We start from the raw sequence: 56,333 nt of genomic DNA, 5'->3' as shown, positions 1-56,333 counted from the left end.
TGAAGCGCCGGGTCCGGGACCACATCGATCCGGACCGACCTCTCGGGCACGCGGACCGCGATCGATGAGCGAGCCGCCTCTCCCCCGCCCGGACGACGCCGTCCGCTGGTCCCTCGAGGTGCGTGATGCCGACAGCGACGAAGTGCTCGCGGCCGTCCAGCCGGAGCTGGTGCTGCCCACCGCGAGCATCGGCAAGCTCGTGCTGCTCGTCGAGGCGGCACACCGGATCGCGACCGAGCGGATCGATCCCGCCGAGCAGCTCAGCCGCACCGCCGACGACTGGGTCGCCGACTCGGGCCTCTGGCATCTGCTCGCCACCGACACGCTGCCCGTCACCGACGTGTGTGCACTGATCGGCGCGATGAGTGACAACCTGGCGACCAACGTCCTGCTTCGTCGTCTCGGTCTCGACACCGTGACTGCCACGGCGGAACGCATCGGGATGCAGCGCAGCCGCCTCCTCGACCGGGTGCGCGACGACCGTGGGCCGAAGCACCCGCCGGCCCTGTCGGTCGGCTGCGCCACCGACCTGGCCGGCTTCTGTGCGGGTCTGCACCGTCGCGAGATCCTCTCGCCCGGGATCAGCGAACGGGTCAGCGGATGGCTCGCGGCGAACACCGATCTCTCCATGGTCGCGAACGCCTTCGGGCTGGATCCGCTCGCGCACACCGATCCGGACCGCGGCATCGTGCTCTGGAACAAGACCGGCACGACCTCCGACGTGCGAGCCGACACCGGAGCGGTCTCGGGTCCCGCCCGAACCGTCGCCTACGCGGCCGTCGCCGAGTGGAGCGACGGTGCCGAGCCGTCCGTACGCGACCACGTCCTGCGCGCCATGAACGCCCTGGGCACCTGGCTGCGCGAGGTGGTCACCGACGACCGCGGCGTGTCGACCCAGTAGGGCTTGGGCTCAGTAGATCGGGACGTAGATCGTCTCGCCTGCCGTGACCTCGCCCGCGCTCGTCAACGAGTTGAGATCGGCGATGTCCTTGACGGTAGACCGGATGTCACCCTCGGGGTTGGCCTCTGAGGCGAGGTCCCACACGGTCTGCCCTGGCTCGAGCGTGACCACGCGACTGGGGACGGGCTCGGCCTGCTCCGAGGTCGCGATGACCCGCGCACCCAGAGCCACGGTGAGGCCGGCGATCGCGATCAGGGCTGCGATGAAGACGACGAACCGACCACGGCGGGTCAGGCGGTAGCCCGATCGACCGCGGGTGCGGTCGGCCGGCTGCTGCCGACGAGGCCGAGGCCCGGGCCGCGGGCCTGGTCGCGGAGCGGACCGACGGTCGCCGCGCATCCCCCGGCCCGCCGGGTGCCGCTCGATGCAGCGCATCAGCGGCGTGTCGATCGCGACGACGGTGCGGTCGGCGACGGGACGCTCGAGGGTGCTGCGGACGGTGCTCATCGTGTCCTCCATCTCTCGGACTCGTACGGTCTGCCGACCGAAGCGAGGCGGCGGATCAGCTCGTGCATCCGGACCGGAAACCGAGCGGGTTGCCGAACGTGCGTTCGATCGAACATGTGTACGAACCTAATCACACCGACCGACAGAATTGGAAGGACCGTTCGAACATGCTTTCGACGTGTCCGCCAGATGGGCGCCTGAGGACGACTTCATCACGACACGCCGACACGATCGAACATATGTTTGATCACACCGGCGCCGCGGTCTAGTGTCAGGGCCATGACGAAGGCCGAGGTTTCCGAGCTCCCCGACGGACCGCCGGACGCGAGCGGGCTGACTCCGCGTCAGCGCCGCGTCCTCGAGATCATCCGCGAGTCGCTCGAGCAACGCGGCTATCCGCCGAGCATGCGCGAGATCGGCGCGGCCGTCGGTCTCGCCAGCGTCTCCTCCGTCGCTCACCAGCTCAAGGTGCTCGAGCGCAACGGCTTCGTCCGCCGCGACCCCAACCGCCCCCGCGCGATCGAGGTCTTCCTGCCCGACATCCTCGCGGCGCGCCGGTCGATCGGTGACGCGGTCGACTTCGGCTTCGACGAGACGGGCGCGGGCGACTCCCGCCCGGAGCCCGCCTTCGTCCCCATGGTCGGCCGGATCGCCGCCGGCGGCCCGATCCTCGCCGAGGAGCGCGTCGAGGAGGTCATGCCCCTCCCCCGCACGCTGGTCGGCGAGGGCACGCTCTTCATGCTCGAGGTGCGCGGCGACTCGATGGTCGAGGCGGCGATCTGCGACGGAGACTACGTCGTGATCCGGCAGCAGCCGACCGCGGAGAACGGCGAGATCGTCGCCGCCCTTCTCGACGGAGAGGCCACCGTCAAGACGCTCCAGCGCAAGGACGGCAAGGTCTGGCTCCTGCCGCACAACCCGGCGTACGACCCGATCGACGGCACCGACGCCACCATCCTCGGCAAGGTCACGACAGTCATGCGGCGGGTCTGACCCGCGCAGGCGAGACCGTCAGCGGCTGCGGCACTCAGGACGCTCCGGCGTCCAGGCGCCGCAGCGCGCCGAGCACGAGCTCGCGGTCGACCGTACGCCACATCGGCGGCATCGAGGACGCCAAGAAGCTGCCGTACCGCGCGGTGGCCAGTCGTGAGTCGAGCACGGCGACGACGCCCTTGTCGTCGGCGCGTCGGATCAGGCGCCCCGACCCCTGCGCCAGCAGGAGCGCGGCGTGGGTCGCGGCGACCTGCATAAAGCCGTTGCCGCCGTGCCGCTCCACGAGCCGCTGCCTCGCGCTCATCAACGGGTCGTCCGGGCGGGGGAACGGGATGCGGTCGATGATCACCAGCTGGCACGTCTCCCCCGGCAGGTCGATCCCCTGCCACAGGCTGAGCGTGCCGAACAGGCACGTGCGCGGGTCCTCCACGAACCGCCTCGCCAGCTCGGGGAGCTGCGCGTCACCCTGACACAGAACCTCGACGTCGGGCATCCGCTCGCGCACGGCCTCGGTAGCCGCCTCCGCGCCGCGCCGCGACGAGAACAGCCCGAGCGTGCGCCCACCGGCGGCTCGCACCAGATCGACGATCTCGTCCAGGGCCGCGGCACCCATCCCGTCGCGTCCCGGCGGAGGGAGATGCCGCGCGACGTAGAGCATGCCTTGCTTGGCGTAGTCGAACGGCGACCCGACGTCGATCGCACGCCAGGCGTACGACGCCGGTGACCCGTCGCCGTCATCGTCCCCGCCGCTGTCACCGCGACCGCCGGACGCGCCCTCCTCCGTACGGTCGGACGCCCACAGCCCGACGCTGCGCGCCACCGGGTCGAATCCGCCGCCGAGCTTGAGCGTCGCACTCGTCAGCACGACGGTGTTCTCGGCGAACAGCTTGTCGCGGAGCGTGAGCGCGACGTCGACAGGCGCGATCCGCAGCTCGTTGCCACCCCGGGCACCCTCCCGCTCGGCCATCCACAGCACGTCGGCCTCGGAGGCCGCGGCCATCCGCTCGGCGACCTTGCGCACGTCGTCGACCATCGCCTTCGCCTGCTGCCGGGCGGCGTCACCGTCGCCGGAGTCCTTGGGCTCCTTCGGCATCGCCGAGTGACAGTCCCGGGCGGCGTCGCGCACGAGGCTCAGCGCGTCGGCCAGCTGGTCCGACGGCGAGGCGATCCGGCCGGGCGCCGTCACCTCCAGCGCCTCGCGGAGAGCGTCCGAGGCGTCCTCGAGGTCATCGGCCTCGCGCCCACGGACGTACGAGCGGGCGCGGCGAGCCGCCCGCTCCACCGATGGCGGGGCGAGCTCGGCGGTCGACGCCTGGGTCACCCGCGCGACGAGCTCGTGCGCCTCGTCGATGACCACGGTGTCGTACTCAGGGAGCATGGGCACCCCGTCGATCGCGTCGATCGCGAGCAGGGCGTGGTTGGTCACGACGAGGTCGGCGCCGGCCGCATGGTCGCGGGCCGCCTCGGCGAAGCACTCCATCGCGTACGGGCAGCGCGACGCGCCGAGGCACTCCCGCGCGTGGACGCTGACCTGCCGCCACGCCCGCTCGGTGTGCGACGGCGCGGCGTCCCGGTCGCCGACGCCTCCGCGGTCGGACTCCTCCTCTGCCCAGGCACGGAGCGTCACGACCTCCTCCCCGAGCGACCCGCTCGGTGCCTCGATGAGCACACCTTGGTCGTCGGGCGCTCCTTCGCGGATCCGGTGGAGGCACGCATAGTTGCCGCGACCTTTGACCACGGCGGCACGCGGCGTGCGCTCGAGGACCGCGCCTGCCCCGTCGAGGAGGGCGGGGATGTCTCGCTCGACGAGCTGGTGCTGGAGGTTGAGCGTCGCGGTCGCGACCACCACGCGGCGATCGTGGAGAAGGCTCGGAACGAGATAGCCGAGCGACTTGCCGGTGCCGGTACCGGCCTGGACGAGCAGGTGCTCGCCTCCGCTGAACGCGTCGGACACCGCCTCCACCATCTCCACCTGGCCCGGCCGCTCGACACCACCCACCGCTGCGACGGCGGCGTGGAGCACCGCACGCAGCTTGGCGTGGCGACCGGGGTCGGCGGTCGCGAGGGGCGGGTCCGAGATCGACGAGGTCACCGACGCAGCCTACCGAGAGCACGGCCGCTCACGGCCGAGCGACTCACAGGCCCCCGGCAGCGCGACACCCCCGATGTGTGGCCCGCGTCACCATCCGGTAACAATTGGACACCCACCGCGACTAAGCGCTTGCTTAGTTCCCCCGAATCGGTAGCGTTCGCCGGGCAACACCGCCATGTGTCCGGGGTCACACACCACCGTCCCCGGCCGCACGACACTGCACCTCGGAAGGACTCGCATGACCCCTCCCATCGAGCCCACCCCCGAGCCCCCACCAGGGGGCTCACCAACCGGACCACCCACCGCCTCGACGGATGCCTCGACAGATGCCTCGGCGGACTCCTCGACCACGGCCTCTGCGGAGTCCTCGCCCGCCGCGGACAGCTCCGCCACGAACGACGGCCGATTCACCGCCGAGGGCGTGACCGTACGGTTCGGTGGCCTCGTTGCCCTGGGCGACGTCGGCCTCACCGTCGAGCCCGGACAGGTCCACGGCGTGATCGGCCCGAACGGCGCCGGCAAGACCACCTTCTTCAACGTCTGCTGCGGGTTCGTCCGCCCCGACTCCGGCACGCTGACCTGGGAGGGCCAGGAGCTCACCCGCCTCCGGCCGCACGACCTGGCAGGTCTCGGCATCGCCCGGACGCTCCAGGGCGTCGGACTCTTTGCCGGCATGAGCGCCCTCGAGAACGTGATGACGGGCGCGGGGGTCCGTTCGGAGAGCGGCTTCGCCTCGGCCTCCCTGGGGCTGCCTCGGGGACGCCGTGACGAGAAGGCGCTTCGCGAGCGGGCGATGCAGGCCCTCACCGACCTCGGCGCCGCACACCTCGCGCCCCGTTATCCCGGGATGCTGCCCTACCCGGAGCAGAAGAAGGTCGCGCTCGCCCGTGCCCTCGTGGCCGAGCCGCGTCTCCTGCTCCTCGACGAGCCTGCGGCTGGGCTCTCCGAGGGCGAGATGGACGAGCTGGGCGACCTCGTCGGGCGCCTCACCGGCCGCATGTCGGTGCTCCTCGTCGAGCACCACATGGACCTCGTCATGCGCATCTGCGACACGATCACGGTCCTCGACTTCGGTGAGGTCATCGCCCGAGGGACGCCCGCGGAGATCCAGGACGACCCGAAGGTCGTCGCCGCCTACCTCGGTGCGGACGTGACCGGAGGCAGCGAGATCGACACGGCGTCGCTCGCGACCACCCCTGCCGGCGCCGCCGCGAAGGAGGGCTGAGGCATGCTCACCCTCACCGACCTCACCACCACCTACGGGCCGGTTCGTGCGCTCGACTCCGTCGACATGACGGTCGAGGCCGGTCGGATCACCGCGGTCCTCGGCGCCAACGGCGCCGGCAAGACGTCGCTCCTGCGCACGGTGTCCGGCCTCGTACGCCCCGCGGCGGGCACCGTCACGCTGAACGGCACGGACATCACCGGGGCTCCCGTGGAGTCGATGGTCCACCGCGGCATGGCGCACGTCCCCGAGGGTCGCGGCGTCATCGCCGAGCTGACCGTCGAGGAGAACCTCCGCCTCGGCGCCCGCGGGGCCGCCAAGCGACCGAGCGACACCCCGGCTCCGGTCCGTACGCTCGACGACGCCTACCAGCTGTTCCCGGTGCTCGGTGACCGGCGGAGTGCACAGGCGCACACGCTCTCGGGCGGCGAGCGCCAGATGCTGGTCATCGCCCGCGCGCTGCTCTCCCGGCCGACCCTCCTGCTGCTCGACGAGCCGTCCCTGGGACTCGCGCCCCGGATCGTGGCGCAGATCTTCGACCTGCTCCGCACGCTGGTCGCCGACTCGGGCCTCACCGTGCTCCTCGTCGAGCAGAACGCCCGCAGTGCCCTGTCCATCGCGCACACCGGTGTCGTGCTCAACCTCGGCAAGGTCGTCGTGACCGAGTCCGCCGAGGTCCTGCGCAACGACGCCACCCTGCGCCACTCATACCTCGGGTTCTGAGGAGGACACCATGAACGGCGACATCCAGAAGCTCCTCAACATCCTGCTCAACGGACTCACCCAGGGCATCGTGATCGCTGCTTTCGCGCTCGCGCTCGTGCTGATCTTCCGGTCGACCCGGATCATCAACTTCGCCCAGGGCTCGCAGGCGATGTTCACCACGTACGTCGCGCTGACGCTGCTCAACCGCGACTTCCCGTACTGGGCCGCGTTCGCCGTCGCTCTCGCCGCCGGCTTCCTCATCGGGGCCGTGCTCGAGCGTGTCGTCATCCGCCCGCTCGAGGGCGGCATGGAGCTCAACATCGTGATCGCCACGCTGGGCCTGTACGTCGCGATCCAGGCGCTGGCGGCGATCCTCTTCGGGTCGGACTACCAGTCCTTCCCGTCGCCCGTCGGAGTCAACGGCTTCCAGGTCGGTGACACGAACCTCGCGCTCACCCCGACGAGCATCTTCATCCTCTGCACGGTCGGTGTGGTGGTCGTCGGCCTCACGCTCCTCTTCCAGAAGACGCAGCTCGGCCTCACGATGCGTGCGGCGGCCTTCGACGGAGAAGTGTCGCGCATCCTCGGCGTCAAGGTCTCCCACCTGCTCACCTTCGGGTGGGCGCTCGCCGGCCTCGTCGGCGCCGTGGCGGGCATCCTGGTCGCCAGCGGACAGTTCATCTATCCGAGCTACATGGAGACGCTCATCGTCTTCGGCTTCATCGCCGCGGTCATCGGCGGCCTCGACAGCCCGGTCGGCGCGGTCGTCGGTGGCCTCCTCCTCGGCCTGGTGAACTCCCTGGTCTCCGGGTACGTCGCCTCGGGTCTCGTCACCCTGGCCGCGTTCGTCCTCCTGATGGTCGTCCTGCTCCTCAAGCCGGGCGGTCTCTTCTCCAGCACCAAGACCAGGAGGGTCTGATGTCGACCGACAGCACCACCAAGCGCCTGCTCGACCTCAACCTCACCCGCAACCTCCTCATCAGCCTCGCGGTCCTGGTCGCGGGCATGCTCCTGCTGGAGTCCACCGACCGCTACACCAACACGCAGCTCTCCTCGCTCACCTACTACGCCATCGCGGCGATCGGCCTGACCGCCCTCACCGGCCTCAACGGCCAGATCTCGCTGGGCCACGGGGCGCTGATGGCCGTCGGCGCCTATACGACCGCGCTGATGCTCGACACGGAGACGCCGTTGCCGTTCCCGGTGGTGGCCCTGGTCGCCGTCGTGGTCACGTCGGTCGTCGGGTTCGTCGTCGGCATCGGCGCGGCACGGCTGCACGGGCCGTACCTCGCCGGCGCCACGCTGGCGCTGGCGGTGGCTCTCCCGAGCGTCGCCCTCTACTTCAAGGGCACCTTCAACGGCGAGGTCGGCCTGACCGTCGCGTCTCCGCGACCGCCGGAGTGGTTCGTGTCGTTCATCGACGCGGTGTCCGGCGAGTTCGCGACGTCGTCCAAGTACGTGGCCTACCTCGGCCTGATGTGCCTGGTCGTGGCCCTCTTCTTCGCACTCAACCTCCGCCGGTCCAAGATCGGACGCCACTGGCGTGCCGTTCGTGACCAGGAGGTCGCCGCGGAGATCGCCGGCATCAACCTCGGCCGTACCCGGGTGCAGGCGTTCGTCATCAGCGCCGCGTACGCCGGCCTGGCCGGCGCCGTGATGGCGATCGTCGTCCGGCTCGCCGCGCCGAGCGCGTTCACGATCGTCCTCTCGCTCTCGGTGCTCACTGCCGCGGTGATCGGCGGCCTCGGCAGCATCACCGGCGCGTTCATCGGCGCCGCGGTGCTGGTGTTCCTTCCTCCGTGGGTGACCTCGCTGTCGACCGGCTCGGGCCTGTCGGACACCCAGGCCGCACAGATGTCACCCCTGATCTACGGCATCGTCCTCATCCTCGTAATGCTCCTCGCACCTGGAGGAGTGATGGGGACTCTCTCGACGGCATGGCGGCGTGCACGACTGCGCCGTCCCAACCCTGCAACACCCACCCAGAAGGGATGAGATCCATGGCTCATCAGCCCACATCGGCGCGCCGGAGTCGCCGGCTCGTACTCGGAGCCGCGCTGGCTGCCTCCGCACTGGTCGTCGCTGCGTGCGGCGGCGGCGGAGACGGCGGCGACTCGAATGATCCCGGTCTGACCGAGGACTCGATCAAGATCGGCGGCCACTTCCCGCTCACGGGTGTCGCAGCACCCGGCTATAGCGAGATCCCGCTCGGCCACAAGGCGTACTACGACTTCGTCAACGCCAACGGAGGTGTCAGCGGCCGCGACATCGAGTTCATCGCGAAGGACGACGGCTACAACCCTGCCAAGACGTCCGAGGTCGTCAACGAGCTCGTGCTCAAGGACGAGGTGTTCGCGATCGTCGCCGGTCTGGGCACCCCCACCCACCAGGCGGTGACCAACTTCCTCAACGCCGAGGGCGTCCCCGACCTGACCGTCTCCTCCGGCTCCCTCCTGTGGGACGACCCGAAGGAGAAGCCGATGACCTTCGGCTGGCAGCCCGACTACGAGTCGGAGGGCAAGGTGATCGGCCAGTACATCGCCGAGAACCTGCCCGACGCCAAGGTCGGTGTCTTCGGTCAGGACGACGAGCTCGGCGAGGACGGCACCCGCGGTCTCGAGCAGTACATCGCCGACCAGATCGTCTCCAAGGTCACGTACGTCCCCGGCAACACCGACGTCGGTCCGCAGATCGCCGAGCTCCAGAAGTCCGGCGCCGACGTGGTCGTGGGCTTCAACGTGCCCTCGTACACCGCTCTCTCGCAGCTTGTCTCGATGAAGCTCAACTACAAGCCGACCTGGTTCTACACCAACGTCGGCTCGGACTCGGGTCTCGTCGGGTCGCTCCTGGAGGAGTTCTCCAAGGGCGCGATCAAGGGCAGCAGCCCGCTCGCCGGCGTCTACACGACGACGTACATGCCGCAGGCCTCCGAGCCGGACAACGAGTGGACCAAGCTCTGGCAGAAGGTCTGGGACGAGTACGGAGACGGCTCGCCGCTGACCAACTACAAGGTGTACGGCATGTCGCAGGCGTTCACGCTCGTCGACGCGCTGAACCGCGCGGGCGACGACCTGAGCCGTGAGTCGATCGTCGAGACGTTCGAGCAGGACGGCTCCAAGCTGAGTGGCCCCAACTATGTGCCGTTCCGCTACTCCGAGGACCGTCACGCGGGCATCGGTGGCCTGAAGCTGGTCCAGATCCAGGCCGACGGCACGACCGCCGACAAGACGCCGGTCCTCCAGACCGACGTCGGTGACGCGGAGATCGAGGAGTTCACCGGAGACGTCGGCACGCCGCCGGAGTCGGGCATCCCGGGGAGCTGACCTCCCGCAAGACTGGCTGTGCGCTGGGCACCGATCCTGGAGGGGACCGAGGTGCTCAGCGCACAGTCGCGTCAGGCGTCAGGCGAACGACCCGTCAGGCGAAGGGCCCCTCAGGCGTACTCGGCGACGGCGCCCGCGAGCTCGTCGTGCACCCGGGCGACGACGTGAGTGCCGTGGGCGGTGTGCTCGAGCGTGTCGATCTCACCGTGGAGGTGGATCTGGTTGAGCAGGTCGCCCCGGTCGTACGGGAGGACCACGTCGATCTTGACCGCCGGCTGAGGGAGGTCGGCCTCGACCGCGGACAGCAGCTCGCCGATGCCCTCGCCGGTGCGGGCCGACACCACGACGGCGTGCGGCTCGCGGGCCAGCAGGCGCGACACGACCATCGGGTCGGCCGCGTCGGCCTTGTTGATCACGATGATCTCCGGCACGTCCAGCGCGCCGATCTCGGCGAACACCTCGCGCACCGCCGTGATCTGGCCCTCCGGGTCGGGGTGCGAGCCGTCGACCACGTGCAGGACCAGGTCGGCGTCGGCGACCTCCTCCAGCGTCGAACGGAAGGCCTCGACGAGCTGGTGAGGAAGGTGCCGGACGAAGCCGACGGTGTCGGAGAGCGTGTACTCGCGTCCGTCGGAGGTCTCCGTACGCCGCGTGGTCGGGTCCAGGGTGGCGAACAGCGCGTCCTCGACCAGGACCCCGGCGCGCGTGAGCCGGTTGAGCAGGCTCGACTTGCCGGCGTTGGTGTATCCCGCGATCACGACACCGGGCACCTTGTTGCGCTGGCGCGTCGCGCGCTTGGTGTCACGGGTCTTGCGCATCTCGGTCAGCTCGCGCCGCAGCTTGGCGATCCGGTCGTTGATGCGACGGCGATCGGTCTCGATCTTGGTCTCACCGGGACCGCGCGACCCGATGCCGCCACCGTCGCCACCGACACGGCCACCAGCCTGACGAGACAGGTTGCCGCCCCAGCCGCGGAGGCGCTGCTTCATGTACTGGAGCTGCGCGAGCTCCACCTGTGCGCGACCCTCGCGGGACTTGGCGTGCTGGGCGAAGATGTCGAGGATCAACGCCGTACGGTCGACGACCTTGACCTTGGTCCGGTCCTCGAGGTTGCGCAGCTGACTGGGTGCGAGCTCTCCGTCGCAGATCACGGTGTCAGCGCCGGTCGCCTGGACGATATCGGCGAGCTCCTCGACCTTGCCTCGGCCGACGTACGTCGCCGGATCAGGCCGCTGACGGCGCTGGACCATGGCGTCGAGCACCTCGGAGCCGGCGGTCTCGGCCAGCAGCTTGAGCTCGGCGAGAGAGTTCTCGGCATCGGTGGCCGAGCCGTCTGTCCACACGCCGACGAGAACGACCCTCTCGAGCCGCAGCTGGCGGTACTCGACCTCGGAGATGTCCTCGAGCTCGGTCGACAGGCCGGCGACGCGCCTCAGCGAGTTGCGGTCGGCCAGGTCGAGCTGGTCACCGTCGTGGGTGTCGAGGTCGATGGGCTCGAAGCGCTCCACCGGATCGACAGAGTCCACCGACGGCACGTCGGTAGCGGTGTCGGCGAACTGGTCAGTGGGGTTTTCGTTCTGTGCAGTCATCTGATCCTTGCAACGTCGGCGGTGGCCTCGATCATCCCAGCCAGGTGAGATCCCCGCGAGCAATTATGACGGCCGGTCCGGCGAGTACGGCGTGCCCGTCGGCCTTCCAGGTCACGTGGAGCGTGCCGCCCGGCACGTCGACCCGGTAGGTGACGTCGCCGCCGTCGGCGGGATCGGCCCCGTCCGTCGCTGCCGTCGCCAGAGCCACCGCCACCGCCCCCGTGCCGCACGAGCGGGTCTCGCCCGCACCCCGCTCGTGCACCCGCATCGCCACATGACGCGGGCCTCGCCGCGCGACGAACTCGATGTTGACGCCCTCGGGGAAGACCGCCGCGTCGTACTCCGGCTCGACCAGAAGCGTGCCCGCCTGACCGAGGTCGTCGACGAAGGCGACGGCGTGCGGGTTGCCGACGTCGACCTGACGGGCGGCGCGGGCGGTCCCCTCAGCGACGACCTTGGACTCCCCCAGCAGACGCGGGACACCCATGTCGACGGCGATGGCGACGCCGTCGTAGGTCACGACCTTGATGCCGTCCCGGGTTGCCACCGGCACAGGGACGGACGAGTCGACGAGCCCTTCCAGGGCCAGGTAGCGCGCGAAGACCCGTACGCCGTTGCCGCACATCTCGGCGATCGACCCGTCCGCGTTGCGGTAGTCCATGAACCACTCGGCACCCTCGCCCGGGGCGGCCCGCACAGCGCGCAGGACGCCATCGGCGCCGATCCCCCGCCGGCGGTCGCACAGCGCGGCCACGAAGGTCGCGTCGAGATCCCCGTGCACCGTCCCGTCGGGGTCGGGAAGGATCACGAAGTCGTTCTCGGTGCCGTGGCCCTTGAGCCACGCGAAGGTCGTCACCCCTCCGAGTCTAGAGGGGTGACGACCTTCGCCCACGCCGGCAGAGCTCAGCGCCGACGGGTCGGCTCGATCACGGTCGTTGCCGCTACCGCGGGTGGGTGATGTCGAGGGTGACCGTGGCTTCCCAGGTACGACCCGGGTGAGTCCGGGGTGCTCCGCCGCCCTTGAGGACGATCCGGCTCAGGTCGGCGTTGGCCGAGACGCTCGCAAGCTCGTCGGGGGTGTCGACGATCGCGAAGCGCATGGGGCTCTGGGCCCAGGTTTCTCCGCGGCAGTCGACCGCGGTCACGGGGGTGGTCGACTGGGCGACGAAGTTCAAGGAGAACTGGCCGAAGAGCGACGGTCGACCAGGGACGGGGAGGTGGACAAGGGCCTGACTCAAGAGCGCTGGTTCCCCTGTGACCCGTTGATCTGCCGTCGACGTGACCCGGCAGGCGTCGTTGTTGACCCGTTTGTAGACCGTCCTGCCTGACACGGTCCCCTTGTCCCACGTCACCTCGAGATAGAACGGCCTGCCCTGGAGATACGTCAGCTCCGCGGGCACGTTGAAGTCGAACGTGGCTGCACTGTCGATCTCTGTGGTGACGCTCCCTACCGAAAGACGAGTGCGATCCTTCCAGTCGACGTGTCCACGAACGTTGACCTTGACCTTGACCGCATCGTCGGGGGGAGCGGCAGCGTTGCGCCTGGTGACGGTGACGCGTCGCTTGGCCACCCGGCAGTTGTTGCGCTCGTTGGACTCACGCACCTTCTTCTTCGCGTCCGCGCACGCCAGCAGCCAGTACGTACCCGGCCTGGTCGCCGCCGCCACCCGCACCGAGCGCGCCTTCACCGCGTGCTTCTTGCCCGGCTTCAGCACCTTGACCGCACGACTCCCGAGGACGACGTCCTTCTTGTCCCACTTCTTGTTCGCCGACAGCGCGTACCGCGTCACCGACCGCTTCGCCTTCTTACGGCCCTTGTTACGCGTCGTGTCACTGACCTTCAGCACACCACCGGCGACCACCTTCCCCGGCGACACCGACACCGCCGACACCACCAGATCCGGACGCTTCTTCGGCGCGGCCGACGCTGAACCGGCTCCCAGCATCGTCATCACCAACCCCAGCCCGAGTCCGAGCACCCACAACCGACGCGGCATCAGCTCACCCTCCACCCGCAGGGCACGTTCGGCCCCGCTCATACCCGCCAGCCTCTGCCCTGGGTATGCGGACGCGCATCGTCCTCCAGGACCCATCGCCTCGTCCTCGCGGACGAGGAGCTCCTCCTCTGCGCGGTCGCGATGCGGCCGCCGCGGTAGGGTTCCCCGGTGCAAGACTCCGAGGATGCAGTGCCGCGCCACGAGCAGAAGGAACGCACGCGGCAGGCACTTCTGGACGCGGCGCTCGATCTGACCGACGAGCACGGGTTCGCCGGCGTGAGCCTGCGCCAGGTCGCCCGGCGCGCCGGCGTGGTCCCGACCGCCTTCTACCGCCACTTCGCCAGCATGGAGGAGCTCGGGCTGGCGCTCGTCGACCAGTCGTTCGGGACGCTGCGCGGCATGATGCGCCAGGCCCGCCAGGATCCGGAGACCTACTCCGACGTGATCGCTGCGTCGGCCGCGATCATCGTGTCGCAGGTCCGCGCCCACCGTCCGCACTTCGCCTTCGTCGCGCGGGAGCGCTTCGGCGGGGTCCCTGCGGTCCGCAGTCGCATCCGCACCGAGCTCCACAGCTACGTCCGCGACCTGGCGGGGGTGCTCCGGACCTTCCCTCAGCTCGACACCTGGGCCGAGGGCGACGTCCGGACGGCGTCCCGGCTGTTCGTCAACATCATGGTGTCGACCGCGGAGCAGGTCATCGAGTCGCCCGACGAGCCGGACCTCATGGAGGAGATCGAGTCCGAGGCTCGGCGCCAGATGCGGCTCATCGTCCTCGGCTACGCCGGCTGGCGCTCGGAGGCCGTGGCGCGATGACCACCCGCCGAGCTCGCCCCGTGGTCGCGACCCCGCAGGTCGGGGTGGTGACCGGCGCGGTACGGGTCGGCGTGTCGCAGCAGACTACCTGGGACTACGTCACCGACTGGGAGCTCCAGGGCGAGTGGATACCCGCGACGACGGTCAGGGTCGTGGGTGAGCAGATCGTCGCGGTGACCGGGGTCGGCCCGGTGCGGGTCACAGACACGATGCACGTCGTACGATCCGACCCGCCGCGGGTCTGCGAGGTGGCGCACACCGGTCGCCTCATCTCCGGCACCGGGCTGTTCAGCTGCGAGCCCACCGACGACGGCGGCACGCTGTTCTCGTGGGAGGAGCGCGTCAGGGTGCCCGGCGGCGCGGTCGCCGGAGTGGTCTGGCGACTGGCCTCCCCGGTCCTTCGCATCTCATACGGGATCGCGCTCGGCCGGCTGCGCCGCAGGCTCGAGTCACGCCACGCCGGCTGAGCCCTCCGCCACCCGTACGGCTCGTTCCAGCAGGTCGGGGGCGTCGTACGGGAGCCACACGATGCGCGGGTCCTTGCGGAACCACGAGTCCTGCTTCCGCGCGAACTTGCGTGTCCCACGGACGGTCGCCTCGCGTGCCTCGTCCTCGGTCATCGTGCCGTCGAGGTAGGCCAGCACCTGCGAGTAGCCGAGCGCACGGCTCGCCGTCCGTCCCTCGCGCAGACCGCGCTCGGTGAGCGACCGCACCTCCTCGACGAGGCCGTCCTCCCACATGCGGTCGACCCGTCGGGCGATCCGGTCGTCGAGCACGTCGCGCGGCACATCGATCCCGATGAGTCGGAGGTCGTCGTAGAACGCCGTGTGGGCGGGCAGCGACGCGGCGAACGGCCGTCCGGTGATCTCCACGACCTCGAGCGCTCGGACGATCCGGCGTCCGTTGGACGCGAGGATCGATCGCGCCGCCTCAGGGTCGACCCCCGCGAGACGCCGGTGCATCGCCTCCGGCCCCTGGGTCTGCAGCTCCTCCTCGAGACGTGCCCGGACGCCCTCGTCGGTCCCGGGGAACTCGAACGCATCGACGACGGCGCGCACGTACAGCGCCGAGCCGCCGACGAGCACCGCCACGCCGCCCCGTGCCCGGACGTCCTCGATCGCCTCGCGCGCCCAGGTCTGGAACTCCGCGACCGTCGCCGGTGCCGTCACGTCGAGGACGTCGAGAAGGTGGTGCGGGACGCCGCCGCGCTCGGCGGCGGGGAGCTTCGCCGTACCGACGTCCATGCCGCGATAGACCTGGTAGGCGTCGACGTTGACGATCTCGCCGCCGATGCGCTGCGCCAGCGCGACGGCGAGATCGGACTTCCCGGCGGCGGTCGGCCCCACGACGGCGACCACTGGAGAGCTCACGGCGACCATTCTGACGTAGATTCGAGAGTGTCCAGCACCCAGTACGCACCGACCCATGACAGGGAGAGATCGGCATGAGCACGTTCGACGAGGCCTTCGAGAGGTTCAAGGACTCCAGCGCGGACCTGGCCCGCGAGATGAAGGAGCGGGCGAGCATCCTCGTCACCGAGAACGGCGACACGATCGACAGCGCGCTCGAGAAGGTGCGGGACATGGCCAAGGACCTGACCAAGGGCACGTACGACGACAAGATCGACAAGGCCCACGCCGCCGCGAAGGAGCAGATCCACAAGCTGGACAAGGGCCAGGACCCCGACGGCCCCTCTGCCGTGGGGTGACCTGCGGCCTCGCGGCCTCCTCACGACGAGCGAGAGATGCACGTTCGACAACCGGGTGTTCTGATGGGGTAAATGTCCCAGTTTGTTCCTGCTTGATCCGGTCTTTGACTGGATGGGATCTCGGGGCAGGCATCGAAGTCGGGGGTTCACTCGCATGTTTCGACGAATGATCACGTACGCTGCCGCGGCCGGCCTCGTCGCCGCCTCGGTAGTCTTCATACCTTCCATCACGCAGGCACAAGAAGACCTGCCGTGGATGAACACGAGTCTCACACCGGAGCGGCGGGCCGACCTGCTGATCGGCGCGATGACCCTGGACCAGAAGCTTCAGCAGATCTACAACCAGCCGTTCTACAACGAGGACCTGGATCCGGACGGGGATCCCGAAGACAGCCCCGCGGACCGGAACGACTGCAACTTCACCATCATCGGCCGTCACATCGAGGGCATCCCGTCGCTCGACATCCCGACCTTCCGGCAGGCCAACGGCGGCACGGGAATCCGAGGCGGCGACTGCCTCCCCGAGCCGACTGCAACGGCACTCCCCGCCCAGGTCTCGTCTGCGGCGACGTTCAACCGCGACCTCATGGGCGACTGGGGCAACGTGCTCGACGTCGAGCTCGAGGCGTGGGCCGACCAGGTCCTGTGGGGACCTGGCATGAACATGATCCGCACCCCGTACGGCGGGCGGAACAACGAGTACTTCAGCGAGGATCCGTACCTCACCGGCGTGATGTCGAGTGAGATCATCAAGGGGATCCAGGCCCGCGGCGTCAGCCAGGCCACGGCGAAGCACTTCGTCGCCAACGACTCGGAGTACCAGTTCGAGCGCTGGACGTCGGCCAACCGGGTGCCCTCTCGTGCCCTGCACGAGATCTATCTGCTGCCGTTCGAGATGGCCGTCAAGGACGCCGACGTGTCGTCCGTGATGTGCGCCTATCCGGACCTGAACTACACCTACAACTGCAGCAGCTCACCGCTCCTTCAGCAGACGCTGCGTCAGCGCTGGGGCTTCGACGGCTACGTCTTCTCCGACCGGCGCGCTCAGCAGAGCACTCTGGACGCGCTCAGGGCCGGCGTGGACGTCGAGCTCGACGAGTCGCCCGAGTGGTACAAGCCGGAGATCCTCAAGCAGTACATCAACTCGGGTGTGATCACCGAGGCAGACATCGACGGCCTGCTGCGTCCTCGCTACATCAAGATGTTCGAGTTCGGCAACTTCGACAACCCGTTGACGTCGTTCCAGTGGGACAAGATCGATCCGCTCATGGCACCAACCGGTGCCCACGCCAAGGTCGCCAAGCAGGCAGGCGCCGAGGGACTCGTCCTTCTCCGCAACCAGAAGAACATCCTGCCTCTCAACGCCGGTGCGGTGGAGTCGATCGCCGTGATCGGTCCGCAGTGGTTCGCCCGCGAGGCCTCGCTGCCGCCGCGCAGCGGCAACCGGTCCCAGAACATCACGGTCAACGAGCCGTTCCAGGTGACACCCGTCCAGGGTCTGCAGAACGTGCTCGACAGCAAGAACTCCGACGCCACGGTGACCCTCAACACGGGGACCAACATCGCCAGCGCGGAGAGGGCGGCCCGCAACGCCGACGTCACCATCCTCATGGTCGGTGACGTGGCGCGAGAGACCTGGGACAAGAACGCCTACTGGCCCGAGGAGAACCCGAACAGCACCGCCGCGGGCGCGCCGAACGAGACTCCGAACCTCGATCTGCCGACGATCACCGGCACCAACCAGCAGGAGCTCATCCCGCGGGTCCTGGCTGCCAACCCGAACACGATCGTCGTCATGAAGACGCAGGGCCAGGTCAACATGCCGTGGATCGACGACGTCGACACGATGGTGCAGGCGTGGTATCCGGGCGAGTGGGACGGCCAGGTCGTCGCCGACGCCCTGTTCGGCGACACGAACTTCTCAGGCAAGCTGCCGCTCACGATCGGGAAGACCGACCACGAGGCCGCCTACGAGACCACGGAGCAGTACAACGGCTTCGAGGAGAACACGGGCACACCCGGCGGCTACGGGCGCGACCCGCAGTGCATCGATCCGGCGGAGCAGCCGCCGTGCACCGTCTCGGGACCGAAACCGCAACGCGTCGTCCGCTACACCGAAGGCCTCAAGATGGGCTACCGGTGGTACCAGGCGACCGGGACCGAGCCGTACTTCCCATTCGGATACGGACTCTCCTACACGACCTTCGACTACAAGGACCTGAAGGTCACCGAGGTGGGAGGCGGCAACGGACACACCGCGCTGAGGGCCGACTTCACGGTCACCAACACCGGCAAGCGTGCCGGCAAGGAGGTCCCGCAGGTCTACCTCACGCTTCCGCGGCAGTCGGGCGAGCCGTCGAAGCGGCTCGTGGGGTTCGACAAGATCGACCTCGCTGCCGGCCAGAGCAAAAAGGTGTCGGTGCTGATCGACTCCAACGCCTCCAACCACCCGTTCTCCTACTTCGTCCCGGACGACGCGGACGATCTGAGGAAGTGGGCGGACGGAGAGTGGGCGACGGCAGACGGTAACTACACCGTCCACGTGGGCCGCTCGTCGGCCGACACACCGCTGCAGAAGACGCTCAACGTCAACTTCAGCAACCGCCGTCCGACGGCCCAGAACGTCACGGGCGTGAAGGTGAGGCAGGGACGCTCGGTCATCATCAACCTGAGGGCGAGCGATCCGGACGGGGACGCACTGTCCTACACCTACTCGGACCTGAAGGGGAACACCGTGACACCGATCGGCAACGGCTCGGCGGTCCGGTTCACACCCAAGCGCGGGTTCACAGGTAAGACGTCCTTCCGCTACACGGTCAACGACGGTCACGGCGGCGAGGCCTCAGCACAAGTCTTCGTGACGGTGACACCGGCACCGAAGACCGCCTCGAGGATCACCGCCCTGAAGGTCAAGCCGAAGCGAGTGACGACCGCCACTCGGGCGAGGGTCTCGTTCCGGGTCGTGTCAGGCGGAAAGGCCGCGCGCGGCAAGTACGTGATCAAGCGAGGCAAGCGGGTCGTCGGACGCGGCACTCTCAACGCCCGAGGCCGGGCCAACAAGCGGATCAAGCGGCTCGCGGCCGGTAGGAAGCGGATCACGGTGACCTACCGGGGCTCGTCGACCGCCAAGCGCGCCAGCAAGTCGAAGACGATCCGGGTCTACAGGAGGAGGTAGGAGGGCCGGACGACAGCAGGACGGAGCCCCTGGCGCTGCGGCGCCGGGGGCTCCGTGCGTGCCGGGCCGGCACCCGCAGCCCTGGCTACCCGCGCCAGACGGCGACCCAGTAGGCGACACCGTAGGGCGAACCGTCGTAGGTCAGCTGCGCCGCGATCTCGTCACCACCATCCACCCGCACCGTCGCAGCCAGAGCCCGAAAAGCCGGGACACCGCTCGCCCACAGGTCGGCCGCGAGGGCGGGATCGAGCGCGCCGAGGGCGTCGAGGTCGGCGCTGGCCAGCGCCGTACCGATCACCGCGTCGAACGCCAGAGCACGGACGTCGACGTATCCCGGCGCGGTCTTGTCGCGCTTCGCGCTTCCGTCGGCGAGGACCACCAGGGCCGTACGTCCGTTGCCGGGGAGATCGACCGCCTCGCCGCTGGTCTCGGCGAAGACACGCGGGACGGTCGTGCCGACGGCGTCGAGGAGCCATGCGCCCAGCGGGAGCGCCGACCCGGGCCGCACGCCGGCGCCTGTGCCGGTGGCGTCGCTCGAGCGCTCCCCGTACCCATACGGCGTGAAGTCCGCCGCCACGTCGTCGAAGCGGGCGTCGGCCGGTCCCGGCGCGAGCACGAGGACACGGTCGGCGTCGGAGGTGACCTCTCGGACCGCGTCGATCGCGTACGACCGCAGGGTCTCCAGCTCCCCCGCCGCACCCGCGGCGATCTCGGGCACGAGAAGTGGGGTCTGCGGGACCACGGCGACGGAGACGGGCACGCTCCCGAGGCTAACCTCCTCGTCAGCGGCGCGGCCTAGAGTGCTCGGCATGAGCCATGCCCTGGTCCCTGCCTCCTACGTCCTGATGCTGCGCGGCCCGATCGGTGACGAGGAGATCCTGCTCCAGCTGCGGCAGAACACCGGCTACCGCGACGGGCACTGGGCTCTGATCGCGGGCCACGTCGATGCGGACGAGTCCGCACGGACGGCTGCCGCCCGCGAGGTCAACGAGGAGACCGGCGCCACGGTCGATCCCGAGACGCTCCAGCCGCTCACCACGATCCACCGCTGGATGCCAGGTGGCCCGCCGGTGGAGCAGCGGGTCGACTTCTTCTGGATCGCCCGCCGCTGGGACGGCGACCCGCGCATCGCCGAGACCGACAAGGCCGTCGACCAGCGATGGTTCAGCCTGCGCGACCTGCCCCAGCCGGGTGTCGTGCACGAGGAGGTCGTGATCGAGGCCTACCTGCGCGGCGACGTCCCTCCGATCATGACGCTGACCTCCCATGTAACGCGCTGACCTCCGCCCTTGCTGAGATCCTGGATACCTGAGATCACCCACCACACCGTCGTCCGGGAGGACCCATGGGACTGCTCGACAAGTTCACGAAGAACGCCCGCCTGAGGGGCAAGGCCAAGAACCTGCTCAACGAGCACGGCGACAAGATCGACAAGGGGATCGACAAGGCCGCCGACCTCGCCCGCGGCAAGGCCGGGAGCAAGCACGGCGACAAGATCGACAAGGGCGCTGACGCGCTCAAGGACGGCCTCGACAAGCTCGACGGCGACCCGACCAACCGGAGGCGGCCGGGCGATCCACGGCCCTGACGGCGCCGTCGGTAGCGCGGCGTCAGGAGGCGCAGGCGGGGCCGTCGGCGACCGGCAGGGGGGCGGGTGCGCCGATCGAGGGCATCCCGAGCCCGACGCCGACCGGTGTCGGCGTGTTGCGGGCCGCCCAGGCGTCGCCGGCGGGCGTGCGCCGCACCGCGAGCGGAGCACCGTCGGCCATCAGGTGGTGGGGAGCCGCGGTGGTGATCACCGTCGTGACCATGTCGCCCGGCCGCACGTCGACACCGTCCGGCCGCGCGAAGTGCACCAGCCGGTTGTCCCGAGCCCGACCCGTGAGCCGGCGAGTCGCCTCGTCCTTCTTGCCGCCCTTGCCGGCACTCGTGTCGGCGACGAGCAGCTCGACGGTCGACCCGACGAGCGCGGTGTTCTCCTGCCACGAGATGTCGTTGACGAGCGCCACCAGGCGGTCGTACCGGTCCTGGACGACCGCCTTCGGCAGCTGCTCGTCCATGGTCGCGGCCGGCGTGCCGGGCCGCGGGGAGTACTGGAAGGTGTACGCCGACGTGAACCGCGCCTGGCGCGCGACGTCCATGGTCTCGAGAAAGTCCTCCTCGGTCTCACCGGGGAAGCCGATGATGATGTCGGTCGTGATCGCGGCGTCCGGCATCGCGGCGCGCACGCGGTCGATGATGCCGAGGTAGCGGTCCTTGCGGTAGGAGCGGCGCATCGCCTTGAGGACACGGTCCGACCCGGACTGCAACGGCATGTGGAGCTGCGGCATCACGTTGTGCGTCTCGGCCATGGCTGCGATGACGTCGTCCGAGAAGGCGGCCGGGTGCGGCGAGGTGAACCGCACTCGCTCCAGGCCCTCGATCTCCCCGCAGGCCCGCAGCAGCTTGCCGAACGCGAGCTTGTCACCGAACTCGACGCCGTACGAGTTCACGTTCTGACCCAGGAGGGTCACCTCGACCACGCCGTCGGCGACGAGCGCCTCGATCTCGGCGAGGATCTCGCCGGGGCGGCGGTCCTTCTCCTTGCCGCGCAGGCTGGGGACGATGCAGAACGTGCAGGTGTTGTTGCAACCGACGCTGATCGAGACCCAGGCGGCGAACGCCGACTCGCGCTTGGTCGGGAGCGTCGACGGGAAGACCTCGAGCGACTCGAGGATCTCCACCTGGCTCTCCTCCCGCACTCGGGCGCGGTCGAGCAGCGCCGGCAGGGAGCCGATGTTGTGGGTGCCGAAGACGACGTCGACGTACGGCGCGCGCCGGGTGATCGTGTCGCGGTCCTTCTGGGCCAGGCAGCCGCCCACCGCGATCTGCATGCCAGGGTTCTCACGTTTGATGCTGGCGATGTGACCGAGCGAGCCGTACAGGCGGTTGTCGGCGTTCTCCCGGACGGCGCAGGTGTTGAACACGACCACGTCTGCGGGCTTGGCCGCACCCTCGGGTGCCGCGGCATATCCGGCGTCCTCGAGCAGCCCCGACAGGCGCTCGGAGTCGTGCACGTTCATCTGGCACCCGTAGGTGCGCACTTCGTACGTCTTCGTCATAGCCCTCCCAGAGTACGGGGGCAGCACGGCCGTGGCTCGGGTCACCCACCCGGGGCAGAACGGCCGCGAGGGCCGTCCAGCGCGGTCACGTTCTCACAACAACCTGCCGTCCCGAGTCACGCCGGTTTGGTGCATACCCGTACGGGCACCTACGTTGTCCCACATGTCCGATGACTCGTACGACTCGGTCACGCCTGCGCCGACGGGCTCGACCAGCTCGACCGCGACGGCCGCCCACATGGTCGCCATGGACGACGTTCAGAAGTGGTTCGGGGACCTCCACGTCCTCAAGGACATCAATCTCCGCGTGAAGCCGGGCGAGGTCGTCGTCGTCATCGGGCCGTCCGGCTCGGGCAAGTCCACGCTCTGCCGCGCGATCAACCGCCTCGAGCCCATCGACGAGGGCACGATCGCCATCGACGGCGAGGTGCTGCCCGCAGAGGGGCGCAAGCTCGCCCAGCTGCGTGCCGATGTCGGCATGGTCTTCCAGTCGTTCAACCTGTTCGCGCACAAGACCGTCCTCGAGAACGTGATGCTCGGACCGGTGAAGGTTCGCAAGAAGTCCAAGGGCGACGCCGAGAAGCGCGCCATGGAGCTCCTCACGCGTGTGGGCGTGGAGTCGCAGGCCAACAAGTACCCCGCCCAGCTCTCCGGCGGCCAGCAGCAGCGCGTCGCGATCGCCCGCGCCCTGGCCATGGACCCCAAGGTCATGCTCTTCGACGAGCCGACCTCCGCGCTGGACCCCGAGATGATCAAGGAAGTCCTCGACACCATGGTCACGCTCGCCAAGGGCGGCATGACGATGATCGTCGTCACGCACGAGATGGGCTTCGCCCGGACGGCCGCCGACCGCGTGGTCTTCATGTCCGACGGCCAGATCCTCGAGGAGGAGACTCCCCAGGAGTTCTTCGACAACCCGCAGACGGACCGTGCCAAGGACTTCCTCGCCAAGATCCTCAAGCACTGACCCTCTCGTACTCCATCGTCAGAACCGAACGGCACGCTCCATCAGAACCGAAGGCGGAGCCGCATCCGCGGCGCTCGCGAAAAAGGGAGATTCAATGAAGATCCGTAGGACCAAGTTCGCCGTCATCGCGGCGGCAGCAGCCCTCGCGCTCGCCGGCTGTGGCGACGCCGGCAACGATGACAGCGACAGCGGCGACGGCGGCGGCTTCAGCCCCGAGGTCGTCAAGGACGCGTCGTTCGACGCGGGTAGCCGCACGCAGGAGATCGCCGACGCCGGCACGGTCAAGATCGGCGTCAAGTTCGATCAGCCGGGCATCGGTTTCAAGTCCGCCACGTCCGACACGCCGGTCGGCTTCGACCCGAACATGGGCAAGATCCTCGCCGCGAAGCTCGGCATCCCCGCCGACAAGATCGAGTGGGTCGAGACGATCTCCGACAACCGCGAGCCGTTCCTCCAGAACAGCACCGTGGACTTCGTCATCGCCTCGTACTCGATCACCGACGAGCGCCGCCAGGTCGTCGGCCAGGCCGGCCCGTACTACGTGACCGGCCAGCAGCTCCTCGTCGCTGCCGACGACGACTCGATCAAGGGGCCGGACGACCTCTCGGGCAAGAAGGTCTGCTCCGTGACCGGCTCGACGTCGATCAAGACCGTGGAGGAGGAGTTCGGCGCGACACCGGCCGGGTTCGACACCTACTCGGAGTGCGTCGAGCAGCTGAAGACCGGCTCCGTCGACGCCGTGACGACGGACGGCGCGATCCTCGCGGGCTACGCCGCCGAGGACCCCGACAAGCTCAAGGTCGTCGGTGAGCCGTTCTCCGAGGAGCGCTACGGCATCGGCTACAACAAGGACGCTGCCGGCATGTGCGACTTCATCAACTCGACCCTCGAGGGTGCGTTCGAGGACGGCGAGTGGGAGGACGCGTTCGACGACACGCTCGGCAAGGGTGGCATCGACCTGCCCGAGACCCCCACACGCGCCCCCGGCCGGTGATGGGGTGGGTGGGGGGCCGGGCGGGGGCGGGCCCCGCCACCTGTCGTGTCCGATCCGCCCTGTTCAACACCTGACCTCGTGAGGAGGTGACCCGTGGACGCTTTGACCGAGAACTGGGACATCATTCTCGACGGTTTTCTCACGACGTTGCGGCTGCTCGCCGGCGCCGGCGCACTTGCGCTCGTGATCGGCACCGTCATCGCCATGTTCCGGGTCAGTCCCGTCCCGGTCCTGCGCCGGACGGGCGCGGTCTACGTGGCGATCTTCCGCAACAGCCCTCTGCTGGTCCTGCTGCTGGTCACCTATTACGGCCTTCCTCAGCTCGGGATCAACCCGAGCTTCTACTGGAAGATCATCCTCGCGATGGGCCTGTACACCGGTGCGTTCGTGGCCGAGTCCCTACGGTCCGGCATCAACGGCATCCCTCTCGGTCAGGCCGAGGCCTCCCGCTCGCTCGGCTTCACGTTCGGCCAGTCGATGACCCAGGTGGTCCTTCCCCAGGCCTTCCGCAACGTGGTCCCGCCGCTGGCCAGCGTCTTCATCGCCCTCACCAAGAACACCTCGCTCGCGATGTCGTTCGGTATCGCCGAGGCCGCGTTCCGGATGAAGGGCCTCATCAACGACTACGCCACCGAGCGGTGGACGATCTTCATCGGCATCGCCCTCGGCTACATCATCATCGTCGAGACGATCTCGTTCGGGGCGGCCATGCTCGAGCGTCGCTGGAGGGCAGAACGATGAGCCAGAGCACCGTCCTCTACGACGCCCCAGGGCCTCGCGCCAGACGTCTCTACCGGACGATCGCCATCGTCACGGTCATCGCTCTGATCGCCCTCGCGCTCCTGGTCGTCAACACGCTCTACAAGAACGATCAGCTCGAGTACGAGGTCTGGGAGCCGTTCGTCACCCCGGCGTACCTTGAGCTCCTCGGACAGGGCGCGATCAACACACTGAAGTCCGCGGTGTTCGCAATCCTGGGCGCCCTCATCTTCGGGGTGGTCTTCGGGATCGGCAAGCTGTCGGACCACCGCATCATCCGCTGGCCGTGCTGGCTCGTCGTCGAGTTCTTCCGCGCCGTGCCGCTGCTGATCCTCATCATCTTCGTCTGGTCTCTCTACTCGCTCCAGCTCGACCGTTCGTTCCACGCGCTCGTGATCGGGCTCGTGCTCTACAACGGTTCGGTCCTCGCCGAGGTCTTCCGCGCCGGCATCAACGCCGTGCCCAAGGGACAAGCGGAAGCCGCCTACGCCCTCGGCATGCGCAAGTACCAGGTCATGGGGTCGGTCCTCATGCCGCAGGCGGTCAAGATCATGCTGCCGTCGATCATCAGCCAGTGCATCGTCGCCCTGAAGGACACCTCGCTCGGGTTCGTCATCCTCGCTCCGGGCCTCACGACCGTGGGCCGCGAGATCTGGCGACAGTTCGGCAACTACCTCGCGACCGCGCTGGTGCTGCTGGTCATCTACCTGATCATCAACCTGCTGCTCGACTGGCTCGGGCGCTGGGTCGAGCGCAAATACAGCGGCGGTCGTCGACTCGACGTCGACGCCGTCGGTGCGCTCGGCGAGCAGGAGCGGATCGCGATGGCCGAGGTCGAGGCCGCACGTCAGACTGCGACGAAGGGTGGCGCCGGCGTCGGCGGCGCCAGCAGCGGCTAAGCCTGAGGGCTGACTGACTGTCCCCCTCAGCGGACGTAGACGCTGCCGTCGAAGTTGAGCATCCCCGCGGACTCCAACCCGATCGTGGTCTCGCTGTTCTCGTCGTCGTCGGCGTGGGTCTCCACGTCGACGGCGGCGATCTCCCCGAGCGGGATCGCGTGCACCTGGGCCGTACGGATGCCGTTGCCCGACCGGTCGGTGAGCACGCCGTCCTCCAGGAACAGGTAGCCGTCGCGCAGCCCGAGAATCCGGGCGTACTCGTGCAGCTCACGGCTGCCGTCGACCCGGCGTACGGACAGCGTGCTGAAAGCGTTGATCTGGCTCGTCATCGCGTCGGGGTGACCCAGAGGTGGATGGTGCCCTCGACGACGCGCGTGCCGTCGTCACGCGTGGCGTGGACGGTCACGTCGACCTCCGGGGCCTTCGCCCAGTCCTCCGCGGTCGTCTCGGCGACGCAGACGAGGTCGGACGTCGACTTCGCCAGGTAGGAGACGTCCATGCCCTTGGGCAGCCACCGATAGCCGTCGGGGACCGTGGCCTCGGCCAGCAGGCCCATCGCGGCCTCGAGGCCGTTGCAGACGGCGATCGCGTGGACCGTGCCGATGTGGTTCTTGACGGCCCACCGCTTCGGGAGCACGAGCTCCGCTCGGTGCGGCCTCATCTGGCGGATCCGTGGGCGGACGGTCCGGAAGTACGGGGCCTTCAGACTGAACGCCAGGTCGAACAGGCGGCCACCGAGAGGCAGGGTCGTCAGGCGCTCGTACATCGCGAGGGTCGAGTTCACGAGTGGCACCCTAGCAGGATTGGTTACTCGTCGGTAACAATCGGTGGACACCGTCGCGAGCGAGGCGGCAGACGATGTCGGCGTAGTCCTCCCCCGGCATCTGGATCCACTGACGCTGCTCGAATCCGAGCTTGCCGAGCACCCTGAGAGACGCGGCGTTGCGCGCATCCGGGCACGCGACGAACCACCTCGCATCGGGGTAGGCCGCCAGCAGGACGTCCGTCAGGTATGCCGCGACCATCCGCGTGCCCAGCCCGGCGCCGATCAGGTCCGGGCGCCCGATCAGGTAGTCGAACCCGACGGCCCCCGGCAGCTGCACCCGAACGGCCAGGTCGTCGTCGGAGGCGACCGGGAGGTCCTGGACATAGCCGACCGGCTCACCCTCGACCTCGACCACCCACATGCATGTCGGGTGCTCTCCGGCGAGCCGCTCGGCGTACCGTGCGCGCGCCTCATCGACGTCCTTCGGCGGATCACGGAACCACGCGAGCACGTGAGGGGCACTCCTCCAGCCGACCAGCATCGCCAGATCCGGCTCGCGCATGGCGCGGAAGGCGATCCCGCGTGATCCGGCGTCGGACATGGCCCTGAGGGTACGACGCCGCCGTACCCTCAGGACATGGGACGCACCGCGTCGACCCTCTCAGTGCTCCTGCTCGCCGTCGGGTGCACGACCGAACCTGCTCCGGAGCCGGCGCAGTCGCCGACTCGGGACCGACCGACGTCCGCCGCGCCCTCGCCCCGGGCCGAGACCGGTGCCGCGCCGGTCTTCGTCACCCATCACCACTCTCCCCTGCGCGTCCTCACTCACGAGGGCGCACTACGGCTCCTCAGCATCGGCCCGCCCTCCGAGCTCCGACTGGTCACCGACCGCTCCGACGTCCCGGCGGCCGACCGTCTCGCCGATGCTGCCGCCGTCGTCGCTGCGGTCCGCCTCGACCCGGATGCCGTCGGCTACGTCTCCGCGTCCGTCGTCGACGAGACGGTGCGCACGGTGCGTGTCGAGAGCAAGGACCCGATCCGGCACCCCGCGGCGTATCCGTTGACGACCCCGCAGGCCTCCCCCGCACCCGAGCCCGAGGTCGTCACCGTCGCGATCACGGGTGACATCATGCTCGGACGACGAGTGGGGTCCTTCCTCCGGCGGGCCGACGACCCCACGGCCGTGTTCCGACGGCTTGCAAGCCGCCTCGCGGGTGCCGACATCACGGTGGGGAACCTGGAGTCGACGTTGTCACGGCGTGGCTCGCCCACCCAGGGCGGTGACTCCTTCGGCGCCGATCCGTCGGTGCGACGAGGCCTACGGGCGGCGGGGTTCGACCTCGTCAGCCTCGCCAACAACCACCTCGGCGACTTCGGCGAGCGCGCCATGCTCGACACCTTCGCCCGACTGCGCTCCAGTGGTCTCCCGTACGTCGGCGCCGGTCGTGACCGCACGGAGGCGGAGCGCCCGGTGATCATCGAGCGGGGCGACACGTCAGTCGGGTTCCTCGCCGTCGACTCGATCGGCGAGACGCCCGCTGCCACCGCAACCAGCCCGGGCACGAGCCGACTGGACATGCCTCCCCGCACCGGACCGATGGACGAGCGACGACTGGCACGACTCGAGGCTCAGACCCGCTCGCTGACCGCGCGGGTCGACACGGTGGTCGTGCTGACCCACTGGGGCACTCAGTACACCAACCTGCCGGAGCCGTCCCAGCGCCGCGTCGCGCGCGTGGTCGCTCAGGCGGGCGCCGACGTCGTGGTGGGCGGTCATCCGCACTGGCTCCAAGGACTCGAGCAGGTCGGTGACACGCTGGTGGTGCACTCGCTCGGCAACTTCGTGTTCGACATGGACTTCCAGCGGCGGACCCGCGAGGGCGCGGTCCTCGAGCTCGTGCTGTGGGACGGCGAGCTCAAGGGCATCGAGCTGGTGCCGTACGTGATCGACGACGACTTCACGCCGCGCCCGGTCCAGGGCGCGAGGGGGCAGACCGTCCTCAGGACCGCGTGGGAGACCAGCACCGGTCCCTACGCCCTGCCCTGACCTCTCCTCATCGCATCCAGCGCCAGACGATCGTCGCGACTCGGCGGAGCTGCCGATCGTCCACCACGCCCGAGCGGTCGTCGGCGGAGTGGTATCCGGCATACGGGATGCTTCCGAGCCGGGCGGCCGGGACATCGGCCTTCTCGTACGACCAGTGGTCGCTGGCGCGGTCCTCGCACGTGCTCGTCGGGATCCCGCCGGCCGCGGCGACCAGCGAGCGGACGACGCGACCGTTGCTCGTCCCGCCGTCGCAGACCGGCACCGTCCAACCCCGGACTCCCACGCGGTCGAGCGAGACCATGGCCCGCACCGCAGCGCGCTCGGGACCGCTCATCGCGGCGACGCGGTGCCGAGACCCGAAGTGGTGCAGGCGGTCACCCGGACCGCGTGGCTCCTCGGCCCCGAAGGCGACGAGCCGCACGGGGAGCCTCGTACCGTGCGCACTCGCCAAGCGGCCGACCTCGCGCACGACGGCGACGCCGGAGGCGTTGTCCTCGGCCCCGGGCGACACCGCGATGGTGTCGAGATGGGCGCCGACGACCAGGTGCGGCTGCGAGGCGTCGAAGCCCGGCGGATCGGCGATCACGTTGACGGAGTCGCCCGCACTCACCGGCGTCCCCCACGAGTCTCCAGCGGGTACGGCGAACGATTCCTCCGTCACGGTGTAGCCAAGCCGCCGCATCTCCCCGCCGAACCACCCTGCTGCCTGGCGGAAGGCCGCACTCGTGGCTTCGCGCGGGCCGACCCGGACGGCCAGGTGCCGGATGGCCGCCCGCATCGCCGATCCGTCGGCCGTCGGCGCGTCCGGCTTCGGCGGCTCTCCCGGGGACGGGGCGTCCGTGCCCGGCTCACCCGGGCCACCGGGCGAGCCGGTATCCCTCGGGGCTACTCCCGGAGGCTTCGCCGGCGACGAGCTCCCCGCTGACGGACCGCTCGAGGTCGCAGGCGCGGGGCCTGGCGAGGACGGTTCGTCGTCGGCCTCCCTCGCACTGCACGCGGCGAGGAGCAGGACCAGCGATACACCGACGACGGCAGTGCGCACCGCTCCATGCTGACACGTCGGCGGGTGGCCGTCCGACGTGTCAGGGGCCGTCCGGCCAGCCCTCGGCCTCGATCGAGTCGTCGGCCGCGCCGACCTCCTCACGGACGATCCGGTAGGCGATGCCGGGGCCATAGCCTTTGCGGCCGAGCGCACCGACAAGTCGTCGCACCTTGACCTGCTCGTCGAGATTGCGCATGGAGCGGAGTTTTTTGCGGACGACGGCACGGGCGGCGTCCTCCTCCGACTCCGGGTCGAGGGTGTCGATCGTGTCGCGCACGATCTCGTCGTCGATCCCCTTGCGCCGGAGCTCGAGCGCCAACGCCCGTCCCGCGAGGCCACGCGACTGCTGCCGGGAGCGCACCCACAGCTGGGCGAACTCCTCGTCGTCGACGAGCCCGACCTGCTCGAACCGGTCGAGCATCCTCTCGGCGATCTCGTCAGGAACGTTGCGCCGCGCGAGCTGCGCGGCCAGCTCCGCTCGGGATCGCGGACGCTCAGCCAACCGGTCCAGGAGGATCTTGCGTGCCACGGCCTCGTGGTCGGGCTCCGGACCGAGGTCCCGGTCGGCGTCCGGCTCGGGATCCCGGCGGCCCCAGGATCCCGAGCGCTGCGTGCGCGCCATGCTCAGAAGTCGACCGCAGCCTTGCCGGCCTTGGCTGACTTGCCCGCAGCACCTGCACGCGTCCCCGCGGCCGCACCGGCGACCACGGCGTCAGCGGCCACGGCGTCGGTCGGCTCGTCCACCGTGGCTCCGATGCCGAGGTGCTCCATGATCCGCTTCTCGAGCTCGTTGGCGAGGTCGGGGTTGTCACGCAAGAAGCTGCGCGCGTTTTCCTTGCCCTGGCCGAGCTGGTCGCCCTCGTACGTGTACCAAGCGCCGGCCTTGCGGACGAAGCCTGCATCGACGCCGACGTCGAGGAGGCTGCCCTCTCGGCTGATGCCCTGGCCGTACATGATGTCGAACTCGGCCTGCTTGAACGGCGGGGCCATCTTGTTCTTGACGACCTTGCAGCGGGTGCGGTTGCCGACCATGTCGGTGCCGTCCTTGAGCGTCTCGATCCGTCGCACGTCGAGACGGACCGAGGCGTAGAACTTGAGCGCCTTGCCGCCCGTCGTGGTCTCGGGCGAGCCGAACATGACGCCGATCTTCTCGCGGAGCTGGTTGATGAAGATCGCGGTCGTGCCGGCACCGTGGAGCGCGCCGGTCAGCTTGCGCAGCGCCTGGCTCATCAGTCGAGCCTGCAGACCGACGTGGCTGTCACCCATCTCGCCCTCGATCTCGGCGCGTGGCACCAGAGCGGCGACGGAGTCGATGACGATGATGTCGAGCGCACCGGAACGGATCAGCATGTCGGCGATCTCGAGCGCCTGCTCTCCGGAGTCCGGCTGGGACACGAGGAGGGCGTCGGTGTCGACACCGAGGGCCTTGGCGTAGTCGGGATCGAGCGCGTGCTCCGCGTCGATGAACGCCGCGATGCCACCGGCGCGTTGTGCGTTGGCCACCGCGTGGAGGGCGACGGTCGTCTTGCCGGAGGACTCTGGGCCGTAGATCTCGACGATCCGGCCGCGCGGGAGCCCGCCGATGCCGAGGGCGATGTCCAACGAGGTCGCCCCGGTGGGGATGACCTCGATCGGGATCTTGCCACGCTCGCCGAGGCGCATCACCGATCCCTTGCCGTGCGAACGCTCGATCTGGGCCATGGCCGTGTCGAGTGCCTTGTCGCGGTCCTTCGGTGCTCCCTTGCCCGGGTCAGCAGCCATCAGCGTGGTCCCTTGTCTCTCGTATCCGCCGGTCATCTACGACGTTAGGGGCCGGCACCGACACTTCGTGCGTCTCGCACGTGTGCTGTGGAGTCCGGGCCTGCTCGTCGACCTGGGGACGACTCTAGTCCGAACACGTGTTCGATGCGACTACCGACACGCCGAGTGTCGCGTGTCGACCGCGCTGGGGATGTCTTCGCCACCGAGCCGCACCCTCCGGCACCGACACGTCGGCCCCCGTCCGTGAGGTGCTGAGCAGCACGGCTCAGCGTCACGGCCGGGGGCCGACGTCGGTTCAGACAGGTCAGACGGAGACGGCGAACCGCTCCCACACCCGGTGCATAGCCATGTCCTCCTGGACCTGGCCGAGCACCTCGGCGCCACTCTCACCCCGGACGATGCCCGGTCCGCCGACGTAGCCGGCGGCGTCGAGCACGGCCGTACCGGCGCCCCAGGCACCGATGACCTTCGCGTGCCGGAAGCACTCTTCGACCAGCAGCACGACGCGCGGATCGATGGTGACCGTGTCGGCCGCGCCCGCCTTCTCGTCGCGGTTCGGCAGGGCGTCCGGGGCCGGCACCGGGGCTCCGGCGACCAGGACGGCGTCGAACTCCACGGACCGAGCGGTCGCGAACGTACGCTGCACGGCGATGCCGTCACCGATCATCCCGCCGTGCGGCGCGATCACCAGCGGCACCATGCCGGCCGTGAAGATCGCCGTACGAACCTCCTCGACACCGGAGAGGTCACCCTGGGGGTCGACCACGATGCCGACCATCCGGCCGTCGGCCGGCCACGGCTCGCCCACCTGCGACAGCGCAGGACTCGTGACGGGCTCGATCAGCTCGACCGTCGGCGACGGCGCCGGCAGCCCGAGGCCGGTCGCGACCTCCTGGCAGAGCACCGGGTCGATGTTGGCCAGGCACTGCAGCTGGCGTTCCTTGATCGCCTGCTCGTAGCACTTGCCGAGCTCGAAGGTGTAGGCACGGATGATGTGCTCCTGCTCCACCGGCGTCATGCTCTTCCAGAACAGCCGCACCTGGCTGTAGTGGTCGTCGTACGACGCGGGCTGGGCGCGCACCTTGGTGCCCTCGGCCACCCGCACCGCGAGGTGCTCGAACGAGCCCTCGACGTCGGCACCCGCGTGGAACGGACACCCGCCGTCGAGCGAGTTCGGCTTGTACGGCGCCACGCCCGCGTGCACCGCGTGCTGGTGGAAGCCGTCGCGGAACATGTCGTTGACCTCGGTGTGCGGCCGGTTGACGGGGAGCTGGTTGAAGTTCGGCCCACCGAGCCGAGTCAGCTGCGTGTCGACGTACGAGAACAGCCGCGCCTGCACCAGCGGGTCGTCGGTCGCGTCGATGCCGGGCACCAGGTGGCCGACGTGGAACGCGACCTGCTCGGTCTCGGCGAAGAAGTTGGTCGGGTTCGCGGTCAGCACCATCAGGCCGACCGGCTGCACCGGCGCCAGCTCCTCGGGCACGATCTTGGTCGGATCGAGGAGGTCGATCCCCTCGAAGACCTGCTCGGGGTTGTCCGGGAAGACCTGCAGGCCCAGCTCCCAGGCGGGATACGCCCCGGCCTCGATCGCGTCATAGAGGTCACGGCGGTGGAAGTCGGGGTCGATGCCACCGATCATCTGCGCCTCTTCCCACGTCAGCGAGTGCACGCCGAGACGCGGCTTCCAGTGGAACTTCACCAGCGAGGTCTCCCCTGCCGCGTTCTCCACGCGGAAGGTGTGGACCCCGAAGCCCTCCATCATCCGGTAGGAGCGCGGGATGCCACGGTCGGACATGTTCCACATGGTGTGGTGCTGCGCCTCGGTGTGCAGCGAGACGAAGTCCCAGAAGGTGTCGTGGGCGCTCTGCGCCTGGGGGATCTCCCGGTCGGGGTGCGGCTTGCCGGCGTGGATGACGTCGGGGAACTTGATGCCGTCCTGGATGAAGAACACCGGGATGTTGTTGCCGACGAGGTCGAAGTTGCCCTCGTCGGTGTAGAACTTGGTCGCGAAGCCTCGCGTGTCACGGACCGTGTCCGCCGAGCCGCGCGAGCCGAGCACGGTCGAGAAGCGTACGAACGTGGGTGTCTCGACGCCCTCGCGCAGGAACCCTGCCTTGCACACCGCGTCGGCGGTGCCGTAGCCCACGAACACGCCGTGCGCGCCGGCACCGCGGGCGTGCACCACGCGCTCGGGGATGCGCTCGTGGTCGAAGTGCGTGATCTTCTCCCGCAGGTGGTGATCCTGGAGCAGCGTCGGGCCCCGCTCCCCTGCCTTGAGGGAGTGGTCGGTGTCACGAAGGCGGACACCGGTCGACGTCGTCAGGTAGGTCTCCTGCTGCGACCGGGCGGTCACGGGTGCGCCGGTCTCCACGCCGGTGGCGGTGCGGGTCGCCGGGGCGCTCTGGTCGGCCTTGGGCGGCAACGGTGGCCTCGGCTCTGTGGGCTCAGCGAGACTGGCGGGCTCCGGCCCCGGTGCTCCGGGGATCGCGGGGTCGGTGCTTCCGGCGACGCCGTGCGCGATCCGGTCGAACGTTTCCTTGGCCAGCTGCTTGAGATCCATGTGACTCCTCGGTGGTCGATAGCCGCGTCGCGGCCTTGTCCCCACTATCTCCCGCGGCGATCGCCGTCGCAGGTGGCCAGCTTGACCAGCAGCAGCGGGACGGCGGCCGCTCACTCCTCGACCGCGAGCTCCGCGACTCGCCGGCCCCCGTGCAGGCGCAGACCGCACCACACCAGACCCGCCCTGCGCGCCACGGCGCCGATCCCGTCGACCCCGACCCGCGCCCAGGCGAACGGGGCGCTCTCGCGGCCACCCGCACGAAGACGGACGTGGTGGCTCCGGACTCCGACCCCGGGTGACTCGACCTCGGCCAGCACGCTGCCCCCGGCTCCGACCAGCTCGCTCACGCGCCGAAGCAGCCGGACGGGGTCCCCGCCGATGCCGATGTTGCCGTCGGCCAGCAGGGCGTGCCGCCATCTCCCTGCCGCGGGGACGCTGCCGAACACGTCCCCGCGCACCGCAGCCGCCCCACGCCCGCGTGCCTGGCGAACCGCCTCCGCGGAGATGTCGAGACCCAGCGCGTGCACCCCGCGTCCGGTGAGCGCCCCGGCGAGCCGGCCGGGCCCGCAGCCCACGTCGAGGGTCGGCCCGTCACACCGGTCGACGAACAGCTGCCGGTCGGACTCGGTCGCCTCACCCCGCCACCGAGCGACCGGGAGCGAGAGGACCGTCCCACGAGCGGTGACCATCTCGACCGCCGCCCCGCGGAAGGCGGCGTCCACGACCGCCCCCGACGACATCGGCGGCCGTACCGTCACTGGGCGCTCCTCGGAGAGGGTCATGACACCCCACCAGCGACGAGCTCGGCGATCACGCGCCCGGCCCTGCTCCTCGGGGCGGTGCGTACGAGGGCCAGCGCGTCCTCCCACGTGTCGACGTCTGCGAGGACCGGCGCGTCACCGACCCGCGCGCCTGCCGCCGTCAGGGCCGCGTACGTCCGGGCGCCGGTGTCGGATCGCGACATCGCGACGTCGCTGAGGGGCCGAGCCCAGCGCGGTGACCGGACCCCGAGCGCCCACCAGCCCCCGTCGGCGGCGGGGCCGAGCACGGCCTCGTGGGACTGCAGACCGTCCGCGACAGCGATGAGGTCGGCGGTCGTCGCCTGCGGGGTGTCCGTGCCGATCTGGACGACCCCGGCGCCTGCGTCGGCGTCCTCGTGAGCGTTGACCAGGCGCTGGCCGAAGGTGGTCCCCCGCTGGGCGACCACCCGGTGCGGCGCGCACGCGGCACGGAGGTCGTCACCGCGGGCAGCACGGGTGAGGTCGCCCGTGAGGGCGACCACCACCGGCCAGCCGAGCACCGACACGGTCTCCAGCGTGTCCAGGAAGGCGGCCGCCGCGAACCGCGCCGCGACGTCGGCTCCGGTCCGTCCGGCCAGGCGGGTCTTCGCGAGCCCTGGCTCCGGCGCCTTCGCGACCACCAGCAGCGTCGGCGCGGTCATCTCATGACCTTCGCGAAGTCGAGCGCGGTCCGCACCGTCCCCCGCACCGACCCGCTGACCTTCGACCGCGTCCCGGCCGCACGCGCGCGGTAGGCGATGTCGTGCTCCTCCACCGTCCAGCCGGCGCGAGCCGCCCCCAGCATGAGCTCCAGCGGGTAGCCGAACCGCCGGTCCCGCAGGTCGAGCGCCACCAGGTCCTCGCGGGGGCACACCCGCATCGGCGCCAGGTCGTGCAGCGCGAGCCCGGTGGATCGGCGGATCCAGGCAGCGAGCAGTGTCGTACCGGCCCGCGCGTGCCACGGCCAGACACCTGAGGAGACGGGTCGACGTCGCCCGAGCGCCATCGTCGCCCGCCCGGCGAGCACCGCGTCGAGCAGCGGGTCCAGGTCGGCGGCGTCCATCGAGCCGTCGCCGTCCATCACAGCGACGTACGGCGCACGCGACGCGCGAACCCCCGCGTCGACGGCGGCCCCGTACCCCGCGACGGCCTCGTGGACGACACGAGCGCCCAGCTCCCGCGCCACCTCTGCCGTGCCGTCACGCGAGCCGTTGTCGACGACGATCACCGAGAACCGCTCCGGCACGTGGGCGAGCGCCTCCGGGAGCGCCCGCGCCTCGTCGCGGCACGGCACCACGAGGTCGCACACGCGCGCATCCGTCATGGTCCGACCCTAGGGCGAGATGTCCGATCCGTCCGGGTCGACGACTGCGTCAGCCGCGCCCGCGCACCGTGCCCGAGGCCTGCGCCAACGCCTACGGTGTCCAGATGACCAGTCGCCCCGACAGCCGGAGCCGAACCGCCCTCGCGGGCGCCGCGACAGGGCTCGTGCTCGTCGCCGCAGCGATGCTCTGGCCGGCCGTGACGGGCACGTTCGTGCACAACGGGATCTCGGGTCTCCCCCGCTTCCCGCCCCTTCACGCGAACTGGATGCCACGGCTCACCGCGACGTCATGGCTCCCACTCGCCGTCGCACTGGTCGTCCTCCTCGCGTGGCCGCGCGTGTCGGCCCTGCGCTGGCCCGTCTATCTCGGCGCGCTGTTCGTCGCGGCCTGGAGCTGGACCGTCGCCCTTGCCCTCGTCGACGGCGAGGACGGCCTCGGCGCCGTCTTCGCCCGTCGCGGCGAGTACGTCGCCGACGCGCAGGCCGTCACGGACGTGAGCGCCATGCTCGCCGGGTTCGTCGACCGCATCCCGGTCGATGCCGCCGACAACTGGGGCATCCACGTCGCCGGTCACCCTCCCGGCGCGCTCCTGATGTTCGTCGGCATCGACCGGCTCGGCATCACCGATCCGGTCACCATCGCGATGACGGTCCTCACGCTCGGCTGCACGGCCTTCGTCGCTGCGGCCGTCGTCGTACGCCGCGTCGCGGGTGAGGACTGGGCCCGGCGGGCGGGCATCTGGTGGGTGCTGGCGCCGGCCGCGGTCTGGGTCGGGGTGAGCGCCGACGCCGTCTTCATGGCCGTCGCCGCCTGGGGTCTCGCCCTGCTCGCGGTCTCGCTCACCACGAGACGCACGGGCGTCGAGATCGCGTCGGGCGTCGCCGCAGGCGTCGTCCTCGGTGCCTGCGTCTACCTGTCGTACGGCCTGGTCCTCCTCGCCGTGCTCGCCCTCGCGGTCGTCCTTCTCACACGCCGGCCGCGGCCCGTGCTCTGGGCCGCGCTCGGGGCCGTCGCGGTCGCCGCCGGGTTCACGCTCGCGGGCTTCGCCTGGTGGGAGGGGTACGCGGTCCTGAGGGAGCGCTACTACGACGGGGTCGCCTCGGACCGGCCCTACGGCTACTGGGTGTGGGCCAACCTCGCGGCCTGGACCTTCACCATCGGGCTCGCGGGCTGGGCCGGCCTCGCGGAGGCTGGGCGATCGGTGGTGGCACGACCACGGCCGGATCGCGGGACGGTGGCCGTGTCGGTGCTCGCGATCAGCGGGCTCGCGTGCGTGCTGCTGGCGACGCTCTCAGGGATGAGCAAGGCCGAGGTCGAGCGGATCTGGCTTCCGTTCGCCCTGTGGGCGCTCGTCGCCCCGGCCCTGCTCAGCCCTCGTCTGCGTACGCCGTTCGTCATCGCTCAGGTGGTTGCCGCCCTCGCCGTCCAGCACCTGCTCCTGACGCGGTGGTGAGGTCTGGCGGGCGGCTCGGCGGCGTCAGCGCTCTCGCAGCGGCGCGGTCGCCAGCTCGGCGAGCCCGTCCTCCGGGCTGATCTCCGCCACGAACCCCAGCTCCTCGCGCGCTCGCCGCGGCGAGGCGACGACGTGGCGGACGTCGTACGGGCGGAAGTCACCGGTGAGCTCGGGCGCGGGCCCTCCGGCGGCGGCGGCAAGGACCTGCGCCATCACGCCGAGCGTCGTCGGATGCCCTGACGCCACGTTGTACGCGCGCAGCCCCGGGTCCTGCTCGACCACGCGCTCGACGGCCGCGACGTTGGCGCGAGCCACGTCGCGCACGTGCACGAAGTCGCGCACCTGGCCGCCGTCCTCGAAGACCTTCGGCGCCTGGCCGCGCGCCAGCGACGAGCGGAAGATCGCCGCCACCCCGGCGTACGGCGTGTCCGCGGGCATCCCTGGCCCGTACACGTTGTGGTAGCGCAGCGCCACCGCCGACGCCTCCGCCAGCAGGCACCACGCCTGCGCGTAGTGCTCCTGCGCGACCTTCGAGGCGGCGTAGGTGCTGCGCGGGGCGAAGGGCACGGACTCGTCGACCTCCCGCCACGACACCTCGCGCCCGCAGATGCCGCAGCCGGGGTCGTACCGGCCCTCGGAGAGGTCCACCGCGCGTCGTGCCGCCGGCGTGACGTCTCCGTGCTCGGGACACGTGTAGCGACCGTCTCCGTAGACGACCATCGACGACGCGAAGACCAGCCGCCCGACGCCGGCGCGGGCCATCGCCGCGAGCAGGACCGCGGTGCCGTGGTCGTTGTGGTCGGCGTACCCCGGCATGTCCTGGGCATCCACGCCGTTGCCGACCATCGCGGCCTGGTGGCACACGACGTCGACGCCGGCGAGCGCGGCATCGACGTCGGCAGCCGATCGTACGTCGCCGAGCCGCGTGCCTTCGGGCACCTTCGCGTCCGGTCCGTGAGCGAGCGGAAGCAGGAGGTCGAGGCCGACGACGTCGTGCCCTGCCCGCTCGAGCGCCGTCACCACGTGGCCGCCGACGAAGCCGGCCGACCCGGTGACGAGGACCCTCACGGCAGCGTGATCGGCAGGTCGAGACCGTCGAGGGCGCTCGCGCAGTCGCACGTGCGGTCCGACCCGACCGCGCCGACCACCCCGCGCAACGCGTCGCGGAGCGTGTCGAGGTGCTCGCCGAAGACACGCAGCACCTCCTGGTGGCTCACCGCCTCCGCCGCCTCCACCCCGGCGTCGAGGTCGGTGACGAGCGCGACCGTGGCGTAGCAGAGCGCGAGCTCGCGGGCCAGGACCGCCTCGGGGTGCCCGGTCATGCCGATGATCGACCAGCCCTCGCGGGAGTACCACTGCGACTCGGCCCGGGTCGAGAACCGCGGACCCTCGATCACGACCAGCGCGCCCCCGTCGACGGCACCACCCGGCGCTCCGTCGACGAGCGCCGTACGGAGCCGCGGACAGTACGGGTCGGCGAACCCGATGTGCACGGCACCCGAGTGGTAGAACGTCTGGTTGCGGTTGGTCGTCCGGTCCACGAGCTGGTCCGGGACCACCAGAGTGCCCGGCCCCAGCTCGGGCTGCAGCCCGCCGACCGCGCACGGCGCCAGCACCTGGCGCACGCCGAGGCTGCGCAGCGCCCAGAGGTTCGCCCGGTACGGCACAGCGTGCGCCGGGTAGCGGTGGCCGGGGCCGTGCCGCGGGAGGAACGCGACCGCGCGCGGGCCGTCCTCGGTCGGCACCGTGCCGAGGGCGATCGGCCCCGACGGCAGGCCGTACGGGGTGTCGACGTCGACCTCGTGGACGTCGTCGAGGAAGGTGTAGAAGCCGGTGCCGCCGATGACGGCGACCTCGGGAGTCAGCGGGGCATCCATGCCTGCCGAGTCTGCCAGCACGTCCCGACTCTGTCTCGGTGCGTCAGCGCTCCGCCGGTGGGAGCCCGAGGGAGGACCAGACGGCGCGCCACACCGTCTTGGGTGCGTCGCCTGCATCGAGCGCCTCGGACACCGTCCGCCCTCCGAGCTCGGCCAGCACCTGCTGGTCGGCCCACACCTGGGCGTAGCCGCCCCCGAGGTGCCTCTCCATGCGTTCCCAGAGCTCACTGTGCCTCACTCGGCCAGTATGCGGGCACGGCCCACACGGTCGTCCGTGGCGCCTCCCGCCACGGGGACCGTGCCGCCCTCACGCAGGCCGTGCCGCTCCCACCACCGGCGCAACGGGCCCGGCGCCCACCAGTTCGCCCGGCCGAGGAGCTTCATCGTCGCGGGGACCATCAGAAGGCGGACCAGGGTGGCGTCGACGATCAGCGCCACGAGCATGCCGACGCCGACCATCTTGATGAACACGATGCCCGACGTCGCGAACGCTCCGGTCACCACCGCGAGCAGCAGCGCGGCGCTGGTGATGATGCGGCCCGTCTTCTGGACACCCCTCGCCACCGCGACCTCGTTGTCTCCGGTGGCGTCCCACTCCTCGCGGATCCGCGACAGCAGGAAGATCTCGTAGTCCATCGACAGCCCGAAGAGGATCGCGACCATGAGGATCGGCTGGGTCCCGTCGAGGTAGCCGGTCGAGCTGTAGCCGAGCAGGCCTTCGAGGTTGCCGTCGGCGAACACCCACGTCACGACGCCGAATGCCGCCGTGATCGAGACGATGTTGACCAGCACCGCCTTGACGGGCAGCACCACCGACCCGAAGGCGAGGAACAGCAGCACGAGCATCGCGACGACGATGAGGCTCCCCATCAGCGGCAAGCGGTCGGCGATCCCGTCGAGCATGTCGACGGTCTCCGCGCTCCTCCCTCCGACGTACGCATCGGCGGGAGCGTCGACGGCCCGGAGGCTGCGGACAAGCTCCTGCGAGGCAGCACTCTGTGACGTCCCGGTCCAGTCGACGTCGATGAGCGTGCCTCCCCCACCCTCGGCGACCGGCCGCACCTGGGTGACGCCGTCCACGGCGCGCAGGTCGGCGGCGTACGAGGCCACCTCCGTCCGCTCGGTGCTGGCGAAGAAGACATCAGCACTGCTGCTCGGTCCCCCGAAGTCGGTGTCGAGCTTCTCGGTGGCGATCCTCGACGGCGCGTCCGACGGCAGCGCTCGGTAGTCGACCCCGCCCCAGGTCGCCGAGAGGAACGGGCTCGCGAGCAGGAGGAGGAATCCGGTCACGAGCGCCAGGCTCACCACCGGTCGCCGCATGACGGCGTGCGCGAAGCGTGCCCACCCCTGGGAGGTACGCCGCGCCCGACGCCGCCACGGCATCGCGCCGGCCTCGATCCGCCGACCGAGCAGCGCGAGGGTCGCCGGCAGGAGAGTCAGCGCCGCGACCATCGCGACCACGACGGCCGCCATCCCGCCGTAGGCCATCGAGCGCAGGAAGGTCTGCGGGAAGACGAGGAGCGCGGACATCGCGACGGCGACGGTGAGGCCGGAGAAGAGCACCGTACGGCCGGCGGTACGCATCGTCGCCCCCACGGCGTCCTGCACCTGACCGCGATCGCCCGCGTCCCGGACGGCGAGCTCCTCGCGGAAACGGCTCACCACGAAGAGGGCGTAGTCGATGGCCAGCCCCAGCCCGAGCAGCGTGATGATGTTGAGGGCGAAGACCGACACGTCGGTCACGGTGGTGAGCAGCCGGACCACGGCGAACGCACCGAGCACCGCGACGGCGCCGACCCCGACCGGCATGAGGGCCGCGACCACGGAGCCGAAGACGACCAGGCTCAGCAGCAGCACGAGAGGCATCGACAGCATCTCCGCCCGGGCGATGTCCTGCGAGACGGTCGTGCTGACGTCGTCGAAGACCGCCGACTGCCCCGCGACGGCGAGGTCGAGCGTGCCGTTCTCGACCGCAGCCCCGTCGAGCGCCGGCCGGACCTCGTCGTACGCCTCGAGCACGGCGTCCTCGTCGTCGCCGGCGAGCGTGATGACGACGCTCGTGGCGTGCCGGTCCGCCGAGACGAGGGCGTCGGTCCCCGGGGCGCCGTAGACCATGACCTGCTCGACGGCCTCGTCCGGCAGACCCTCGACGACCTCGGTGACCGCCGCACGGAAGGGCGCCGCATCCACCGTCATCTCGTCGCTCTCGTAGACCGCGACGACGTCGGCTCCGTGACGACCGACCGAGTCGTCGATCAGCTCCGAGGCCCGGTAGGACTCGCTCCCGGGGTCGTCGAAGCCGCCGTAGCTGAGGGCGGCGAACACCCCTGTCCCGTATGCGCCGGCTGCCGCCAGCACGAGCAGCCCCAGGCCGACCACCCATCCGGCTCGTCGTGCGACGAAGCGCCCCCACCGTTCCATCGGACTCCCCCTGCATCACGCGATGAATAGTGTTCACGTTTGTTAACATGATTCACTGCTAACGGTGTTCACTATGCTGAAGCATGATCATCGATGTCAAGGGGTCAACGACACAGCCGACCGGCCTGCCAAGGTGGGGGCCATGACGACGCAGGGTGAGAACGTGACCGTCAAGCCACCGACACGGCGAGACCAGCAGCGTCAGGCGACGCTCGACGAGATCGTGCGGACGGCGCGCACGCTTCTCGTCGAGACGCACGACATCTCGCTCCGGGCGGTGGCGCAGACGATGGGGATGACCGCACCGGCGCTCTACCGCTACGTCAGCAACCTCGAGGACCTCACCCTCCGTGTCGCCGCGCAGGTCTACGACGACCTCCTCGCCACGCTCGAGGATGCTGCGGCCCCGTACGAGGGAGACCCCGCCGCGCAGGTGGTGGCCGGCTCCACGGCCTTCCGCCAGTGGTCGCTGCGCCACCGCCAGGAGTTCGGGCTCACCTTCGCGAACCCGATCACGAGCAGCGCCAAGTCCGTCGACCTCGGCGCCGACCTCCTCGGAGGACACGTCGAGCCTCCGCCCGGCGCTCCACCCATCGGTGCCGAGTGCACCGCCGCGGCCCACCGCTTCGGCAGCTTCTTCGGTCGGCTCGTCGTCGCGCTCTGGGACGTCCAGGGCTATCCCGAGACCGGGCAGGTGCCCGCACCGTCCGACGGAGGCCTCTCGGCCTCCCGGTGGGCCGGGCTCGCCCCCGAGGTCCCCACCGAGGCCTCCTGGTCCTTCGTCCGCGCATGGGCGCGCCTCTACGGCACGACGGCCCTGGAGGTCTTCGGCCACATCGACAGCGACATCGTCACCTCCGGAGCGCTCTTCCGCGACACCATGAACGACTGCGGCGAGGTGCTCGGTCTGCAGCATCGACGTGCCGAGCTCCAGCGCGTCGTCACCGAGGTCCTCGCGACCTGACGCTCACCGCAGGATCAGCAGCCCGACCCGGCGCCCGGCGACGCGCAGGCCGAGCACGCCCATGACCACGAAGTAGGCCACCGGCAGCAGGAGTCCCGGGCCCACGTCGCCGGTCGTCAAGGACCGGATCAGGTCGACGGCCTGATAGAGCGGCGTGACCTGCACGAGCAGCTGCATGCCCTCGGGATAGGCAGACAGCGGATAGAACGTCGCCGACAGGAAGAACATCGGCATGATCGCCACCTGGATGAACTCGAAGTCCTGCCACGACCGCATCCACGTGGTCAGAGCGAGCCCCGCGGACGCGAACCCAAACGCGACCAGCAGTGCGGCCGGCAGGGCCAGCACCGTCCACCACGAGGAGGTCAGGTCGAGCGCCACCATGATGACCACGAACACGGCGGCGTACGCCGATCCCCGGGTCGTCGCCCACAGCACCTCGCCGACCGCGGCGTCCACCGGTCGCAGCGGGGTCGCGAGCACGGCGTCGTAGAGCTTCTCGTACTTGAGCCGGAAGAAGAACCCGAAGGTCGCGTCGAAGATCGCGCCGTTCATGGCCTGCGTCGCGAGCATCGCCGGTGCGAGGAAGGCGGTGTAGCCGATGGTGCGCCCGTCGTCGAGGGTCACCTCGCCCACGAGCGCCGCGATCCCGACACCGATCGAGAGCAGGTAGAACAGCGGCTCCAGGAATCCCGAGGCGAACGCCACCGGCGCGCGACGATAGACGCGGACGTGGCGTTCGAGCAGCGGGTACGGGCTCGGCCGTGGCGTGCGGGACGGCCCCGTACGCCGCAGCGCTGTCGTCGAGACCATCAGACCCTCCCCAGCCGTCGGTCGAACTGCCGTTGTGCCAGCGCCCAGCCGACGCCTGTGACCACCAGCAGGTAGAGGACATGGACCCACGCGGCGGACGTGACGTCGCCGGTGGTCGCCATCCGGCACAGCTCGACCCCGTGCCACACCGGGAGCGCCTTCGCGACGGCCTCGACGACGGCGGGGAGCTGCTCGACCGGGAAGTACGCACCGGAGAAGAGGGTCATCGGGATCACCCCCACGCGGTACACCAGCCCGAGCGCGGTGTCCTCGTGCGCCCATCCGGCGTAGGCGATGATCGGTGCCGCGTGGGCGGCGCCGACGAGGACGGCCGCGCCCACGAGCGCCGCAGCGCCCAGCACGCTGCCGATCACCTGGAAGAGCGCGACGACCACCGTGATCAGCCCGACCGCGATCAGCACGCGAACCGCGACGTAGACGACCACGCCGTTGACGATGTCCCTCACCTGCAACGAGGTGGAGCGCATCGCGAAGTAGATCTTGTTCCAGGTGAAGCCCGCATAGACCGGGAACGTGCTCTCCCCGGCGCCGGCCATCACGGCGGTGACCGCGACCATGCCGGGAGCGATGTAGGCGAGGTACGACAGGCCACCGAGTGCCGCCGTACCCTCGCCACCGCCCTGGGTCCCGTCATCGACGAAGCCGCCGAGCCCGAGGCCGAGGGACGCCAGCACCAGCGCGGGGAGGACCGTGTACGAGAAGGCCGAGCCGCGCCATGTCCGTCGGACCACGGTCGTGTAGTACGGCACCTGACGCACCAACGCCTGCCAGGCGGTCGGCGTCCCCGTGGGCGTACGGACACCTGCGGTCGGGCGTGTGCCGGTGGTGCTCACTCGTCCAGCGCCCGTCCGGTCAGGCGCAGGAACACGTCCTCCAGGGACGAGCGGCGCACGAGCGTGCTCAGCGGCTCCAGCCCGCGCGCCACCGCCTCCTCGAGGACCTTCTCGCCGTCGGCGACGTAGAGCAGAACCCGGTCCGGGAGCACCTCGACGCGCTCGGCGAGATCACCGACCTGGGCAGCGGCGTCGTCGTTCTCGCCCACGCCCATGCGCAGCTCGACGACCTCCCGGGTCGCGTAGCGGGCGATCAGCGACAACGGTGAGCCCTCTGCGGCGATCACGCCGTTGTCCATGACGACGAGCCGGTCGCACAGCTGCTCGGCCTCGTCCATGTAGTGCGTCGTCAAGACGATGGTCACCCCGGTCTGCTTGAGACGGTGGAGCTGGTCCCAGACCACGTGTCGCGCCTGCGGGTCGAGACCGGTGGTGGGCTCGTCGAGGAGGAGCACCTCGGGCTCGTTCACGAGCGAGCGGGCGATCGTCAGGCGCCGCTTCATGCCACCCGACAGGTCTTCGACCATGCCGTCGGCCTTCTCGGTGAGGCGGACGAACTCCAGCAGCTCGTCGGCCTTGCGGGCCGCGTCGCGACGGCTGATCCCGAAGTAGCGGGCATAGACCACGAGGTTGTCGCGGACGGTCAGGTCGCCGTCGAGCGAGTCCTCCTGCGGGCACACCCCGATCCGTGCGCGGATGGCAGGCCCGTCGGTCGCGGGGTCCATTCCGAGGATCCGCAGGGAGCCGCCGCTGATCGGCGACACCGCCGCCACCATGCGCATCGTCGACGACTTGCCCGCACCGTTGGGACCGAGGAACCCGAACGCCTCACCCCGCTGCACGGTCACGTCGATCCCGCGCACGGCCTCGAAGTCGCCGTACGCCTTGCGCAGTCCTCGAGCCTCGAGCATCGCCTCGGTCACCCGTCCGACCCTAAGGATTCGCGCGGAGGCTGTCTTGTCCATATCGGCCCCACGCGCCCCGCAACTGTCACCCCTGCGCGCGATGATGGACGGGTGCCCGATGTGCTCGACCGCTTCTCCCCTGCCACCGCGGCGTGGTTCCGCGGCGCCTTCCCCGCGCCGACGACCGCGCAGACCGGCGCCTGGGACGCGATCGCCGACGGCCGCAACGCGCTCGTCGTCGCCCCCACGGGGTCCGGCAAGACCCTGTCCGCCTTCCTGTGGGCACTCGACCGGCTGATCACCGGTCCGCCGCCCGACGACCCCAAGCGACGCACACGGGTCCTCTACGTGTCCCCTCTCAAGGCGCTCGCCGTCGACGTCGAGCGCAACCTGCGTGCCCCGTTGGTCGGGATCACCCAGACCGCCACGAGGATGGCCGCCGCGGGGGAGTCCCCCGCGCCCCGCGACGTCACCGTCGGAGTCCGCTCCGGCGACACCACACCGGCCGAGCGCCGAGCACTCGCCACCCGTCCCCCGGACGTCCTCATCACGACGCCCGAGTCGCTCTTCCTCGTCCTGACCTCGGCCGCCCGCGAGACGTTGCGAGACGTCGAGGCCGTGATCGTGGACGAGGTCCACGCCGTCGCGGGCACCAAGCGAGGCGCCCACCTCGCTCTCACCCTGGAGCGGCTCGACGCGCTCCTCGAGCAGCCGGCCCAGCGGATCGGGCTGTCGGCGACCGTACGCCCGCACGCGGAGGTGGCTCGCTTCCTCGCGGGGTCCGCCCCGGTCCGGGTCGTCGCACCCGAGTCGGAGAAGCGCTGGGACCTCTCGGTCGTCGTCCCGGTCGAGGACATGACGGCGCCCCCGGTGCGAGAGGCCGAGGAGGGCGAGCCCGACGTCCGCGACCAGGCGTCGATCTGGCCCCACGTCGAGGAGCGCGTCGTCGACCTGGTCGAGCAGGCGCGGTCGTCGATCGTCTTCGCCAACTCGCGCCGCCTGGCCGAGCGCCTCACCGCACGGCTCAACGAGATCCACGCCGAGAGGCTGGGCGTCGAGCTCCCCGACACGGGCTCCCCGGCCGCCGCGACACCGGCGCAGTCGGGCACGGCGGCGGGCGCCTCACCGCTGCTGGCCCGGGCCCACCACGGCTCGGTCAGCAAGGAGCAGCGGGCGCTGATCGAGGACGACCTCAAGTCCGGGCGGCTCCCGTGCGTGGTGGCCACCTCGAGCCTCGAGCTCGGCATCGACATGGGTGCCGTCGATCTCGTCGTCCAGGTCGAGTCGCCGCCGTCGGTCGCCAGCGGGCTCCAGCGGGTGGGACGGGCGGGCCACCAGGTGGGAGAGGTCTCGCGCGGCGTCGTCTTCCCCAAGCACCGCATCGACCTCCTCGAGGCGACCGTGACGATCGAACGCATGGTCGCCGGGGCGATCGAGGAGCTGTCGGTCCCCACCAACCCGCTCGACGTGCTCGCCCAGCAGGTGGTGGCCACGTGCGCCTTGGAGAGCTGGGACGTCGACGACCTGTACGAGGCGGTGCGCCGCGCCGCCCCGTACGCGACCCTCCCCCGGTCCGCCTACGACGCGACCCTCGACCTGCTCGCCGGCCGCTATCCGTCCGACGAGTTCGCCGAGCTCCGCCCGCGGATCGTGTGGGACCGCGTCGCCGGCACGATCACCGGCCGCCCCGGCGCCCAGCGTCTCGCCGTCACCTCGGGCGGGACCATCCCCGACCGCGGTCTCTTCGGGGTCTACCTGGTCGGCGCGCAGTCGACCGCCCAAGGCAGCGCGCGCGTCGGTGAGCTCGACGAGGAGATGGTCTACGAGTCGCGGGTCGGCGACGTGTTCGCGCTCGGTGCCACGAGCTGGCGGATCGAGGACATCACGCACGACCGTGTGCTGGTCTCCCCCGCGTACGGCCAGCCCGGCCGGCTGCCGTTCTGGCGCGGAGACAACCCCGGGCGCCCGATCGAGCTGGGGCGTGCGCTCGGCGCGTTCACCCGCGTGATGGCCACCGGCGACCGGCCGCAGGCGCGCGCCCGGTGCGAGGCGGCGGGCCTCGACGCCTACGCCATCGACAACCTCTTCGCGCTGGTCGACGAGCAGCGCGCGGCGACCGGGAGGGTCCCCGACGACACGCTGCTGGTCGTCGAGCGGTTCCGCGACGAGCTCGGCGACTGGCGGCTCGTGCTCCACTCACCACTCGGACTCGCCGTGCACGCGCCGTGGGCGTTGGCCGTCGGCGCGCGTGTGCGTGACCGCTACGGCCTGGACTCGGCCAGCATGGCCAGCGACGACGGCATCGTCGTACGCCTCCCGGAGACCGACGCCGAGCCTCCGGGCGGGGAGCTCTTCGCGTTCACCCCGGAGGAGATCGAGGACCTGGTCACGGAGGAGGTCGGGGGCTCGGCGCTGTTCGCGGCCCGGTTCCGCGAGTGTGCCGCCCGGGCGCTGCTGCTCCCCCGCCGCGATCCCGGTCGTCGCAGCCCGCTGTGGCAGCAGCGCCAGCGCGCCGCCCAGCTCCTCGAGGTCGCCCGCCGCTACCCGACGTTCCCGATCGTGCTGGAGACCGTCCGCGAGGTGCTCCAGGACGTGTACGACGTGCCGTCGCTGGTGCAGATGATGCGCGACCTCGAGAGCCGGCGCCTGCGCGTCGTCGACGTGGAGACGCAGGAGCCCTCACCCTTCGCCAAGTCGCTGCTGTTCGGCTACGTCGCGGCCTTCCTGTACGAGGGCGACTCTCCGCTCGCCGAGCGGCGTGCGGCAGCGTTGTCGCTCGACTCGTCCCTGCTGTCGGAGCTCCTCGGGAGGGCCGAGCTGCGCGACCTCCTCGACGCGGGCGTGCTGGCCCAGACCGAGGCAGAGCTCCAGCGCCTGGTGCCCGACCGTCGAGGCCGGGGCGCAGAGGGCGTGGCCGACCTCCTGCGACTGCTCGGTCCCCTCACGTCGGAGGAGGTCGCGGAGCGGAGCACCGAGCCGTCCGCCTCCGCGGCGTGGCTGGTCGAGCTCGCCGAGGCCCGCCGGATCCTGCGGGTGAGCTTCGCCGGCCGTCAGTGGTGGGTCGCGGTCGAGGATGCCGCCCGGCTGCGCGACGCGCTCGGTGTCCCGGTGCCGATGGGGGTGCCCGACGCGTTCCTGGCGCCCGTCGACGACCCGCTCGGCGACCTCGTGGCTCGTTATGCGCGCACCCACGCTCCCTTCGTCGCCGGCGACGTGGCCGAGCGTCTCGGCCTGGGCGTCGCGGTGGTCTCGGAGACGCTGCGCCGGCTCGCCGGCCGCGGTCGGGTCAGCGAGGGAGAGTTCACCCCGGGGGCGGGTGGCTCTGAGTGGTGTGACGCCGAGGTGCTCCGACGGCTCCGGCGGCGTTCGCTCGCGGCCCTGCGCAAGGAGGTCGAGCCGGTCTCGCCCGAGACGCTCGGCCGGTTCCTGCCCGCGTGGCAGCACGTCGGCGGCAGATTGCGTGGCATCGACGGTCTCGTGACGGTCGTCGAGCAGCTCGCCGGCGCGTCCGTCCCGGCCTCCGCGCTCGAGCCGCTGGTGCTGGGCTCGCGGGTCCTCGACTACTCCCCCGCCATGCTCGACGAGCTGACGGCGGCGGGCGAGGTGCTCTGGTCCGGTGCCGGAGGGCTGCCGGGCAACGACGGCTGGGTCTCGCTCCACCTGGCCGACACCGCCCCGCTCACCCTGGCGCCGCCGGTCGAGCTCGAGCTGACGTCGCTCCAGGAGGCTGTCCTCGGTGTTGTCCAGTCAGGCGGTGCCTACTTCTTCCGACAGCTGGCCGAGGCCGTGAAGGCGTTCGCGACCGGCTCCGGCGAGGGCCTACCGACGGTGCTCGACAGCGAGCTGGCCGACGCGGTCTGGGACCTCGTCTGGGCGGGCTACCTCACCAACGACACCCTCGCTCCGCTGCGGGCGCTCGTCGGGGTGGGGCGGACCAGCCATCGGCAGGCCCGCACCACGCCCCGCCTGCGCGGGCGCCGCGCGCCGTCCTTCGTCCGCCCGACCATGCCCTCCCGTACGGCCCCGCCGACCGTCGGCGGCCGCTGGGCGCTGGTGCCCCGGACCGAGGACAACCCGACCGTCCGCGCGCACGCGCAGGCCGAGCAGCTCCTGGAGCGTCATGGTCTGGTCACGCGCGGCACCGCCGTCGCCGAGGGCGTGCCGGGCGGGTTCGCCGCCGTCTACAAGGTGCTGAGCGGGTTCGAGGAGGCCGGCCGGGCTCGGCGCGGCTACTTTGTGGAGGGCCTCGGCGCGGCCCAGTTCGCGACGCCGGGTTCCGTGGACCGCCTCCGCTCCTACTCGCGCGAGCCGGGCCAGGACCCCGAGCGGCGCGCCGTCACCCTCGCGGCGACCGATCCTGCCAACCCGTACGGTGCCGCGCTCGGGTGGCCCGAGACCGAGGGAGGTCATCGCCCCGGGCGCAAGGCGGGGGCCTTGGTCGTGCTCGTCGACGGCGCGCTGTCGCTGTACGTCGAGCGGGGCGGCCGCACCCTCCTGACGTTCGACGACCTCGGCGACCCCGAGGGTGCGGCAAGGCTCCAGCCCGCCATCGACGCGCTCGCCACCGCGGTGCGCGACGGGGCGCTCGGTCGCCTGATGGTGGAGCGGGCCGACGGCGAGGCCGTGCTCGGGACCCCGCTCGGCGACGCGCTCGCCCAGGCCGGCTTCCACGCGACCCCGCGCGGCCTGCGCATCCGGGGCTGAGCGTGCCCGAGGGAGACGCGGTCTGGCGGACGGCCCGACGGCTCGACGAGGCGCTCGGCGGCCGGACGCTCGTCCGCAGCGACTTCCGGGTGCCCGACTTCGCGACCGTGGACCTCTCGGGCGAGACCGTCCACGACGTCGTGAGCCGGGGCAAGCACCTCTTCGCGCACGTAGGTGACCTCAGCATCCACACGCACCTCAAGATGGAGGGCAGGTGGGACGTGTACGCCCGCGGCGCGCGATGGCGTCGCCCTGCCCACGAGGCTCGGCTGGTTCTCGAGACGGCGTCGGTCCAGGCCGTCGGGTTCGCACTCGGCGTCGTGGCGGTGCTGACTCGCGACGAGGAGGACCAGGTCGTCGCACGACTCGGACCCGATCTGCTCGACCCGGAGTTCGACGCGGCCGAGGCTCTGCGGCGGCTGCGGTCGGACCCCGACCGCCCTCTTGCCGACGCCTTGCTCGACCAGGGCAACCTCGCCGGGATCGGCAACGTCTATCGCAACGAGGTCATGTTCGTGCGCGGCCTTCATCCCGACCTCACGGTGGCCGACGACCCCGATCTCGGCCGTACGGTCCGGACGGTGCGCCGGATGCTGCTCGTCAACCGCGACTTCCCCGAGATCGTGACCACCGGCGTACGCCGTCGGGGTGAGCGCACGTGGGTCTACGGCCGAGGTGGTGAGCCGTGCCGCCGCTGCGGCGCCCGCGTCGAGCGGCGCGCGCCTGTGGTCACGCAGACCGGGGGCGTGGAGGAGCGCGTCACGTACTGGTGCCCGCGCTGCCAGCCGGCGCCCGACCGCCCGGCCCCTGAACGCCGATAAGCGGTGGGAGGATCAGCGCACGCCGATGGAGTCGGACTCCGGAGACAGGGCGATCGACGCCTCCAGGGTCGACTGCTCCTGGATCTCCAGGAGGGCGCTGACGTCGCGCAGGACCTGTGACATCGGGACGTCGAGAGCGTCGCAGAGGGCAGCGAGCAGCTCGGAGCTCGGCTCCTTCTGACCGCGTTCGACCTCGGAGATATATCCCAAGGAGACCCGCGCGGCGGCGGAGACGTCGCGCAGCGTCAGCCCTCTGGCCATCCGCCGGGCCCGCAAGACCTCACCGATCAGACGTCGCAGCACCGTCATCTCACACCTCCGCTCTCGGACTTGGTACAACTCCTCGTCGAGCCGTGTTCTTCCCACCACTCTAGGCGCACCAGGTTCCCTAGGGGGAACGGACCGCCGAGTGACTGCCTCATGGTCGCTCAGCCGACACCGAGGACGTCGGCCAGCAACGCCAGCACCGCGTCCACCGTGGTGCTCCGGACGACCGCTCGGTCACCTTCGACCGCGAGCCGCTCCCACCTCGAGCCCTGTGGCCCGGCGACGGCGACATAGACGGTGCCCGCCGGCTGGCCGTCGCTCGGGCCAGGCCCCGCGACACCCGTCGTCGCGAGGCCGTACACCGCGTCGAGCCGCTCGCGGACGCCGGCAGCCATCGCCTCGGCGACGGCTGAGTCCACCGGTCCGCGGGTGGCGAGAAGGAGCTCGTCGACCCCGAGGAGCGTCGCCTTGAGCTCCGTGGCGTACGCGACCACTCCGCCGCGGACGACGTCGGACGCCCCTGGGACGTCGACCAGCCGCGCGCACACTGCACCACCGGTCAGGGACTCTGCCGCAGCGACGGTCGCGCCCGTCTGTCGCAGCGCATCGACCAGGGCCGGCACGTCAACCGACGACGTCACGGCAGCCTCAGCGCGGCTCGCCGGGCACCTGATCCGCAGAGCGTCTCACGGACCGGGAGCCGCGGACCATGCGGACGGCCTGCCCGATGTAGTCGACGGCGGTGACCATGGTGACGACGACGGCAGCCGCCATCGTGAGGTACGCGATCCACATCGTCCAGTCGGGCAGCAGCGCCTCGATCGGGAACAGGTACATGCCGAGGGCGACCGCCTGGAGGACAGTCTTGAGCTTGCCACCACGGGAGGCCGGCATGACCCCGTAGCGGAGCACGGCGAACCGCATCACTGTGATGCCCCACTCGCGCACGAGCACCATGATGGTGACCCACCACGGGAGCGCACCGATGATCGACAGACCGACGAACGCCATCCCGGTCAGCGCCTTGTCGGCGATCGGGTCGGCGATCTTGCCGAAGTCGGTGATCAGACCACGGCTCCGCGCCAGGTTGCCGTCGATGCGGTCGGTGGCCATCGCGACCACGAACACCGCCCAGGCGACGAGCCGGGTGCCGGTGCTCTCGCCACCGTCGATCAGCAGCAGCCAACCGAACACCGGGACGAACGCGATCCGGAGAACGGTCAGCGCGTTGGCGATGTTGTAGATGCTCGGCGTCTGCGCGGCGGCGGACGTCGGCGTGCCGTTCATCGTGTCTCCTCGGGCGGCTCACAGGGGCGGCCGGTCCGTCGGTGACCCGGCGGCCGCGGGCCTCTGCCCAGCCTAGCGGCACGCCTCAAGACCTCCCGAGGGTGGCGCTGACCTTGCCGGAGCCCTCCTCCAGGTGGCGGGCCTTGCCTCCGTTGACGGCCACCGTGGCCGCGTCTGCGCGCCCGAGGCTCACCTTCGCCGGCCCGACCACGCTGACCCGCCGGAACTCGGACCTCGCCAGCTCACCGGACCACACCGTGGTGCCTCGTGCGTCGGTGACCGTGACCTTCGTGGGCTTGCGCTCCTTGCCACGGATGACCAGGTGGTTCGTCGTCGGCGCTCCGAGGCCGGCGAGCGCCGACGGGTCCGCCGGAGCGGGTGCGGCGTCGGTCGGGACGGCGGCCGGAGGCGCGTCCCCCTCGCCCCCGACGACGAGCTGGCCGATCCCCCAGATGATCGCGAGCACGAGGACGACCACGGTGAGGGCAACCCAGCTGCGGCCACCGCGCGCCACACGGATCGTCTGCCCGCCGGTCGAACGCTCCGCCTCGAACACCGCGCGGGCCGGGACCGGCCCCTGGGCGTACGACGCGTCGTAGGCCTCAACCAGGGGTGTGGCGTCGGTGCCGAGCACGCGGGCGATCGCGCGCAGGTGCCCGCGGGCGTAGAAGTCGCCCCCGCAGACCCCGGTGTCGCCGTCCTCGAGGGCCTCGATGACGTGCGGGCGGATCTGGGTGCGGGCGGCGAGGTCGTCGATGCTCACGCCGGCACGCCCGCGAGCCTCGCGCAGCATCGTGCCCAGGACGGGCTCGGCCGGCTGGGCGCGAGGCCCGGGCGGCGCAGGGGCGTCGATCTCCGGGACACGCTCAGTGGCGGGCGCGACCTCGGTGACGGGATCTGCCCGCCCTGCCGTGTCGGCTCGCGCCGACTCCTCGATCGGACGGTCGATCACGAGCTCGGGACGGCCGCCGCTGGCCCGCAGGGCGGTCACCACGCGGAACCCAGGCGCCAAGGCCGACGAACCGGCGCTCTGGACCAGACCGAGATCGATCCGCGCCGGCGCGGAGGGACCGCCATCGAGAGGACTCGACGAGGCTGTCCGTGGCACGTCGTGACCAGCGACCTCGGGCGGCTCCCGGTGGGCGTCAGACTGCGGGACGGGCGCTGGCCGCGGGGCGGCTTCCGCCTCGCGCGCCGAGGGCTCATCCGGCTCGGGCTCGGCCGGCGCGACCTCCCCTTCGCGGGCGTCGGGCTCTGGTTCCGGCGCCTGGCGCACGAGGAGATGCTCGTCGCCGGAGAGCGCAATGAGTGCCTGCGCGATGTCGGCGTCGCTCACGCGGACGGCGAGACCCAGGGGTACGACGTACGCCGTCCCGTCGCGGGCCACGACCTCGAGGGCGCCGTCGCGGAGCAGTCCGCTCGGCTCGACGAGCACGACATGGTCGACCTCACCCCACGGGAGACCACGCCACTCACGGTCGTGCCGGAACCGGACGCCCAGTCCGTCGGCGACCAGCAGCGGGCTGCGTGCGTCCCACCACGCTGCCCCCGCCACCACCGCGATGGCAGCGAGCACGAGCACGATCAGTGCCAGGACCGGCGAGCCGCCGACCGCTCGCACGCCGTACAGGATGGCGAGTGCGGCCGCGCCGACGGCGACCATCGCGAGCGCGCCCGCGCTGCGGCGCACCTCGAGGACCTCCTCACGCATCACCGCACCGCCGATCGGCTCCGCCGCGGCACGTTCCTCCTCCAGGTGATCCGTCATGTCACTCCCCTCGCAACGTCTCCAGGACCTCGTCGAGGTCGTCGGGCTTGATCAGCACGTCACGTGCCTTCGATCCTTCGCTCGGCCCGACGACGCCGCGGGACTCGAGGATGTCCATCAGGCGACCCGCCTTCGCGAATCCGACGCGCAGCTTGCGCTGGAGCATCGACGTCGACCCGAACTGGGTGTTGACGACCAGCTCGACAGCCTGCAGCACGAGCTCCAGGTCGTCGCCGATGTCGTCGTCGATCTCGCGCTTGCTGGCCTGGGGCGCGGTCACGTCCTCGCGGTAGACCGGCTGGAGCTGCTCCTTGCAGTGCTGGACGACCTCGTGGATCTCCTTCTCGGTGATCCAGGCGCCCTGCATGCGGACCGCCTTGTTGGCGCCCATCGGGAGGAACAGCCCGTCACCGCCGCCGACCAGCTTCTCCGCGCCGGGCTGGTCGAGGATCACACGGCTGTCACCGAGCGAGGAGGTCGCGAACGCCAGTCTGCTGGGCACGTTGGCCTTGATCAGACCGGTGACGACGTCGACCGAGGGCCGCTGGGTGGCGAGCACGAGGTGGATGCCGGCGGCGCGGGCGAGCTGGGTGATGCGGACGATCGAGTCCTCGACGTCGCGCGGGGCGACCATCATGAGGTCGGCGAGCTCGTCGACGACGACGAGGAGGTACGGATAGGGAGCCAGCTTGCGCTCGCTGCCCGGCGGCACCTTGACCGTGCCGGCGCGGACGGCCTTGTTGAAGTCGTCGATGTGCCGGAACCCGAAGTTGGCGAGGTCGTCGTAGCGCATGTCCATCTCGCGCACGACCCACTGCAGCGCCTCCGCCGCCTTCTTCGGGTTGGTGATGATCTGCGTGATGAGGTGCGGGATGCCCTCGTACGCGGTGAGCTCGACGCGCTTGGGGTCGACGAGGATCATCCGGACCTCGTCGGGGGTCGCCCGCATCAGCACCGAGGAGATCATCGAGTTGATGAAGCTCGACTTGCCCGAGCCTGTGGCACCGGCCACCAGGAGGTGCGGCATCTTGGCCATGTTGGCGACGACGAAGCCGCCCTCGACGTCCTTGCCGAGCCCGACGACCATCGGGTGGTGGTCGCTGCGCGCCCGGTTGGAGCGCAGCACGTCTCCGAGGGAGACGGTCTCCTTGTCGGTGTTGGGGATCTCGATGCCGATCGCGGACTTGCCCGGGATCGGCGAGAGGATCCGCACCTCGTTGGAGGCGACGGCATAGGAGATGTTCTTGGCGAGCGCCGTGATCTTCTCGACCTTGACGCCCTGGCCGAGCTCGATCTCGTAGCGCGTGACGGTCGGACCACGCGTGTAGCCGGTGACCTCCGCATCGACACTGAACTCTTCGAGCACGGTGGTCAGCCTTGCCACCACAGCGTCGGAGGCGGCGGTGCGCGCCTTGTGCGGGGTGCCCTCGCGCAGCATGTCGTTGGCGGGGAGCGTGTAGACGATGTCGCCCGAGAGCGCGAGCTGCTCAGCGCGCGCCGGCAGCGGCGTCATGGGCGGGAGCTCGACAGGCTCGTCGTCCTTGACGGCGGCCGCCGGGGTGACGGAGACGGTGTCGTCGTCCTCGGGCGACTTCTGCACCTTGCCCTTGCGGGTCGGCGTCGCGACCGTCGGCTCGTCGCCGGGCCCGCCGACCAGCGGGTTGTCGTACGGGACGTCGCTGCCGGGGCCACCCCTCGAGGGTCGCCTGCGACCCGACTGGGCAGCGGCCGCGTCCTCGTCCTCGCCGGCCGGGTCGTGCTTGGCACCGATGAGGAGGTCGCGCGCCGAGCGGAGGCGCTCGGGGATCCGGTAGACCGGGGTGCCGGTGATGACCAGCAGGCCGAAGAACGTGAGGAGGACCAGCAGCGGGACGGTCACGTACGGCGTGCGCAGCAGGTCGTCGAGGAGCTTGGAGACGCCGTAGCCGATCGCGCCGCCGGCATCGCGGATCCCCGCCCCGTCGCCTTCCGACGGCGCAGGGATGCCGTTGGCGATAGAGACGATGCCGAGGATTCCACCCGACAACGACGCCCACCCGATGATCTGACGTCCGGGCGGCCCGTTGGCCTCCGGGTTGCGCATCGTGCGTCCACCGGCGACGAACAGCGCCAGCGGCACGGTCCAGGCGAGCAGGCCGACGCTGTTGGAGACCGCCTCGCCGACCGCCTTG

The 56,333-nt window shown here is 70.6% G+C and carries 53 protein-coding genes (2 of these 53 only partly in view); 23 read left to right on the top strand and 30 right to left on the bottom strand.

Annotated features, from left to right (window positions below; translation table 11 throughout):
* A protein-coding gene (locus tag KV102_RS17095) for a SelT/SelW/SelH family protein (RefSeq protein ID WP_220347002.1) crosses the window boundary here: on the top strand, positions 1–68 show its end. The gene continues 214 nt to the left of window position 1, outside the view; the window shows 68 of its 282 coding nt (coding positions 215–282); the start codon falls outside the window, past its left edge; it ends in the stop codon at positions 66–68.
* Positions 65–901: a serine hydrolase gene (locus KV102_RS17090; protein WP_220347001.1), complete on the top strand. Its 837-nt coding sequence runs from the start codon at positions 65–67 to the stop codon at positions 899–901. Before KV102_RS17095 ends, KV102_RS17090 begins: the two co-directional genes overlap by 4 nt.
* A gap of 9 nt (positions 902–910) precedes the next feature.
* On the opposite strand, the gene KV102_RS17085 is transcribed toward KV102_RS17090, so the two are convergent.
* Positions 911–1,408, bottom strand: a complete 498-nt coding sequence (locus tag KV102_RS17085) for a hypothetical protein (RefSeq protein ID WP_220347000.1) — start codon at positions 1,406–1,408, stop codon at positions 911–913.
* Between the two features lie 279 nt (positions 1,409–1,687).
* Here KV102_RS17085 and lexA point away from each other — a divergent pair, with 279 nt between their 5' ends.
* A complete protein-coding gene (lexA, locus tag KV102_RS17080) occupies positions 1,688–2,401 on the top strand; it encodes a transcriptional repressor LexA (protein ID WP_220341406.1) in 714 nt (237 codons plus the stop codon).
* Between the two features lie 34 nt (positions 2,402–2,435).
* Here lexA and KV102_RS17075 read toward each other — a convergent pair whose 3' ends face one another.
* On the bottom strand, positions 2,436–4,493 hold the full coding sequence (locus tag KV102_RS17075) for an ATP-dependent DNA helicase (RefSeq protein ID WP_308290357.1): 2,058 nt from the start codon (positions 4,491–4,493) through the stop codon (positions 2,436–2,438).
* 238 nt (positions 4,494–4,731) lie between these two features.
* On the opposite strand from KV102_RS17075, the gene KV102_RS17070 reads away from it, so the two are divergent.
* Genes KV102_RS17070 through KV102_RS17050 form a run of 5 tightly spaced genes read left to right on the top strand, consistent with a single transcriptional unit; the run spans position 4,732 to position 9,746 of the window.
* Positions 4,732–5,718: an ABC transporter ATP-binding protein gene (locus tag KV102_RS17070; RefSeq protein WP_220346999.1), complete on the top strand. Its 987-nt coding sequence runs from the start codon at positions 4,732–4,734 to the stop codon at positions 5,716–5,718.
* Between the two features lie 3 nt (positions 5,719–5,721).
* On the top strand, positions 5,722–6,441 hold the full coding sequence (locus tag KV102_RS17065; protein ID WP_220341404.1) for an ABC transporter ATP-binding protein: 720 nt from the start codon (positions 5,722–5,724) through the stop codon (positions 6,439–6,441).
* Between the two features lie 10 nt (positions 6,442–6,451).
* The gene (locus tag KV102_RS17060; RefSeq protein ID WP_255561183.1) at positions 6,452–7,342 is read left to right on the top strand and encodes a branched-chain amino acid ABC transporter permease; all 891 of its coding nucleotides are present in this window, start codon (positions 6,452–6,454) and stop codon (positions 7,340–7,342) included.
* Entirely contained in the window at positions 7,342–8,418 is a 1,077-nt protein-coding gene (locus KV102_RS17055) for a branched-chain amino acid ABC transporter permease (protein WP_220341403.1), read from the top strand. Before KV102_RS17060 ends, KV102_RS17055 begins: the two co-directional genes overlap by 1 nt.
* Positions 8,419–8,423: 5 nt before the next feature.
* Entirely contained in the window at positions 8,424–9,746 is a 1,323-nt protein-coding gene (locus KV102_RS17050; RefSeq protein WP_220341402.1) for an ABC transporter substrate-binding protein, read from the top strand.
* 110 nt (positions 9,747–9,856) lie between these two features.
* Here the strand turns inward: KV102_RS17050 and hflX are convergent, their stop codons facing one another.
* The 3 genes from hflX to KV102_RS17035 form a co-directional block, all read right to left on the bottom strand.
* Positions 9,857–11,335, bottom strand: coding sequence for a GTPase HflX (gene hflX, locus KV102_RS17045; protein WP_220346998.1), 1,479 nt, complete (start codon positions 11,333–11,335; stop codon positions 9,857–9,859).
* 31 nt (positions 11,336–11,366) lie between these two features.
* A complete protein-coding gene (dapF, locus tag KV102_RS17040) occupies positions 11,367–12,191 on the bottom strand; it encodes a diaminopimelate epimerase (protein WP_220341400.1) in 825 nt (274 codons plus the stop codon).
* An 85-nt stretch (positions 12,192–12,276) separates the two neighbouring features.
* Positions 12,277–13,374 carry a CARDB domain-containing protein gene (locus KV102_RS17035; protein WP_220346997.1) on the bottom strand — a complete coding sequence of 366 codons (1,098 nt, stop codon included), beginning with the start codon at positions 13,372–13,374 and terminating at the stop codon, positions 12,277–12,279.
* A 126-nt stretch (positions 13,375–13,500) separates the two neighbouring features.
* Here KV102_RS17035 and KV102_RS17030 point away from each other — a divergent pair, with 126 nt between their 5' ends.
* Positions 13,501–14,145 (top strand): TetR family transcriptional regulator, encoded by a 645-nt coding sequence (locus KV102_RS17030; protein ID WP_220341398.1) that lies wholly within the window; start codon positions 13,501–13,503, stop codon positions 14,143–14,145.
* Positions 14,142–14,612 (top strand): SRPBCC family protein, encoded by a 471-nt coding sequence (locus KV102_RS17025; protein ID WP_220341397.1) that lies wholly within the window; start codon positions 14,142–14,144, stop codon positions 14,610–14,612. The genes KV102_RS17030 and KV102_RS17025 overlap by 4 nt, the downstream gene beginning before the upstream one ends.
* On the opposite strand, the gene miaA is transcribed toward KV102_RS17025, so the two are convergent.
* Positions 14,595–15,524, bottom strand: coding sequence for a tRNA (adenosine(37)-N6)-dimethylallyltransferase MiaA (miaA, locus tag KV102_RS17020; protein ID WP_220341396.1), 930 nt, complete (start codon positions 15,522–15,524; stop codon positions 14,595–14,597). The two genes, KV102_RS17025 and miaA, sit on opposite strands and share 18 nt — an antisense overlap.
* A gap of 65 nt (positions 15,525–15,589) precedes the next feature.
* Between miaA and KV102_RS17015 the strand changes: the two genes are divergently transcribed.
* Together KV102_RS17015 and KV102_RS17010 are read left to right on the top strand one after the other, a co-directional pair.
* A complete protein-coding gene (locus tag KV102_RS17015) occupies positions 15,590–15,853 on the top strand; it encodes an antitoxin (protein WP_220341395.1) in 264 nt (87 codons plus the stop codon).
* 256 nt (positions 15,854–16,109) lie between these two features.
* On the top strand, positions 16,110–19,028 hold the full coding sequence (locus tag KV102_RS17010; protein ID WP_220346996.1) for a beta-glucosidase: 2,919 nt from the start codon (positions 16,110–16,112) through the stop codon (positions 19,026–19,028).
* A gap of 85 nt (positions 19,029–19,113) precedes the next feature.
* Here KV102_RS17010 and KV102_RS17005 read toward each other — a convergent pair whose 3' ends face one another.
* Complete coding sequence (locus KV102_RS17005) at positions 19,114–19,788, bottom strand: hypothetical protein (RefSeq protein ID WP_220346995.1); 675 nt, start codon at positions 19,786–19,788, stop codon at positions 19,114–19,116.
* 49 nt (positions 19,789–19,837) lie between these two features.
* Here KV102_RS17005 and KV102_RS17000 point away from each other — a divergent pair, with 49 nt between their 5' ends.
* Both KV102_RS17000 and KV102_RS16995 read left to right on the top strand, forming a co-directional pair.
* Positions 19,838–20,308: an NUDIX domain-containing protein gene (locus KV102_RS17000; protein ID WP_220341392.1), complete on the top strand. Its 471-nt coding sequence runs from the start codon at positions 19,838–19,840 to the stop codon at positions 20,306–20,308.
* A 65-nt stretch (positions 20,309–20,373) separates the two neighbouring features.
* Positions 20,374–20,616, top strand: a complete 243-nt coding sequence (locus tag KV102_RS16995) for an antitoxin (protein ID WP_220341391.1) — start codon at positions 20,374–20,376, stop codon at positions 20,614–20,616.
* A gap of 22 nt (positions 20,617–20,638) precedes the next feature.
* Here the strand turns inward: KV102_RS16995 and miaB are convergent, their stop codons facing one another.
* Positions 20,639–22,129: a tRNA (N6-isopentenyl adenosine(37)-C2)-methylthiotransferase MiaB gene (gene miaB, locus KV102_RS16990; RefSeq protein WP_220341390.1), complete on the bottom strand. Its 1,491-nt coding sequence runs from the start codon at positions 22,127–22,129 to the stop codon at positions 20,639–20,641.
* A 238-nt stretch (positions 22,130–22,367) separates the two neighbouring features.
* Between miaB and KV102_RS16985 the strand changes: the two genes are divergently transcribed.
* The 4 genes from KV102_RS16985 (at position 22,368) to KV102_RS16970 (ending at position 25,748) form a co-directional block, all read left to right on the top strand.
* Positions 22,368–23,096: an amino acid ABC transporter ATP-binding protein gene (locus KV102_RS16985; RefSeq protein WP_220347015.1), complete on the top strand. Its 729-nt coding sequence runs from the start codon at positions 22,368–22,370 to the stop codon at positions 23,094–23,096.
* A 94-nt stretch (positions 23,097–23,190) separates the two neighbouring features.
* Positions 23,191–24,090 (top strand): glutamate ABC transporter substrate-binding protein, encoded by a 900-nt coding sequence (locus KV102_RS16980; RefSeq protein WP_220346994.1) that lies wholly within the window; start codon positions 23,191–23,193, stop codon positions 24,088–24,090.
* A 93-nt stretch (positions 24,091–24,183) separates the two neighbouring features.
* On the top strand, positions 24,184–24,831 hold the full coding sequence (locus tag KV102_RS16975; protein ID WP_220346993.1) for an amino acid ABC transporter permease: 648 nt from the start codon (positions 24,184–24,186) through the stop codon (positions 24,829–24,831).
* Positions 24,828–25,748 (top strand): amino acid ABC transporter permease, encoded by a 921-nt coding sequence (locus tag KV102_RS16970; protein ID WP_220346992.1) that lies wholly within the window; start codon positions 24,828–24,830, stop codon positions 25,746–25,748. Before KV102_RS16975 ends, KV102_RS16970 begins: the two co-directional genes overlap by 4 nt.
* Before the next feature lie 26 nt (positions 25,749–25,774).
* On the opposite strand, the gene KV102_RS16965 is transcribed toward KV102_RS16970, so the two are convergent.
* From KV102_RS16965 to KV102_RS16955, 3 genes are read right to left on the bottom strand one after another with little or no spacing between them, the layout of a single operon-like run.
* Positions 25,775–26,077: a hypothetical protein gene (locus KV102_RS16965; protein WP_220346991.1), complete on the bottom strand. Its 303-nt coding sequence runs from the start codon at positions 26,075–26,077 to the stop codon at positions 25,775–25,777.
* Positions 26,074–26,532, bottom strand: a complete 459-nt coding sequence (locus KV102_RS16960; RefSeq protein ID WP_308289353.1) for a hotdog fold domain-containing protein — start codon at positions 26,530–26,532, stop codon at positions 26,074–26,076. Before KV102_RS16960 ends, KV102_RS16965 begins: the two co-directional genes overlap by 4 nt.
* Positions 26,533–26,542: 10 nt before the next feature.
* On the bottom strand, positions 26,543–27,115 hold the full coding sequence (locus tag KV102_RS16955; protein WP_220346990.1) for a GNAT family N-acetyltransferase: 573 nt from the start codon (positions 27,113–27,115) through the stop codon (positions 26,543–26,545).
* A 36-nt stretch (positions 27,116–27,151) separates the two neighbouring features.
* Between KV102_RS16955 and KV102_RS16950 the strand changes: the two genes are divergently transcribed.
* A complete protein-coding gene (locus KV102_RS16950; RefSeq protein ID WP_220346989.1) occupies positions 27,152–28,561 on the top strand; it encodes a CapA family protein in 1,410 nt (469 codons plus the stop codon).
* A 7-nt stretch (positions 28,562–28,568) separates the two neighbouring features.
* Here KV102_RS16950 and KV102_RS16945 read toward each other — a convergent pair whose 3' ends face one another.
* The 7 genes from KV102_RS16945 to KV102_RS16915 all read right to left on the bottom strand — a co-directional run bounded on the left by KV102_RS16945 (position 28,569) and on the right by KV102_RS16915 (position 36,027).
* Entirely contained in the window at positions 28,569–29,339 is a 771-nt protein-coding gene (locus KV102_RS16945) for a M28 family metallopeptidase (protein ID WP_220346988.1), read from the bottom strand.
* A 304-nt stretch (positions 29,340–29,643) separates the two neighbouring features.
* Entirely contained in the window at positions 29,644–30,225 is a 582-nt protein-coding gene (locus tag KV102_RS16940) for a regulatory protein RecX (RefSeq protein ID WP_220346987.1), read from the bottom strand.
* Between the two features lie 2 nt (positions 30,226–30,227).
* A complete protein-coding gene (gene recA, locus KV102_RS16935; RefSeq protein ID WP_220341380.1) occupies positions 30,228–31,364 on the bottom strand; it encodes a recombinase RecA in 1,137 nt (378 codons plus the stop codon).
* A gap of 304 nt (positions 31,365–31,668) precedes the next feature.
* Positions 31,669–33,924 (bottom strand): catalase, encoded by a 2,256-nt coding sequence (locus KV102_RS16930; RefSeq protein WP_220346986.1) that lies wholly within the window; start codon positions 33,922–33,924, stop codon positions 31,669–31,671.
* 110 nt (positions 33,925–34,034) lie between these two features.
* Complete coding sequence (locus tag KV102_RS16925) at positions 34,035–34,682, bottom strand: class I SAM-dependent methyltransferase (RefSeq protein WP_220346985.1); 648 nt, start codon at positions 34,680–34,682, stop codon at positions 34,035–34,037.
* A 20-nt stretch (positions 34,683–34,702) separates the two neighbouring features.
* Complete coding sequence (locus tag KV102_RS16920; protein WP_220341377.1) at positions 34,703–35,365, bottom strand: DUF2064 domain-containing protein; 663 nt, start codon at positions 35,363–35,365, stop codon at positions 34,703–34,705.
* On the bottom strand, positions 35,362–36,027 hold the full coding sequence (locus tag KV102_RS16915; protein WP_220341376.1) for a glycosyltransferase family 2 protein: 666 nt from the start codon (positions 36,025–36,027) through the stop codon (positions 35,362–35,364). The genes KV102_RS16920 and KV102_RS16915 overlap by 4 nt, the downstream gene beginning before the upstream one ends.
* A 104-nt stretch (positions 36,028–36,131) precedes the next feature.
* Between KV102_RS16915 and KV102_RS16910 the strand changes: the two genes are divergently transcribed.
* Positions 36,132–37,481 carry a hypothetical protein gene (locus KV102_RS16910; RefSeq protein ID WP_220341375.1) on the top strand — a complete coding sequence of 450 codons (1,350 nt, stop codon included), beginning with the start codon at positions 36,132–36,134 and terminating at the stop codon, positions 37,479–37,481.
* A gap of 24 nt (positions 37,482–37,505) precedes the next feature.
* Here the strand turns inward: KV102_RS16910 and KV102_RS16905 are convergent, their stop codons facing one another.
* From KV102_RS16905 to KV102_RS16890, 4 genes are read right to left on the bottom strand one after another with little or no spacing between them, the layout of a single operon-like run.
* Positions 37,506–38,549: an NAD-dependent epimerase/dehydratase family protein gene (locus tag KV102_RS16905; protein WP_220346984.1), complete on the bottom strand. Its 1,044-nt coding sequence runs from the start codon at positions 38,547–38,549 to the stop codon at positions 37,506–37,508.
* Complete coding sequence (locus KV102_RS16900) at positions 38,546–39,379, bottom strand: S-methyl-5'-thioadenosine phosphorylase (RefSeq protein ID WP_308290356.1); 834 nt, start codon at positions 39,377–39,379, stop codon at positions 38,546–38,548. The genes KV102_RS16905 and KV102_RS16900 overlap by 4 nt, the downstream gene beginning before the upstream one ends.
* A gap of 22 nt (positions 39,380–39,401) precedes the next feature.
* Positions 39,402–39,596 (bottom strand): DUF3046 domain-containing protein, encoded by a 195-nt coding sequence (locus KV102_RS16895; protein ID WP_220341373.1) that lies wholly within the window; start codon positions 39,594–39,596, stop codon positions 39,402–39,404.
* Complete coding sequence (locus KV102_RS16890; RefSeq protein ID WP_220346983.1) at positions 39,593–41,779, bottom strand: MMPL family transporter; 2,187 nt, start codon at positions 41,777–41,779, stop codon at positions 39,593–39,595. The genes KV102_RS16895 and KV102_RS16890 overlap by 4 nt, the downstream gene beginning before the upstream one ends.
* 142 nt (positions 41,780–41,921) lie before the next feature.
* Here KV102_RS16890 and KV102_RS16885 point away from each other — a divergent pair, with 142 nt between their 5' ends.
* Complete coding sequence (locus KV102_RS16885) at positions 41,922–42,743, top strand: TetR/AcrR family transcriptional regulator (RefSeq protein ID WP_220341371.1); 822 nt, start codon at positions 41,922–41,924, stop codon at positions 42,741–42,743.
* A 3-nt stretch (positions 42,744–42,746) separates the two neighbouring features.
* Here the strand turns inward: KV102_RS16885 and KV102_RS16880 are convergent, their stop codons facing one another.
* From KV102_RS16880 to KV102_RS16870, 3 genes are read right to left on the bottom strand one after another with little or no spacing between them, the layout of a single operon-like run.
* The gene (locus KV102_RS16880) at positions 42,747–43,556 is read right to left on the bottom strand and encodes an ABC transporter permease (RefSeq protein WP_220341370.1); all 810 of its coding nucleotides are present in this window, start codon (positions 43,554–43,556) and stop codon (positions 42,747–42,749) included.
* Positions 43,556–44,410 (bottom strand): ABC transporter permease, encoded by an 855-nt coding sequence (locus KV102_RS16875; RefSeq protein WP_220341369.1) that lies wholly within the window; start codon positions 44,408–44,410, stop codon positions 43,556–43,558. The genes KV102_RS16880 and KV102_RS16875 overlap by 1 nt, the downstream gene beginning before the upstream one ends.
* Entirely contained in the window at positions 44,407–45,321 is a 915-nt protein-coding gene (locus KV102_RS16870) for an ABC transporter ATP-binding protein (protein ID WP_374197369.1), read from the bottom strand. Before KV102_RS16870 ends, KV102_RS16875 begins: the two co-directional genes overlap by 4 nt.
* A 105-nt stretch (positions 45,322–45,426) precedes the next feature.
* On the opposite strand from KV102_RS16870, the gene KV102_RS16865 reads away from it, so the two are divergent.
* Both KV102_RS16865 and KV102_RS16860 read left to right on the top strand, forming a co-directional pair.
* On the top strand, positions 45,427–50,019 hold the full coding sequence (locus KV102_RS16865) for an ATP-dependent helicase (RefSeq protein ID WP_220346981.1): 4,593 nt from the start codon (positions 45,427–45,429) through the stop codon (positions 50,017–50,019).
* A 2-nt stretch (positions 50,020–50,021) separates the two neighbouring features.
* Positions 50,022–50,840 carry a DNA-formamidopyrimidine glycosylase family protein gene (locus KV102_RS16860; RefSeq protein WP_220346980.1) on the top strand — a complete coding sequence of 273 codons (819 nt, stop codon included), beginning with the start codon at positions 50,022–50,024 and terminating at the stop codon, positions 50,838–50,840.
* Between the two features lie 12 nt (positions 50,841–50,852).
* Here KV102_RS16860 and KV102_RS16855 read toward each other — a convergent pair whose 3' ends face one another.
* The 5 genes from KV102_RS16855 to KV102_RS16835 form a co-directional block, all read right to left on the bottom strand.
* Positions 50,853–51,149 carry a helix-turn-helix domain-containing protein gene (locus KV102_RS16855; protein WP_220341365.1) on the bottom strand — a complete coding sequence of 99 codons (297 nt, stop codon included), beginning with the start codon at positions 51,147–51,149 and terminating at the stop codon, positions 50,853–50,855.
* Between the two features lie 119 nt (positions 51,150–51,268).
* Positions 51,269–51,748, bottom strand: a complete 480-nt coding sequence (locus KV102_RS16850; protein ID WP_220346979.1) for a CinA family protein — start codon at positions 51,746–51,748, stop codon at positions 51,269–51,271.
* Positions 51,749–51,755: 7 nt separating this feature from the next.
* Positions 51,756–52,394, bottom strand: a complete 639-nt coding sequence (pgsA, locus tag KV102_RS16845; protein WP_220346978.1) for a CDP-diacylglycerol--glycerol-3-phosphate 3-phosphatidyltransferase — start codon at positions 52,392–52,394, stop codon at positions 51,756–51,758.
* 85 nt (positions 52,395–52,479) lie between these two features.
* Positions 52,480–54,162: a RodZ domain-containing protein gene (locus tag KV102_RS16840; RefSeq protein WP_220346977.1), complete on the bottom strand. Its 1,683-nt coding sequence runs from the start codon at positions 54,160–54,162 to the stop codon at positions 52,480–52,482.
* Position 54,163: 1 nt separating this feature from the next.
* Positions 54,164–56,333 carry the 3' portion of a DNA translocase FtsK gene (locus KV102_RS16835; RefSeq protein ID WP_220346976.1) on the bottom strand. It continues 356 nt past the right edge of the window, so 2,170 of the gene's 2,526 nt are visible here — the last part of the coding sequence; its start codon lies beyond the right edge, outside the window; it ends in the stop codon at positions 54,164–54,166.

The sequence above is a fragment of the Mumia sp. zg.B53 genome, assembly GCF_019550935.1.
GTDB lineage: Bacteria > Actinomycetota > Actinomycetes > Propionibacteriales > Nocardioidaceae > Mumia.
This window is presented reverse-complemented; position numbering and strand designations above follow the sequence as displayed.

Coding starts and splice junctions, on each gene's coding strand:
- hflX (WP_220346998.1), bottom strand. CDS start 11,335: ATGACTGCACAGAACGAAAACCCCACTGACCAGTTCGCCGACACCGCT.
- KV102_RS16915 (WP_220341376.1), bottom strand. CDS start 36,027: ATGACGGATGCGCGCGTGTGCGACCTCGTGGTGCCGTGCCGCGACGAG.
- KV102_RS16910 (WP_220341375.1), top strand. CDS start 36,132: ATGACCAGTCGCCCCGACAGCCGGAGCCGAACCGCCCTCGCGGGCGCC.
- KV102_RS16985 (WP_220347015.1), top strand. CDS start 22,368: ATGGTCGCCATGGACGACGTTCAGAAGTGGTTCGGGGACCTCCACGTC.
- KV102_RS16980 (WP_220346994.1), top strand. CDS start 23,191: ATGAAGATCCGTAGGACCAAGTTCGCCGTCATCGCGGCGGCAGCAGCC.
- KV102_RS17035 (WP_220346997.1), bottom strand. CDS start 13,374: ATGAGCGGGGCCGAACGTGCCCTGCGGGTGGAGGGTGAGCTGATGCCG.
- KV102_RS16940 (WP_220346987.1), bottom strand. CDS start 30,225: ATGGCGCGCACGCAGCGCTCGGGATCCTGGGGCCGCCGGGATCCCGAG.
- miaB (WP_220341390.1), bottom strand. CDS start 22,129: ATGACGAAGACGTACGAAGTGCGCACCTACGGGTGCCAGATGAACGTG.
- KV102_RS17055 (WP_220341403.1), top strand. CDS start 7,342: ATGTCGACCGACAGCACCACCAAGCGCCTGCTCGACCTCAACCTCACC.
- KV102_RS16955 (WP_220346990.1), bottom strand. CDS start 27,115: ATGTCCGACGCCGGATCACGCGGGATCGCCTTCCGCGCCATGCGCGAG.
- KV102_RS16920 (WP_220341377.1), bottom strand. CDS start 35,365: ATGACCGCGCCGACGCTGCTGGTGGTCGCGAAGGCGCCGGAGCCAGGG.
- lexA (WP_220341406.1), top strand. CDS start 1,688: ATGACGAAGGCCGAGGTTTCCGAGCTCCCCGACGGACCGCCGGACGCG.
- miaA (WP_220341396.1), bottom strand. CDS start 15,524: ATGGTCGCCGTGAGCTCTCCAGTGGTCGCCGTCGTGGGGCCGACCGCC.
- KV102_RS16890 (WP_220346983.1), bottom strand. CDS start 41,779: ATGGAACGGTGGGGGCGCTTCGTCGCACGACGAGCCGGATGGGTGGTC.
- recA (WP_220341380.1), bottom strand. CDS start 31,364: ATGGCTGCTGACCCGGGCAAGGGAGCACCGAAGGACCGCGACAAGGCA.
- pgsA (WP_220346978.1), bottom strand. CDS start 52,394: ATGAACGGCACGCCGACGTCCGCCGCCGCGCAGACGCCGAGCATCTAC.
- KV102_RS17065 (WP_220341404.1), top strand. CDS start 5,722: ATGCTCACCCTCACCGACCTCACCACCACCTACGGGCCGGTTCGTGCG.
- KV102_RS17050 (WP_220341402.1), top strand. CDS start 8,424: ATGGCTCATCAGCCCACATCGGCGCGCCGGAGTCGCCGGCTCGTACTC.
- KV102_RS16855 (WP_220341365.1), bottom strand. CDS start 51,149: ATGACGGTGCTGCGACGTCTGATCGGTGAGGTCTTGCGGGCCCGGCGG.
- KV102_RS16870 (WP_374197369.1), bottom strand. CDS start 45,321: ATGCTCGAGGCTCGAGGACTGCGCAAGGCGTACGGCGACTTCGAGGCC.
- KV102_RS16885 (WP_220341371.1), top strand. CDS start 41,922: ATGACGACGCAGGGTGAGAACGTGACCGTCAAGCCACCGACACGGCGA.
- KV102_RS17000 (WP_220341392.1), top strand. CDS start 19,838: ATGAGCCATGCCCTGGTCCCTGCCTCCTACGTCCTGATGCTGCGCGGC.
- KV102_RS16965 (WP_220346991.1), bottom strand. CDS start 26,077: ATGACGAGCCAGATCAACGCTTTCAGCACGCTGTCCGTACGCCGGGTC.
- KV102_RS17015 (WP_220341395.1), top strand. CDS start 15,590: ATGAGCACGTTCGACGAGGCCTTCGAGAGGTTCAAGGACTCCAGCGCG.
- KV102_RS17070 (WP_220346999.1), top strand. CDS start 4,732: ATGACCCCTCCCATCGAGCCCACCCCCGAGCCCCCACCAGGGGGCTCA.
- KV102_RS16970 (WP_220346992.1), top strand. CDS start 24,828: ATGAGCCAGAGCACCGTCCTCTACGACGCCCCAGGGCCTCGCGCCAGA.
- KV102_RS17085 (WP_220347000.1), bottom strand. CDS start 1,408: ATGAGCACCGTCCGCAGCACCCTCGAGCGTCCCGTCGCCGACCGCACC.
- KV102_RS16945 (WP_220346988.1), bottom strand. CDS start 29,339: ATGCGGGCGGCCATCCGGCACCTGGCCGTCCGGGTCGGCCCGCGCGAA.
- KV102_RS16840 (WP_220346977.1), bottom strand. CDS start 54,162: ATGACGGATCACCTGGAGGAGGAACGTGCCGCGGCGGAGCCGATCGGC.
- KV102_RS16950 (WP_220346989.1), top strand. CDS start 27,152: ATGGGACGCACCGCGTCGACCCTCTCAGTGCTCCTGCTCGCCGTCGGG.
- KV102_RS17060 (WP_255561183.1), top strand. CDS start 6,452: ATGAACGGCGACATCCAGAAGCTCCTCAACATCCTGCTCAACGGACTC.
- KV102_RS16880 (WP_220341370.1), bottom strand. CDS start 43,556: ATGGTCTCGACGACAGCGCTGCGGCGTACGGGGCCGTCCCGCACGCCA.
- KV102_RS17090 (WP_220347001.1), top strand. CDS start 65: ATGAGCGAGCCGCCTCTCCCCCGCCCGGACGACGCCGTCCGCTGGTCC.
- KV102_RS16995 (WP_220341391.1), top strand. CDS start 20,374: ATGGGACTGCTCGACAAGTTCACGAAGAACGCCCGCCTGAGGGGCAAG.
- KV102_RS17025 (WP_220341397.1), top strand. CDS start 14,142: ATGACCACCCGCCGAGCTCGCCCCGTGGTCGCGACCCCGCAGGTCGGG.
- KV102_RS16930 (WP_220346986.1), bottom strand. CDS start 33,924: ATGGATCTCAAGCAGCTGGCCAAGGAAACGTTCGACCGGATCGCGCAC.
- KV102_RS17010 (WP_220346996.1), top strand. CDS start 16,110: ATGAACACGAGTCTCACACCGGAGCGGCGGGCCGACCTGCTGATCGGC.